Consider the following 55,274-nt stretch of genomic DNA (forward strand, 5'->3'; position numbering starts at 1 on the left):
AAGAAGACGCAATACGAGATTCGCTTTGTTCTCGGGGGCTCTGAGTGGGGTAAAGGAGACAGGTCCTCCTGAGGGGTGGCCGGGTGGGTCCGGTTGCGGGGGACGCCGTAAACCCGTCCTTGGGGGCTTGGCCGCGGCATCCATGCCGCGGACACCCCCGCAACCGGACCCACCCCGCCTTCGACAGTTTCCCGCTGCTGTCGGAATGGCATGAGCTGCTCTTGGTGGGTGTCGACCTTGGTCGACACGATGAACATGGCAACGACCGAAACCGGTTTTTGTAGAGTCGAGCCATGCTCGACTGCTTTGCTCGACTGCGTTGTTTGAACACGCTGGACGCCAGCGCCGACAACGGCGAGGATGGAGGCTGGTTCTTCTGGCTGGCCCTGCATGGCGCAACGCATCCTTGAACCCGGTGAGATCGAGACACTGGCCTCGCGCGATGTTCCGCGCATCATCCTGCCCGATGTCGCTTCCCTGTTCGCCGAGCGCGCGACGCGCCTGCGCAGCCTGGCTGCGCACAGTGCCATCGGCGGTTACCTGCAGCTGCTGGCGGCGTTGGCAGATGCACAGCAGGCACTGCTGGACGAACTGACACCACAGCAACGCGAAGCGCTGCAATCGCAGGCACGTGCGCAGCAGTCGAGTGCGGCGGCCGGTGCCGGCATGCCGTTGCGGCCGGCCAACACGCTTCACCTGGATGGACGCTGGCGCGACTGGCTGCGCACGCTGTGCCAGCACTGTGCCGACGAGGCCGGGCTGCCGGCGGAAACCCGCCAGGAGTTGCAGCGCGTCGCCGCGGCCGACGATGCCTGGCTGGAGGCGCAGGCCCATGCCGTGCTGGAGCGTGATGATGCGCCATCGGTGGACGCGGTCGCGGCGCTGCTGGTGATGAACGCACTGCAGGTCTACTGGGCGGTGCTGGCGGACAGCTTCCGCTCCACCGACCTGAAACCGCTGGCCGATGCACCCGGCCTGTGCCCGTTGTGCGGCTCGCTACCGGTGGTCAGCGTGGTGCAGGCACGCCCACCCTATGCGTCCTACCGTTACCTGTCGTGCTCGCTGTGCGCGTGCCAGTGGCACTACGTGCGCGTGCAGTGCAGCCAGTGTGGCACCGCCGGCAAGGACATCGCCTACCGCGCCCTGGCCGATGTGGATGGCGACAGCGGCGAGGCCGTGCGCGAGAGCGCGGTCCGTGCCGAGACCTGCGACCACTGCCACAGCTACCGCAAGATCCTGTACCTGGAAAAGGATCCCTCACTGGAACCGGTCGCCGATGACCTCGGCACGTTGGCGCTGGACCTGCTGCTGGGCGAAGAAGGTTATGCGCGCGCCAGCCAGAATCCGCTGCTGTGGCAATCCGACGGCGAGTGAGGCGATGACAGCCACGCCCTCCACCCCGGCATCGGTTTCCGCCCTGCCCTCGCTGGACCGGTTGCTGCGCCTGCCTGCCCTGGCAGCACTGATCGAGGGCCACGGCCATAGTCGTATCACCCGGCTGCTGCGTTCGCACCTGCAGGTGCTGCGCGACCGTATCAGCGCCGGCCAGCTTTCGGCCGCGCAGCTGCAGGAAGCGGTTGGCGGTCCGGCGCTGGTCGCGGCGATCGAGTCCGCACTGGCGGCCGATGCACGGCTGGATCTGCAGCCGATGTTCAATCTGACCGGCACCGTACTGCACACCAATCTCGGGCGCGCATTGCTCCCCGATGCCGCCGTGCACGCGGTCAGCCGCGCGATGACCGCACCGGTGGATCTGGAGTTCGACGTCATCCGTGGTCGTCGCGGCGACCGCGATGCACGGGTGCAGGCATTGATCTGCGAACTGACCGGCGCTGAAGCCGCCACCGTGGTCAACAACAATGCGGCGGCGGTCCTGCTGCTGCTCAACAGCCTGGCCAACCGCCGCGACGTGGTGGTGTCGCGCGGCGAACTGGTGGAGATCGGTGGCGCCTTCCGCATTCCCGACGTGATGCGCAGCGCCGGTGCGCGACTGCTGGAAGTGGGCACCACCAACCGCACCCATCCGGCTGACTTCGCCAACGCCATCGGCACCCGCACCGCACTGCTGATGGAGGTGCACGCCAGCAACTACGCGATCACCGGCTTCACCGCCAAGGTCGACACCGCGGCGATGGCGGCAATCGCGCACGAACATGGCCTGCCGCTGGTGGTGGACCTGGGCAGTGGCAGCCTGTGCGATCTGGCCACGTTCGGCCTACCGCACGAGCCCACTGTGCAGGAAACGCTGGCAGCCGGCGCCGATCTGGTTTCGTTCAGTGGCGACAAGCTGCTGGGTGGGCCTCAGGCCGGCATCATCGCCGGCCGCGCCGACCTGATCGCGCGGATCAACCGCAACCCGCTCAAGCGCGCGCTGCGCATGGACAAGATGGGCCTGGCTGCGCTGGAAGCGGTGCTGGCCCTGTACCGCGAACCGGAGATGCTGGCACAGCGCCTGCCGACCCTGCGCACGCTGTCGCGCACGCAGGACGACATCGATGCGCAGGCCCAGCGCCTGCTGCAGCCGATGCGTGCCTCGCTGGCGACGGACTACACCCTCGAGCCTGCTTCGATGCACAGCCAGATCGGCAGCGGCGCGCAGCCACAGGCGCAGCTTGCCAGCGCCGGACTGCGCATTGCCAGCGCACGCCGTGGCGGACTGGATCGCCTGGCCAAGCGCTTGCGTCAGCTGCCGCGCCCGGTGCTGGGCCGCATTGCCGATGACGCGTTGTGGCTGGACCTGCGCTGCCTGGAACCCGGGGACGAAGCGGCCTTCCTCGCCCAATGGAGCGCGCTGCAGGCATGATCGTCGGCACCGCCGGGCATATCGACCATGGCAAAACAAGCCTGGTACGCGCACTGACCGGCATCGAAACCGATCGCCTGCAGGAAGAGCGTACGCGCGGCATATCGATCGAACTGGGCTACGCCTATGTCCCGGTGGAAAGCAGGGACGTCGAAGGCTCGGCCGCGACGCTGGGCTTCGTCGACGTTCCGGGCCATGAGCGCTTCGTGCACACGATGGTGGCCGGCGCCACGGGTATCGATGTCGCCCTGCTGGTGATCGCTGCCGACGACGGCGTGATGCCACAGACCCGCGAGCATCTGGCCATCCTGCAACTGCTGGGCGTCGACCGCGGTGCGGTGGCGCTGACCAAGATCGACCGTGTGGATGTAGCGCGCATCGCCCGGGTCGAGATCGAGATCGCTGCGCTGCTGGCCGGAACGCCGCTACAGGATTCCCCTGTATTCGCCTGCAACAGCACCTCAGCCGATGATGCCGGCATCAGTGCACTGCGTACCCAGCTGCACGCGTGGGCGGCGGACGACGCCAGCGCGCGCCAGGCCGCACTGCGCAGCGAACTGTTCCGCATGCCGGTGGACCGCGTGTTCTCGCTGGCCGGCCACGGCACGCTGGTGACCGGCGCGGTACATGGCGGCATCGCCTTGGTGGGTGAGCATCTGCAGCTGATGCCGGCCGCCACTGAAGTGCGCATACGCAGCATCCACGCGCAGAACCAGGCCAGCGACCACGCGATGGCCGGGCAGCGCTGCGCGTTGAACCTGGCAGCCATCGCTCGTGACGACATCCGCCGTGGCGACTGGATCGCCGACCCGCGCGCACTGCTGCCCACCACCCGCGTTGATGTGCGCCTGCGGCTGTCCGCGTTGGCCGCGCCATTGCGCGACTGGGCGCCGCTGCATATCCACTGGGGCACGATGCACCGGCAGGCCCATGTGGTGCTGCTGGAGGACGACGATTACGGCAATGGGCAGTTGGTGCAACTGGTGTTCGATGCGCCGGTCTGTGCGATGTGTGGCGATCGCTTCATTGCCCGCGACTCGGCGGCAACCCGTACGCTGGGCGGCGGTGTCGTACTCGATCCGGATCCGCCACAGCGGCGGCGGCGCAGCCCTGCACGCCTGGCGTGGCTGGTGGCGCTGGAACAGCTGGCCACCAGCGCAGATGTTGGCCCGCTGCTTCAGCAGGCGGCCACCGGAATTCCATTGGCCGCACTGCAGCGCTACTGCCGGCGCGCCGCCGACCGGATCGATCTTCCTGCAGGCGCACAGCGCATCGCCACCCGCGACGACACGGTGGTCATCCTCGCTGCGCACTGGCAGGTGCTACGCGAACAGGTAATCGCCTCACTGCGTGGCTGGCATGAACGACGCCCTGACGAACCCGGTGTCGACAGCGGGCGCCTGCAACGCAGTACCCTGCCTGCACTGGCAACGAGCCTGTGGAACGCGCTTCTCCAGGACCTGCTGGACGACGGCAGCGTGCAGCGCGTGGGCGCCTGGTGGCGCCTGCCCGGCCATGACCATGCGCCACCGGAACGCGAGCGTCTGCTGCTGGAACGCGTGCTGCCGCAACTGCACGCCGGTGGCTTCGATCCGCCGTGGGTGCGCACCCTGGCCGCCGACATCGGCCTGGCCGAAGACGAGGTCCGCGCCATTCTGCGCCGCGCCACCACACGTGGCGAACTGTTCCAGGTGGTACCGGATCTGTTCTATGCACCGGCCCGCATTGCCGAGCTGGCCGCGATCGTCGCGCAGCTGTCGCAGGCCAGCGGCGCGGTGGATGCGGCCGCTTTCCGCGATGCCATCGGCCTGGGCCGCAAGCGCAGCATCCAGATCTTGGAGTTCTTCAATCGCGTTGGCTACACTCGACGCGTCGGTGACCAGCATCGGCCGCGTGGCGACCTGCAGTGGAACGCAGCCCGCGACTGAGCCCACCGCTACCGCCGTACTTTCGGAAGGCATGCGCATCCGGGCATGCGGCTGGGCTTCAAACCCAGTAGGGGGCGTCGATCGTTCCCTGGTAGGTTCGACTCCTGCTGCCTTCCGCCATTCGTGTTTCCGCAGGAGATGTCGGCATGGCCACGCACGCGCAGTCCCCCGCCCCTTCAACGGCCGATGCCCCGCAACGACTGACCTCGCTGGCGCATGGCGGCGGCTGCGGCTGCAAGATCGCGCCGGGCGTGCTGACCGAACTGCTGCGCGGCGTGCCGGCGCTTCCGGCACCGGCTGAGCTGCTGGTTGGTCGCGAGACCAGCGACGACGCGGCGGTATACCGCCTTGATGACCGCCAGGCGATCGTCGCCACCACCGATTTCTTCATGCCGATTGTCGACGACCCGTTCGACTTCGGCCGCATCGCCGCCACCAATGCGCTGTCCGACCTGTATGCAATGGGCGCACGGCCATTGTTCGCGCTGGCCATCGTCGGCATGCCGATCAACAGCCTGCCGCAGGACACCATCCGCGGCATCCTGCAGGGCGGCGAACGTGCCTGCGCCGATGCCGGCATCGTGGTGGCCGGTGGCCACAGCATCGATTCGGTGGAACCCATCTATGGCCTGGCCGCGATCGGCGTGCTCGACCCGCAGCGGCTCAAGCGCAATGCCGATGCCAGCGCCGGCGATGTGCTGGTGCTGGGCAAGCCGCTGGGCGTGGGCGTGTATTCGTCAGCACTGAAAAAAGAAGTGCTGGACGCCGACGGCTACCGGCAGATGATCGAATCGACCACCCGCCTGAACAGCGTGGGCGTATCGCTGGCCGCGCTGGACGGCGTGCACGCGATGACCGACGTGACCGGTTTCGGCCTGCTCGGCCACCTGCTGGAAGTGTGCCGCGCCAGTGGCGTGGCCGCCGAGGTGGACAGTGCACAGGTGCCGCTGCTGCCACAGGCGCTGGAGCTGCTGCAGCGTGGCTGCGTGACCGGCGCCTCCCACCGCAACTGGGCCTCCTATGGCGCCGAGGTGCGCTTCGCCGAGGGGTTGCCAGCATATTGGCAGCCGCTGCTGACCGACCCGCAGACCAGCGGTGGCCTGCTGGTGTCCTGTGCCCCGGAAGCGGTGGATGCGGTGCTGGCCTGTTTCCACGACGCAGGGTTCGGCCAGGCAGCCGTGATCGGCCGCTTGAGCGCTGGAACACCGGGCGTCAGCGTGCGCTGATGCGCGGAAACGACAAGGGCGCCCGAAGGCGCCCTTGTCGTTTCGCCGGGTGCAACATCACTCGATGTTCTGCACCTGTTCGCGGATCTGGTCGATCAGCACCTTCAGCTCCACCGCGGCATTGGACGTGCGGCTGTCCACCGACTTCGAGCCCAGCGTGTTGGCTTCGCGGTTGAACTCCTGCAGCAGGAAGTCCAGGCGGCGGCCGACCGGCTCACGCTGCTTGAGCACGCGGCGGATCTCGACGATGTGGCTGCCAAGACGGTCCAGCTCTTCATCCACGTCCAGCTTCTGCAGCCACAGCACCAGTTCCTGCTCGGCGCGGCCGGGATCGACCGGGTGCGGCAGGTCGGCCAGGCGTGCGGCCAGCTTGGCACGCTGGCCGTCGCGAATGGCCGGAATCAGCACGCGGACTTCGGTGGCGATGCGTTCGATGCCGTCCACGCGCTCGCTGATGGCGGCCGACAACTTGCCGCCTTCGCGCTCACGGGCCTCGACGAAGCCGTCCAGCACCTGGTCCAGCAGGGCCAGTGCCTCGACCTGCAGGGCGGCGGCATCGGTGGCCTCGCCACGGGTCACGCCCGGCAGCTGCAGCAGGTCGGTGAAGCTGACCTGCAGGTTGGGGAAATCGGAGGTCAGGCGGTGTGCCAGGCGGCCCAGCTGGCCCAGTAGGGCCTCGTCCACCTGCAGGTTGGCCGCCGCTTCCGGCGCGCGCAGGCGCATCACCAGATCCAGCTTGCCACGGCTCAGGCGTGCGGCGATGCGCTCGCGCAGCTGCGGTTCGAGCGCCCGCAGTTCCTCGGGCAGGCGGGTGCCGACCTCCAGGAAGCGGTGGTTGACCGAGCGCAGCTCGCAGCCCAGCGTGCCCCACGGGGTGACCCGCTCGCCGCCGGCATAGGCGGTCATGCTTCGAATCATGGATTGTGTCCGGTGCGTGCAAAGGGGGAATGGTACCCTAGCGCCCTCACCAGAGCCCCCTTGCCCGCCCCGTGAAGGCCGCGGGCGTGGCGGCGTACTCCCTCGCCATTACGGAACCCGCACCATGTCCGATTCCCGCCCCAGCGGCCGCCAGCCCGACCAGCTCCGCCCGGTCGTCATCCAACGCGGCTTCACCCGCCACGCCGAAGGTTCGGTCCTGGTGTGCTTCGGTGAAACCCGCGTGCTGTGCACCGCCAGCGTCGAGAACCGCGTGCCGGGCTTCCTGCGCGGCAAGGGCGAAGGCTGGGTCACCGCCGAGTACGGCATGCTGCCGCGCGCCACCCACACCCGTAGTGACCGTGAAGCGGCCCGCGGCAAGCAGGGCGGCCGCACGCTGGAGATCCAGCGCCTGATCGGCCGCAGCCTGCGCGCGTGCGTGGACCGCAACGCGCTGGGCGAGCGCACCATCACCCTCGACTGCGACGTGCTGCAGGCCGACGGTGGCACCCGCACCGCCGCCATCACCGGCGCCTACGTGGCCCTGGTCGATGCAGTGAACGTGCTGATGAAGCGCGGCGACATCAAGCGCAACCCGATCCTGGGCGCAGTGGCCGCCGTGTCGGTGGGCGTCTACCGCGGCACCCCGGTGCTGGACCTGGACTACGCCGAAGACAGCGACTGCGACACCGACATGAACGTGGTGATGAACGACGGTGGCGGCTTCATCGAGCTGCAGGGCACCGCCGAAGGCCATGCCTTCCGTCGCGACGAGCTGGACGCGCTGCTGGGCCTGGCCGAAAAGGGCGTGCGCGAGCTGCTGGCCGCGCAGCAGGCAGCGCTGTCGGCATGAGCCGGCGCCTTGCCCTGACCACCCTGGTGGTGGCCGATTACGACGAAGCCATCGCCTGGTACACCGGCAAGCTCGGCTTCGCACTGTTGGAGGACATCGACCAGGGCCACAAGCGCTGGGTGGTGGTCGGCCCGACCGACGGCAGCGCCGCCGCGCTGCTGCTGGCCCGTGCCAGCAATGAGGAGCAGCGCAGCCGCATCGGCAATCAGACCGGTGGCCGGGTCGCCTTCTTCCTCAACACCGATGACTTCCACCGCGACCACGCGGCGATGCTGGCCGCCGGCGTCGAGTTCCTGGAAGCGCCGCGCGAAGAACCCTATGCAACGGTTGCGGTGTTCCGCGATCTGTATGGCAACACCTGGGACCTGCTGGAGCCCCGTCAATGAAGAAACTGGTACTGGCCAGCCACAACGCCGGCAAGCTGGTGGAGATGCAGGAGATCCTCGCCGACCTGCCGCTGCAGATCACCTCGGCCGCCGAACTCGGCCTGGGTGACGTGGAAGAGACCGGCCTGACCTTCGTCGAGAACGCGCTGCTGAAGGCGCGCGCCGCCTGCGAAGCGACCGGCCTGCCGGCGCTGGCCGATGATTCGGGCCTGATCGTCGACGCCCTCGGCGGTGCGCCGGGCCTGTACAGCGCGCGCTATGCCGGTCACCCGACCAACGCGGCGGCCAACAACGCCAAGCTGCTGGACGCGATGGCCGATGTTCCCGACGGCCAGCGCAGCGCCCGGTTCTATGCGGTGATCGTGCTGCTGCGCCACGCCACCGACCCGCAGCCGCTGATCTGCGAAGGCCGTTGGGAGGGCCAGATCATCCGCGAGCTGCGCGGCACGAATGGTTTCGGCTACAACCCGGTGTTCCTGGACACCACCCACGGCCTGACCGCCGCGGAAATGGAGCCGGCGCTGAAGAACGCCATCAGCCACCGCGCCATTGCCCTGCAGCAGCTCAAGCAACAGCTGGCGACGCTGTACTGACGCCACCCGATCGAACCAGGGAAGCCGGCCAGCGGCCGGCATTACCGAAGAAGCCCATGCCGCACGCCCACGACCACTGCAACCACCTGCCCGGCGAAGCCTGCTCCGCTGACCACGACACGCCGCCGCGGCTGGTGCCGCCACCGCTGTCGCTGTACGTGCACCTGCCGTGGTGCGTGCGCAAATGCCCGTACTGCGATTTCAATTCGCACCAGGCCAAGGGCGACCTGCCGTTCGATGCCTACATCGACGCGCTGCTGCGTGACCTGGACCAGGACCTGCCACTGGTCTGGGGCCGGGTGGTGCACAGCGTGTTCTTCGGTGGTGGTACGCCCAGCCTGTTCCCGCCGGAAGCGATTGACCGCTTCCTGCAGCAGGCCAGCGCGCGCCTGCGCTTTGCCCCCAACGCCGAAATCACCCTGGAGACCAACCCGGGCACCGCCGAGCATGGTCGTTTCGACCGCTACCGCGCGGCCGGCGTGAACCGCCTCAGCTTCGGCATCCAGAGTTTTGACGACGCGATGCTCAAGCGCCTAGGCCGTATCCACGACAGTGGCGAAGCCGAGCGCGCGGTGAAAATGGCGCAGGACGCGGGCTACGACAACTTCAACATCGACCTGATGTACGCGCTGCCGGAACAGACCCTGGCCGGCGCCGAGGCCGATCTGGAACGCGCGTTCGCACTGCAGCCGGCGCACATCTCGCACTACCAGCTGACCCTGGAACCGAACACGGTGTTCTTCGCGCGGCCGCCGCAGGGCATTCCCGATGAAGACAACGCCTGGGACATGCAGGAACACTGCCAGGCACTGCTCGCGCAGGCCGGTTTCGGCCAGTACGAAGTCAGCGCCTATGCGCGCCCCGGCCGGCAGAGCGCACACAACCTGAACTACTGGCGCTTCGGCGATTACCTGGGCATCGGTGCCGGTGCGCACGGCAAGATCAGTTCAGGCGCCGAAGAACACGTGCTGCGCCGCTGGAAGCTGAAGCATCCGCAGGCCTACCTGGACAGCGCGGGTACCCCGGCCTCATTCGGTGGTGACGATGTGATCGCGCCCGAGCGCCTGCCGTTCGAGTACATGCTGAATCTGCTGCGCCTGCACGAAGGTTTCGGCCTGCGCGATTTCGAGTCGCGCACCGGCCTGCCGCGCAGCGTACTGGACGCACCGCTGGCCGAGGCCGTGCAGCGCGGCTGGCTGGACGTGACGGATGGCCATGTGCAGCCGACCGAGCTGGGCCGCCGCTTCACCAACGATGTGGTGAGCCTGTTCCTGGAAGATTGATCTCGCGTGACAGAGGGCCATGCCTGGCGAACGGAAGGCACATCCACCCTAAAGTAGCGCCGACAGCGGCCGACACGGTAGATTCACCAGATCGATCCGCGGGAATCCGGGTACCGCCTACCGATGTCAGCCGTCTTTTCCATCACTCCTGCCGACAAGAACCGACTGGCCGCCAGCGACCTGCCACCGCGGGTACGTGAGCTGTTGGGCGCGCTGATCGGCCTGTGCCGGCAGACGCTGGCCGCGCCCCTGATCCTGACGGTGGAGGCGCTGGAGCAGAATCTGCTTCACGACGCCGACCGCGCACGCAATCCGCAGCAGCAGGCCGAGCTGATGGCCCAGCGCGGGCAGCTGCATGCGTTCTCCGGCCACTTCGCCGACCGTATGCTCGACGCCGTGGCCGATGCCCTCGCACGGCTGCGCGAACCGGCCAGCGGTGTCAGCACCAGTGCTACGCCGCCAGCGCTGCCGGGCATGCTCGGGCTGTCGCTGGTCGATGAGCATGAAGTGGATCGCGACCTGCTGCTGACCGAGATGGTGCGGCGCGAGACGCTGCGTTCAACCAACACACTGAACCTGCTGGGCCAACGCCTGGGCGTACTGGCGGCGGCGCCGGCCTTCGAGGCCGACACCCTGCCACTGGCACCGCAGGCACTGTGCGCGATGGTGCGCCGGATTGCCGAACAGGACGCGCTGAGCGTCGAGGTACAGCTGGCGCTGTATCGCAGTTTCGAACGGCAGGTGCTGGAACGGCTGGGCGATATCCTTGACCGTGCCAATGCCCTGCTGGCCCAGTCCGGAGTACTGCCGGGGCTGGTCTACACCCCCTACCTGGCACGCTCGTCGAGCACGCGGCGGATCATCACCCAGTCGGTGGGTGGCGGCCGCACCACGCAGCCGGCCAAGCGCGCCGCAGCCCCGCTGACCGGCTGGAACGGTTCGGCACCGGCCGGCTCCTGGTCCAGCCTGGTACAGGACGCCTTCCATGGGGGCGGCGCAGCCAGCCCCGCCACGCCGGGCGTAACCACGTCCACCGGCGGTGCATTGCATGAACTGCTGCAGCAGGCACGGCATGCCAGCCCTGCCCCGGCGGACAGCGGCGCGGTGCCCAGCGCGGCAGTCGACGCGGTCCTCGCGCGCCTGCAGGCCCAGTCCAGTGCCGCAACCGGAGTGGCCGACCTGCAGGCTGCCGTGGTCGCGCAGCTGCGCAGCGAGCATGGTGCGCAGGCCCAGCTGGGCAGTCACGACCGTGACAACCTCGACCTGCTGCGCATGCTGATGCAGCAGGTGCAACAGCAGCAGCGTCCCGATCCGGTGCCGGCCGCCCTGCTGGCGCGCCTGCAGGTGCCCCTGGCACGCGCGGCCATGGCCGACCCGGGCTTCTTCGTGCGCGACGAACACCCCGCGCGTGAGCTGCTCAACCAGATCGCCGAAGTCGGCGCCAACTGGCTGGGCGATGACGATGTGGACCCACAGCTGCTGCAGCGCATGGCGCAAAGCGTGCAGGGCCTGCTGGGGCAGGATGCACGTGCGCCGGAGGCCTTTGCCGCCGCCAACGAAGACGTGCAGCAGCACCAGCGCGCGGCGGCCCATCGTGCCGAACTGGCCGAGCGCCGCCATGTGGAAGCCGCGCGCGGCAAGGAACGATTGGAACTGGCCCGTCGCCAGGCCACCGCGCAGATCGACCAGTGCTGCGACACGCAGTCGCCGCCGCGCTTCGTGCAGACCCTGCTGCGCCAGGCCTGGGCCGATGCACTGACCCTCACCCGCCTGCGCCATGGCGACGATTCGCCACAGTGGCAGGAGCGCCTGCAACAGACCGAGCGCATCGCTGCCATCACCGCACAGGCCATCGACGCCCCTGGCGGCACCGATACCACGCTGGCAGCGGAGGTGGAAGCCGCACTGCTGCAGGTCGGCTACCACGCCGAGGAAGCCGCCGCCGTCGCGCGCAGGCTGGCCACGCCCGGCGGCGAGGATGAAAGCACCTCGCGTACCGAGCTCAGCGCACGCCTGAAGGCACGTGCGCGCCTGGGCGAGCACGCCGGCACGAACAGTGGCACCGCACCTGCCACACCGCGCAGCAGTACTGAAGAAGCGGCCTACCAGCAGCTGTCCACGCTGCCGTTCGGCAGCTGGTTCGACATCGACACGGGCGATGGCACGCTGCGCCGCCAGCGCCTGTCCTGGTACAGCCTGCTGACCGGCCATGCGTTGTTCGTCAATGCGCGCGGGCAGAAGATCACCGATACCGACCTGGATACGCTGGCGCGGCAGATCAGTGCCGGGCGCGCGCAGCTGGTCACCGAAGACAAGGGCCGGCTGGTCGACCGTGCCTGGGAAGCCAGCCTCGGTGCGCTGCGTGCACTGGCCACGGGCCGCGCACAGGAGACCCCCGCATGAAAGCCGTACCGCCGCAGGACACCCGCCGCGCGCCGCGCCGCCAGGTCTCGGACCTGGTGCCGGTCACCGACCAGATGCGCGAGTGCGTGGTCGGGCGCCTCGGCAATGTCTCCGAAACCGGCATGCTGATGCTGGCCAGCGTGCCGCTGCGCGAGGATGCGCTGTACCAGCTGCGCTTCCCGTTGCCACTGGGTGATGGCCGCCAGCAGGCCATCGACGTGGGCGTGCATCTGCTATGGAGCGAGCCCGCGCACGTACCCGGGCAAAGCTGGACCGGCTTCCGCTTCCTCACCCTGTCACGCGAGCATCGGCAGCTGCTGCGGCAGTGGGTGGGCGAGGACAGCGACGAGGGACCGGTTTCGACGGCCTGAGTGCCGGTTCCGGCACAGCGGTTTTTCGCGGTATGCGGCAGAATCTAGGGCCGTTTTCCGTGTCGAGCCACCGCAATGATCCAGCAAGACCCCGGCGCCCTGTATTCCGACCACCTGGCCGTGCTGTGCCGATGTGCCGAACAGGCGCTGGCCCGCGGTGGCTTCGATCACCTGGTGGTGCCCAGCGGCACCCTGCACTACCAGGTGTTCGACGACCGCGACTACCCGTATGCGGTCAATCCGCAGTTCAAGGCCTGGCTGCCGCTGACCCGCGTGCCCAACAGCTGGATCGTGTTCACCCCGGGCAAGCGCCCGGCCGTGATCTTCCACCAGCCCTTCGACTACTGGCACGTGGTGCCGGACGCGCCCAGCGGCTGGTGGGTGGAGCACTTCGACATCCACATCATCCGCAAGCCCGAAGAGGCGCTGGCCCTGCTGCCGGCCGACCCGGCGCGCTGCGCGATCCTCGGCGAACCGCAGAGCGCGCTGGGCAATTACGTGCCGAACAACCCGGCGCCGGTGGTGAATTACCTGGAATGGCACCGCGGCAGCAAGACGCCGTATGAGATCGCGCTGATGCGTCAGGCGCAGGTGCTGGGCGTGCGTGGCCACCGTGCCGCCGAAGCCGCGTTCCGCAACGGCGCCGACGAGTTCAGCATCCACATGGCCTATTGCCAGGCCGTCGGCCAGGACGCCAACGAGCTGCCGTACGGCAACATCGTGGCGCTGAACGAGCACGCTGCGGTGCTGCACTACACCGAGCTGGGCCGCAAGGCGCCGCAGCCGCTGCGCAGCTTCCTGATCGATGCCGGTGCCAGCGCCTACGGCTACGCCAGCGACATCACCCGCACCTACGCTGCGCAGGGCCACGACGAGTTTGCTGCGATGATCGCCGCCGTCGACGCCGCCCAGCAGCAGATGTGCGCGGCGGTGCGCCCGGGCTTCGACTACAAGCAGCTGCACGTGGACGCGCATCTTTCGCTGATGGGCGTGCTGAAGGACTTCGGCGTGATCAAGGTATCGCCGCAGACCGCGCTGGAGACCGGCGTCAGCGCCGCGTTCTTCCCGCACGGCATCGGCCACCTGATCGGCCTGCAGGTGCACGACGTGGCGGGTTTCGCGGCCAGCGACGAAGGCGGCCGCATCGAGCGCCCGGCCGGCCACCCTTACCTGCGCCTGACCCGCGTGCTGGAACCGGGCATGGTGGTGACCATCGAACCGGGCCTGTACTTCATCGACATGCTGTTGAACGAAGTGAAGGACGCCAGCCATGGCGACGCGATCAACTGGGAGCGCGTGGACTTCTTCCGCCCGTATGGCGGCATCCGCATCGAAGACGAAGTGCTGTGCACTGATGGCGAGGCGGACAACCTGACGCGGCCGGAGTTTGCGGCGGCCAACGGCTGAGCCCCTCGTGGTTGCCCGTTGAATCAAAAGCCGCGCTTGGCCGGGCGGGGTGGGTTTGCAGGACACGCCGTAAACCCATCCATGGGGGCTCGATGGCGCCATCCATGGCGCCAACGGTCCTGCAAACCCACCCCGCCCAGCCTTTGACAGTTTCCTGCCGCGTCCAACCACGGAAAAGAAAAAAGAAAAGCAGAAGCGGGTCGCTCGCTGCGCTCGCTCTGTGTCGACCAGGGTCGACACCTACCAATCGTCGTTCGTTCCAACAACCGCAATTGCCAGTAGATCCACGCCATGCGTGGATGATTCATTCGATGTCTGATAGATGTGCCGACCAACGGTCGGCACCCACCAACAGCCCCGTGAATCTGTCGAAGGCGGGGTACTGTGGGTTTGCGGGGTGTGAGCCGCATGGATGCGGCGACCAAGCCTCCACGGACGGATTCACGGCGTCCCCGCAAACCCACAGTGCCCCGCCATCCCACGGATAGCCCGCTGTTGCTGTTGCTCCAGCTGTTGCGTCTGCGGGTGCAGGGCTGCAAGCCCTGCAGAGCCCCCCCTTTACCCCGCCATCACCGCTTCGATCTCGTCGGCGCTGCGCGCCAGGCCTTCGGTCAGCACACGATGTCCGTCATCGGTAATGAGCACGTCGTCCTCGGTACGGATGCCGATGCCGCGCCAGCGCGGCTCCACCGTCGTGTCGTCCACGCCGATGTACAGCCCCGGCTCGATGGTGAACGCCATGCCCGGCTCCAGCAGGCGTGAATCACCGGCGAGGCGGTAATCGCCTACATCGTGCACGTCCAATCCGATCCAGTGCCCGGTCTTGTGCCGGTAGAAACGCTGGTACAGGCCCTCGGACAGGTTCTTTTCCAGCGTGCCCTTCAACAGGCCCAGCCGCAGCAGGCCTTCGGTCAGGGTCTGTACCGCCGCCAGGTGGCCAGCCTCATACGGCACGCCCGGCTTGGCCTGGGCCAACGCAGCGGCCTGTGCATCGCCGACCAGGTCGTGCAGTGCACGCTGCTCGGCACTGAAGCGGCCATTCACCGGGAAGGTGCGGGTGATGTCGCTGGCGTAGCCGCGGTATTCGGCACCGGCATCGATCAGCACCAGCTCACCATCGCGCGAACGCGCGTTGTTGTCGCGGTAATGCAGGATGCAGCCGTTGCGGCCGGCGCCGACGATGCTGCAGTACGCCGGCACGGCATCGTTGGCGCGGAACACACGCTCCAGCTCGGCCTGCAGTTCGTATTCGTGGATACCCGCCTTGGCCACCTGCATCGCAGCCAGATGCGCACGCACGCTGATCTGCGCGGCGTGGTGCATCAACGCGACTTCCGCACCCGACTTGAACAGGCGCTGCTCGTGCAGCAGGTGGCCCAGCTCCAGAAACTCATGCGGTGGCTGCGCGCCGTGGCGCACCTGCGAACGCACGCGGTTGACCCAGCCGATCAGCTTCAGGTCGAAGTCGGCATCGCGGCCGAAGTGGTAGTAGACGCGCGAGCGCCCTTCCAGCAGGCCCGGCAGGATGTCGTCCAGATCGTCGATCGGGTAGGCATCGTCCATGCCGTACTGCGCCACCGCGCCTTCCTGGCCGGCGCGGCTGCCGTCCCAGGCCTCGCGCTCGGCATCACGCTCGCGGCAGAACAGGATGGCCTCGCCGTGGCGGCGGCCCGGAATCAGCACCAGCACCGCTTCCGGCTCCGGGAAGCCGCTCAGGTACTGGAAGTCCGAATCCTGGCGGAACGGATAATGGGTATCGAGGCTGCGCACCTTCTCGGCTGCGGCCGGCAGTACCAGGATCGCGTCCTCGCCGGCCATGTCCATCAGCTGGCGGCGGCGACGCTTGTATTCGCCGGCCGCGATGCCGGTGCGCTGCTTGATGTCCATCAGTTCAGGCGCTGCCGATGGCGCGAGGCCAGCACCACGTCACCGTGCAGCAGCAGCACCGCCACGCGGATGAATTCCTCGATCTCCGACAGGGCTTCGTCGTCATCATCGCCGCCGGCCTCGAAATCCTCGCTGGAGGCGCGGGCCAGGCTGGCCATGTCGGTCAGCGCTTCCTCGCCCTCTTCGGACAGGGCTGGCCGGTTGCCACCACTGCCCAGACCGAAGCCGCCCAGGAACGAGCGGGTCCAGCTGAACATGGCATCGGCCTGCGCGGACACGTCATCGTTGTCGGTCAGCAGCAGTTCGAAGGCGAAGTCACGGTCTTCCAGCTGCTTGATGGTGGCCTGCAGCAGCTGCCCCAACACGCTGTCGGCGGCCACCGGCGCCAGGTTGTCGTCGGCCAGCACGCGCGCCGGCCAGTCGTTGCCGGGGGCGCCGCCGGCGGCCAGCCAGCCACACAGCGCGCCGTGCAGCTCGGCAGCGGTGGCGCCCAGGCCCAGCTCCTGGCTGGCGCGGGTAACGTCGTCGACGGAGGGAAGTTCGGTCATCGTGCGGCTCGTTCGGAAAGGAAACCCGGGGCGCGCACGCGCGCGCCCGTGAGACCCCGTAGTGTAGCAACCCGACGGCATCCTCTCCGCACCCGTCCAGCCTTGCTGCGACAACGCTTGACCGCCCTTACCCGGCTTGCCTATCGTGCCCGTATGGAACCCGCTGATCCCCTTGCCCAGCTGCAGGACTTCGCCGCCCGCGTGGAAGCGTTGCTTGAACGCAACCAGCGCCTGGCCGAGGAGAACCGCAGCCTGCGCCACCAGCAGGAACAGCTTGTGGCCGAGCGCTCGACGCTGCTGGCCAAGAATGAGCAGGCACGTTCGCGGGTGGAAGCAATGATCAGCCGGCTCAAATCCCTGGAGCAGCACACATGAGCGCCGAACCGGTCAGTGTCCGCATCCTCGATCGTGAATACACCGTGGGCGTCGGCGGCGATGAACGCGACAGCCTGATGGCCGCCGCGCGCCTGCTGGATGCGCGCATGCGCGAGATCCGCGGCAGCAACCGCATGGCCGCGGTCGATCGCGTCGCCGTGCTGGCCGCGTTGAACCTGGCCCACGAACTGCAGCTGCTGCGCGACGAAAACGCCCGCCAGGCGGTGGCCCTGCAGCAGACGCTGGCCGACCTGAACCGGCGTCTGGACCGCGCCATCGACGGCAACGCCTGAAGGTCGTGCACAACGCGTCTTCTCATATCTGAATTGGCACGGACTGTTGCCGACGAACGGCCTATCCAGATCCTGCGTGCTGGCTATAATGGCCACGCGTTCTCTGCGGTACTCGACGGCATGTGCAAACATTCGCCTTGTCCCTTAAGAACGACACCGGGAGCGCGACAGCGCCGGGAGTGCAGGTCCGCCTTGTAGCGGGAAGCCCGATGGTTCTCCAGCGTTCCCACTTGAGCCCCCGGGTTCAAGGTCGTTTCGCATGCATCGACATTGCGGAGAATGCAATATTCCAGCAAGGGCGGCGTCTTCGGGCGTCGCCCTTGTTCTTTGCGGCACAATGACGGCTGATCCTTGCCGCACGCTGCCATGACCGACCCGCGCCAGGCCCTGCGCCACGACCTGCGGCAACGCCGCCGTGACCTTTCCGCCGCTGAGCGCATCGCCGCCGCCGAATCCCTTGCCGATGCCCTGCTGGCGCTGCCGTTCGCCCCGCGCGAAGGCGCCGTGGCTGGCTACTGGGCGCTGGATGGCGAAATCGCCCTGCACCGCTGGCAGCTGCAACTGCCCGAAGGCCTCACCTACTGCCTGCCGGTGCTGGCCGGTGAGGTGCTGCGCTTCGCACCGTGGCGGCCGGGGCAGCCGCTGACCAGCAACCGCTACGGCATTCCCGAACCGGACGTGGCGGTGGAAGACACCCTGGAACCGGCGCAGATGGCGCTGGTAGTGACCCCGCTGGTGGGTTTCGACGCGCAGTGCCGGCGGCTGGGCATGGGGGGCGGCTGGTATGATCGCAGCTTCGCCTTCCGCCACGATCGGCCGGCGCCGCCCTGGCTGGTCGGTGCTGCGTTTGCGGTGCAGCAGGTCGAGTCCTTGCCGGTGGCGTCGTGGGACGTGCCGGTGGATGCGATCTGCACCGAAGACGGCACCCTGTTCCCCTCCGCTGCCCCCGTGAACGCATGACCGCCCGCAAGCGCTACTGGCTGATGAAGTCCGAACCGGACGCCTTCTCCATCGATGACCTGGCCAAGGTCAAGGTCGAACCCTGGAACGGGGTGCGCAACTACCAGGCGCGCAACTTCATGCGCGATGGCATGCAGGTGGGCGACGGCATCCTGTTCTACCACTCCAATACCAAGGTGCCGGGCATCGTCGGCCTGGCCACGGTGGCCAGCACGGCCTACCCGGACGACACCCAGTTCGATCCGAAATCCGACTACCACGACCCCAAGAGCACGCGCGAGAACCCGCGCTGGATGCTGGTGGACGTGGCCTTCGACCGCAAGCTCAAGCAGGTGATCGCGCTGGACGAGATCAAGCTGCACGCTGATGAGCTCGGCGAAGGCTTCCCGCTGGTTGCCAAGGGCAACCGCCTGTCGGTGTTCCCGGTGACGGCCGCGCAGTGGAAGCTGCTGCTGTCGCTGGAAAAGAAATCCTGATTCCCTGCCTGAGAGTTCTCCCATGTCCGAAGCCAAGCGCCTGGCCGCCGAGAAAGCCATCGAGTACGTAGAAGACGGCATGATCGTCGGTGTCGGCACCGGTTCCACCGTGGCCTATTTCATCGATGCCCTGGCCCGCATCCAGCACCGCATCAAGGGCGCCGTATCCAGCTCCGAGCAGAGCACCGCGCGCCTGAAGCAGCACGGCATCGAGGTGATCGAGCTGAACCATAGCGGCAACCTGTCGCTGTACGTGGACGGCGCCGATGAGTGCGACGCCAACAAGTGCCTGATCAAGGGCGGCGGTGCCGCGCTGACCCGCGAGAAGATCATCGCCGAGGCCAGCGAGCGCTTCATCTGCATCGTCGACCCGAGCAAGCAGGTGCCGGTGCTGGGCAAATTCCCGCTGCCGGTGGAAGTGATCCCGATGGCGCGCAGCCTGGTCGCCCGCCAGATCCGCGACATGACCGGCGGCCAGCCGACCTGGCGCGAAGGCGTGGTCACCGACAACGGCAACCAGATCCTGGACATCCACAACCTGCAGATCACCGATCCGGAAAAGCTGGAGCGCGAACTCAACCAGCTGCCGGGCGTGGTCTGCGTCGGCCTGTTCGCACGCCGCCGCGCCGATGTGGTGATCGTCGGCGGCGAGCCGCCGGTCGTGCTCTGACCCTTTCGAAGGATCCTGACGATGTCGCTGTTGCGTTCGCTGCTGATGCTTCCGCTGCTGGCCCTGGCCGGCTGCGCCACCGATGCGGCCCGCCATTGGGTCGAGCTGGATGGCGCCCGCTACCAGGTCGAGCTGGCCACCAACGATGAAACCCGCGCGCGCGGGTTGATGTTCCGCGACCAGATGGCCGCCGACCACGGCATGCTGTTCATCCACGACCGCGAGGAAATGCAGGCGTACTGGATGAAGAACACGAAGATCGCGCTGGACATCCTGTACTTCGACAGCGAGCGCAGGCTGGTCAGCCAGCAGCGCGACGTTCCGCCGTGCTCGGCCGGCGACATGTGCCCGCCGTATCCCAGCGGTGGCCCGGCCCGGTACGTGCTGGAGCTCAATGCGGGCCAGGCCGAGAAGCTGAAGCTGAAGGACGGCACCGCGCTGACCTTCGGCCCGGGCATCGAGTAGATCCTCGCCCTGCGTTGAGGAGGAGCGGTAGGCGCCGACCTTGGTCGGCACTGACTTGCCGCGCGCTGGCTGGCTGTGGTGTGGACCAAGGTCCACACCCACCGGAAACCCATCGCCCCAGGCCGTGACTTTTTCACGCGGCACCGCTTGAAACCGCCTGCAAATGTCGCCAGTCTGTGGTCATGCAGGACCGGATCTCTCTCCCCGACTGGGATGCACTGGCCGACCTCGAAGACGAGGCGCTGCCACTGTTGCCGACCGCACTGCTGATCGCGCGCGATGAATACCCCGATCTGCAGCCGTCCACCTACGACGCGTTGATCCAGAGCCATGTCGACCACCTCCGCTCGGAAGTGGACAGCATCGACAACAGCCCGCTGAAGATGGCAGCGATCAACCGCCACCTGTTCGACGAGCTGGGCTACAGCGGCGACCACGACGAGTACTACGACCCGCGCAACAGCTACCTCAACCAGGTATTCGAGCGGCGCCTGGGCAACCCGATCTCACTGGCGCTGGTGCAGATGGAAGTCGCGCGCCGGCTGGGCATTCCGCTCGATGGCGTGTCCTTCCCCGGCCACTTCCTGGTGCGCCTGCCGGTGGACGACGGCGTGCTGGTGATGGACCCGTTCAACGGTGGCCGCCCGTTGGACGTGGACGAACTGCGCGAGCGGGCCAAATCACACTTGGGTGGGCAGATGCCGGACGACCAGGTGCTGGCGCAGATCCTTGACCCGGCGCCGGCGCGCGCGATCCTGATGCGCATGCTGCGTAACCTGCATGGCGTGTACGCCGAGGCCGGCGAGTGGGACCGCGCTGCACGCAGTGCCGATCGCCTGCTGAAGCTGGCCCCGGAGCAGGACGACGCGCTGCGGGATCGCGGCCTGGCCTATCTGCAGCTGGAATATCTGGCCGGTGCCCGCCACGACCTGGGGCAGTACCTGAAGCGCAATCCCGAGGCCAGCGATGCGCAGTGGCTGCGTGAGAAGCTGATCGACCTGGGCGGGCCGGTGCCGCGGCTGCATTGAGGGAGTCGGCGTGTGGACCAACGGTCCACACCCACCCCAACGGTCCGCACCCACAGAAGGGCCTGCAGGCCCTACCGGTCAATCGACTTCAACCATCTCGAAATCGGCCTTGGTCACCCCGCAATCGGGGCAGGTCCAGGTCTCGGGGATGTCCTCCCAGCGCGTCCCCGGCGCGATGCCCTCCTCCGGCAAGCCTTCCGCTTCGCTGTAAAGGAAGCCGCAGACCACGCACATCCAGGTGCGCAAGGTGGTGGGGGTGGCATCGCTCATCGGATAATCAGGGCTGGATTCACGGGCCGCCATTGTCCCATCGCGGCCCACGCACCGGTAGCCATCGATGACTTCTGCTTCCCCGGCGCCCCGCGGCGTCTACCTGATCACCCCGGACGAGCCCGATACCGCGCGCCTGCTGGCCCGTACCGCGCCGCTGCTGGCCGCTGGCGCCACCTGGCTGCAGTACCGCAACAAGACCGCCAACGACGCGCTGCGGCAGGAACAGGCCACCGCCCTGCAGGCGCTGTGCGCGGAGCGCGGCGTGCCGCTGATCATCAACGACGACCCGGCGCTGGCCAAGGCCGTGGGCGCGGCCGGCGTGCACCTGGGCGGCACCGACGGTGACATCCCCAGCGCGCGCGCCCTGCTCGGCCCCGACGCCATCATCGGCGCCTCCTGCTACGACCAGTTGGCCAATGCCGAGAAGGCCGTGGCTGCCGGCGCCAGCTACGTGGCCTTCGGCGCGTTCTTCCCGACCACCACCAAGATCACCACCAGCCGCGCCCATACCGACCTGCTGCGGCAAAGCGCCGCACTGGGCGTGCCGCGGGTGGCGATCGGCGGGCTGACGCCGGACAATGTCGGTCCCATCATCGACGCCGGCGCCGACCTGGTGGCCGTGGTCAGCGGCATTTACGCCGCGCAGGACCCGGTCGCGACCCAGCGCGCCTACCTCGCCCAGTTCGCGTAACGCCCAGGAAAGCCCCATGAACCACGACCAGTCCCACGCCCTGTTCTCCCGCGCCCAGCAGCTGCTGCCGGGCGGCGTCAATTCGCCGGTGCGCGCGTTCAAGTCGGTCGGCGGCGAGCCGTTCTTCGTCGAACGCGCCGACGGCGCCTACCTGTACGACGTCGACGGCAACCGCTACATCGACTACGTCGGTTCCTGGGGCCCGATGATCGTCGGCCACAACCACCCGGCGGTGCGCCAGGCGGTGAAGAAGGCGATCGACAACGGGCTGTCGTTCGGTGCGCCGTGCGCGGCCGAAGTGACCATGGCCGAAACCATCACCCGGCTGGTGCCGTCGTGCGAGATGGTGCGCATGGTCAACTCCGGCACCGAGGCCACGCTGTCGGCGATCCGGCTGGCGCGTGGCGCCACCGGCCGCAACCGCATCGTCAAGTTCGAAGGCTGCTACCACGGCCACGGCGACTCGTTCCTGGTCAAGGCCGGCAGTGGCATGTTGACCCTGGGCGTGCCGACCTCGCCGGGCGTCCCGGCCGGCCTGAGCGAGCTGACCCTGACCCTGCCCTACAACGATTTCGAAGCCGCCACCGCGCTGTTCGAACAGCAAGGTCACGACATCGCCGGCCTGATCATCGAACCGGTGGTCGGCAACGCCAACTGCATCCCGCCGCGCGAGGGGTACCTGCAGCACCTGCGCGAACTGTGCACGAAGCATGGCGCGCTGCTGATCTTCGATGAAGTGATGACCGGCTTCCGCGTCGCCCTCGGCGGTGCGCAGGCGCACTACGGCATCACCCCGGACCTGACCACCTTCGGCAAGATCATCGGCGGCGGCATGCCGGTGGGCGCCTACGGCGGTCGTCGCGAGCTGATGCAGCAGATCGCCCCGGCCGGCCCGATCTACCAGGCCGGTACGCTGAGCGGCAATCCGGTGGCAATGGCCGCTGGCCTGGCGATGCTGGAGCTGATCCAGCAGCCGGGTTTCCACGCCGACCTGGCCGAGCGCACGGCGCGCCTGTGCGCCGGTCTGGAAGCCGCCGCCGCCGAAGCCGGCGTGGCCGTGACCACCACCCGCGTGGGCGCGATGTTCGGGCTGTTCTTCACCAACGAGAAGGTGGAGACCTATGCACAGGCCACCGCCTGTGACATTCCGGCGTTCAACCGCTTCTTCCACGCAATGCTGGACCAGGGCGTGTTCCTGGCACCGTCTGCGTACGAGGCCGGCTTCCTGTCCAGCGCGCACGACGATGCCGTGATCGAAGCAACGCTGGCCGCTGCACGCGTGGCGTTCAAGGCCGCCAAGGGCTGAGCCCTGCTCTGGTAGGTGCCAAGCTTGGTTGGCACTGCCGCATCTGGTGGGTGCCAACCTTGGTTGGCACTGCCGCATCTGGTGGGTGCCAACCTTGGTTGGCACTGCCGCATCTGGTGGGTGCCAACCTTGGTTGGCACAGAGCAGTCGAGCATGGCTCGACTCTACAAACGGCATCAACCGAAGACGAACTTGCCCTTCATCATCGCGAAGTGGCCGGGGAACGAGCAGAAGAAGGTGTAGTCACCGCCCTTCTGCAGGCCCTGGGTAGAGAAACGCACACGCGTGGTCTCACCACCGCCGATCACCTTGGTGTGCGCCAGCACGCGCTTGTCGGCCTTCGGCAGGTAGCTGTCGGCCAGGGTCATGCGCATGCCCGCCATCGCCACCGGCTGATAGTCGGCGGTGCGGGTCAGCACCCAGTTGTGGCCCATCGCGGTAGTGGCCAGCTTGCCGGTGTGGCGCAGGGTCAGGTCCACGGCGGTGCAGTCGGCGGCGACCTTGATCTCGCGGCTGCTGAAGCTCATCTGGTCGGTGCTGTCGATGCTCACCGCACACACCCGCGCCATCGCCGACGGCGCCAGCATCAGCGCGCCCACTCCCACTGCCACCCTCCAAGCCTTCATCGTTGCATCTCCTGCGGATTCAAGCGCCATTCTAGGCAGGCCCCTGTGGCCGCGTCTGCGACCGTCTGTCGCATGGCTGCTCCAGGGTTTCCCGAGTGTTCACTGCAATGGCATGCTCGGCCGATGCGTATCGATCTGTTGCTGTTGGATGTGGATGGCGTGCTGGTGCAGTACCAGCGCGCGCAACGCGTGCTGCACCTGGCCCAGGCGCTGCAGGTTCCGGCGCAGGCCGTGCAGGCCGCGCTGTATGACAGCGGACTGGAAGCGGCGCATGACAATGGCACGCTGGATGGCCCGGCCTATCTGGCGCAGCTGGGGGAGCGTCTGGGCACGACTGTCGATGTGGCTGCATGGACCGCGGCGCGGCGGGCCGCCAGCCATCCGCAGGCTGCCGTGCTGCAGCGGCTGCAGGCCCTGCAGCTGCCGATGGCGGTGCTGACCAACAACGGCGCGCTGATGCAGCAGGCCTTGCCCACCCTGCTGCCGGAACTGTTCCCGGCCCTGCGGGAACGCGTGTTCTGCAGCGCCGGTTTCGGCCTGCGCAAACCCGCACCGGAAGTCTTCCTGCGCACGCTTGAGGTACTCGGCGTGGCGCCTTCGCACACGCTGTTCATTGATGACCTGTTCGCCAATGTGCGCGGCGCACGCGCTGCCGGCCTGCACGCGGAAACCGTGCGCGATGGCCGGGGATTGGGCAAGGTGTTGAAGCGCTATCGGATCGCGTGACGCGCTGTAGAGCCGAGCCCATGCTCGGCTCCTGTTGCCTGACATCGCGATGAGCCGAGCGTAGGCTCGGCTCTACAGATGCCTCTGCAGGCTTCAGCGCGCGGCGATGAACGCAGCAATCGCTGCGCGCAGGCGCTTGAGGCCTTCGGCCACTTCTTCGTCGGTGATGTTCAGCGACGGCACGAAGCGCAGCACGTCCGGGCCGGCCTGCAGGGTCAGCAGGCCCTGCTCGGCGGCGTGGTCGAGGATCGCACCGGCCTGGCCGGCAAAGTCCTTGCTCAGCACCGCGCCCAGCATCAGGCCACGGCCACGCACGTCGCTGAACACGCCGAATTCTTCGTTGATTCGCGCAAAGCCATCGCGCAGCGCCTTCGACTGGCGGCTGACATTGGCGGCGATCTCCGCCGAGGCCAGCTTGCGCAGCGCAACGCGTGCGACCGCAGCGGCCAGAGGGTTGCCACCGAAGGTGGTGCCGTGCGCACCGAACTGCATGGTTTCGGCCACCTTCGGGCCGGCCAGCATCGCACCGATCGGGAAGCCGCCACCCAGCGCCTTGGCCAGGGTGACCATGTCCGGCACCACGTCGTCCTGCCAGTGCGCGAACAGCGTGCCGGTGCGGCCCATGCCGGCCTGGATCTCATCCAGCACCAGCAGCGCGTTGTGCTGGTCGCACAGCTCGCGCACGCGCTTGAGGAAACCGGACTTGGCCGGCATCACGCCGCCCTCGCCCTGGATCGGCTCCAGCATCACCGCTGCCACGTCACCGGCGGCCATCGCAGTTTCCAGCTGCACCTCATCGTTGAAATCGATGTAGCGGAAGCCACCGGGCAGCGGCTCGTAGCCTTCCTGGTACTTCGGCTGGGCAGTCGCGGTCACTGCGCCCATGGTGCGACCGTGGAAGCTGCCGCGGAAGGTGATGATCACCCGCTTGTCGGCCGGGCGGCCCTGGCTGGAGGCCCACTTGCGGACCATCTTGATCGCCACTTCATTGGCTTCGGCGCCGGAATTGCACAGGAACACGCGCTCGGCGAAGCGGCTGGCCTTCACCAGCTCCTCGGCCAGGTGCAGCGGCGGCGCGCTGTAGAACACGTTGCTGGTATGCCAAAGCTTGCCGGCCTGTTCGACCAGCGCGGCCACCAGGTCCGGGTCGTTGTGGCCCAGGCCGCACACGGCGATGCCGGCGGCCAGGTCGATGAACTCACGGCCCTGGCTGTCCCACACGCGGGCGCCCTGGCCTCGCTCCAGTACCACCTGGCGGGGCTTGTAGACCGGCAGGTAATAGTGCGAAAGGGAGATCAGCGGATCGGTAGCGGCGGTCATGGCAGTCGGCAGGATTCAGGAATCCCCATTCTCGCGCCGGAACCCCTGCGGCACAATGCGCCCATGCGACCGTTTTCCGCCCCCCAGCTGAACCCCGCCACCGAGACCGGCTGGCGCCGCCGGTGGTTCGACATCATCTACCGCCACGACACCCGCCCTTCGCGCAATTTCGACCTGATCCTGGTGGTGGCGATCGTCGCCAGCATCCTGGTGGTGATGATCGACAGCGTGCAGCACCTGCACGCCGAATGGTCCACCGGCCTGTACATCCTGGAATGGGGCTTCACGATCATCTTCACCGCCGAGTACCTGCTGCGGCTGGCGGTGGTCAAGCGCCCGCTGCGGTATGCGGTGAGCATCTGGGGCATCATCGACCTGCTGTCGATCCTGCCCGCCTACCTGTCGATGTTCATCCCCGGCGCGCAGAGCCTGCTGGTGGTGCGCGCACTGCGCATCCTGCGCGTGTTCCGCATCCTCAAGCTGACCCGCTACATCGAAGAAAGCGGCGTGTTGATGACGTCGCTGTGGCGCAGCCGGCGCAAGGTGCTGGTGTTCCTGTTCACGGTGATCACCATCACCATCATCGCCGGTGCGCTGATGTACGTGATCGAGGGCCCCGAACACGGCTTCACCAATATCCCGGCCAGCATGTACTGGGCGGTGGTGACCATGGCCACGGTCGGCTTCGGTGACATCGTGCCGCAGACCGTGCTCGGCCGCTTCGTCACCTCGGTGCTGATCCTGATCGGCTACAGCATCATCGCCGTGCCCACCGGCATCTACACCGCCGAACTGGCCAGCACCATGCGCGAGGCCGAACAGGCCGCGCGCCGCGATGCGCGTGGCTGCCCGGACTGCGGGCTGGAAGGCCATGAGCCGGATGCACTGCACTGCCGCAAGTGCGGTGGCAAGCTGCCGGCTGCGTTCAACCATTGAGGCACATGCCGGCCAGCGGCCGGCACTACCCCTTGGCGGTTACGCATGGATGCGTGCGCCGTTGCTCATCGCATGCGGTTGCTGGTGGTCACCAGATCGTTGTATGCGGCGAGGATCGTTGACTGCGCCCCTTCCGGGTCGGTGGTGAGCCAACTGCCCGACGCCTTCCGCTCTGCCGCCAGCGCTTCGGCGGTGATCGGCTTGTGCTGCTCCAGACGCTCGACGCCGCGTCCCGCGGTACGCACCAGCTTGTCCGCCGAACGCTGCACGTGGCCCCACATCGGGTCGTCCTTGCCGACACCGCCATTCTGGATTTCCGTCACCAGAGCCTGATAGTCAGCCAGCTGCGCGCGCAACGCTGCAACGTCCGGTGCGTCGTGCTGGAACGCGGTGGCCAGTTGCTTGCCATCGCCCAGCAGGCGAAGGTGGTAGTAGGCCAGCGAACGCCCTTCGCTTTCCTCGATCTGCTTCAGCTGCGCGGCACGGCGATCGTTCTCGTTCTTTTCCAGCGCCACATCCATCGCTTCGCTGGCCTTGAAGAAATCGGCGTAGGCCTGCATCAACGGGGCATGCTGGCTGCGCATCCCTTCACCGCCATCACGGCGATAGTCCTCGCGGGTGAAGTAGCCATCGGCACGCTCGACCAGGGTGTTCAATGCCTGGAATGCCTGCTGATAGTCACGCGCGGGGCCATCCATCGGCAGTGCCGGGGTCTTCGCCAGCGCGTCGGTCAGTGGCTGGCCGCAGTACTCGACGCGGTGCGACAGCACCTTTCCGGGCGAACGCGGCTGCGCTTCCTTGCCGGTCGGGCCGGCTTCGGGGTCCTTCATCCAGCTGGTGTAGGCCTGGAAGCCCTCGTGGATGGGCTGTTCAACGCCGTTGTAGCACTCGATGTAGGCGTTCACCTTCTCCAGGCCGGGGTCGGCCACCGGCAGCCCTGCCGATCTGTTGCAGCCGCTCAGGCCCGCCACAGCGCCGATCAGCAGCAGCGGCGCGATACGCAGACAGGACGTCGTCACGGTCTCTCGCATGAGTACTGGCGCGCCGGTCACTGGCGGTTGCTCTGGAAAACGAGCGAGTTGTATTCCTGCATCAGCTTGCTGGCCGAACCGCGCGGCGCCATCGACGGCGAATCAAGCATGCGTCGTTCGAAATCGGTGTAAGGCTTTTTCTCGCTGACGCGCTGCAGCCGCTCCTTGCCTTCGCGCCGGAAATTCTCGGCCCCACGTTCGAAGCCTTCCCAGTCCGACTTGCCCGGCTCCTGGTCGGCAACCTTGGCGTGCGCTTCATCGGAAATGCGGTTGAAGGCATCCAGGCGTTCGCGGGCCTTGGCCTGATCGAAATCATCCTGGCTCATCAGATCCATGATGGCCTTGGCCTCCAGCATCATCGCCAGGCGGTAGTACTCGCGCGTGCGACCCTCAGCCTGCTCCAGCGCCTTGAGCTGCTCGCGCTGGGCGGCGTCGTTCTGGCGCTCCAGCTCGGCATTGAACGTTTCGCTGGCAGCCACGAAATCCTTGAAGGCGGCCATCAAGGGCGCGTGCAGCTGCTTGCCCTTGGCAAACTGGTCGTCTTCGTAGTCCTGGCGATCGTAGTAGTCGTGCGCGTCCTTGCTGACCGGCACCAGCGCCTTCAGCGCCTGCTGGTAATGGCCTGCAGCAGCATCGAGTTCGGCCAGCGCCGGCTTGGCAGCGATCGCCCCGGTCACCGGAGCGTCGCACTGCTTCATGTCGTAATCGCTGATCTCGAACGGTCCGTACACGTGCGTCTCGCGCCCGGTCGGGCCAGCGTCGACGTCCTTGATCCAGCGCGTGTAGGACTGGATGCTGCCGTGGGTCTTCGAATCCAGCGCGTTGAAGCAGCCGATGTAGGCGTTGAGCTTGGCGGTCAACTGCTGCTGTGTGTCGGACGGCGCCGTGCTGGCGTCCGGCGTGCCGGAGGCAGCGGCGCCGCCCGCAGCTGCGGGGGCCTTGCCACCGCAGGCGGTCAGGATCAACGACAACGAAGCGGCCAGCGCCGCGACGGAAAGAGTGCGTGACATGTGTTCACATCCCTGTTGAAAACGATTACAGCCACGCATTCTAGCGCAGCAGGCCGAGGGTCGCAGCCCTCGGCCTCTTCCGGCGACGCGCGATCAATCCAGGAACAGATCCGGCAACAACGGACGCGACGGATCCACTGCATAGCCCGAAAGATCGGTAATACCGGCCTGCGCCAGCACTTCATCGTCGATCAGGAACCGGCCGTGGAAACCGGCCGCTTCGCGCACCAGTACCGCGTGTGCGGCATCGGCCATGATCTGTGGCGTGCGGCAGCCAGCCGCATCCACGCCCGGAATCATGTTGATCGCATCGGTGGCGATGACGGTGCGCGGCCACAACGCATTCACCGCCACGCCCTGCGGGCCGAATTCCGCGGCCAGGCCCAGGGTGACGAAGCTCATGCCCATCTTCGCCAGCGTGTAGCCGGTATGCGCGCCCCACCACTTCGGCTCCAGGCTCGGCGGCGGTGCCAGGGTCAGGATGTGCGGGTTCGGCGCCTGCAGCAGGTACGGCAGGCAGGCCTGCGCACACAGGAAACTGCCGCGCGAATTGACCTGCTGCATCAGGTCGAAACACTTCATCGGCGTATCCAGCGTGCCGCGCAACCAGATCGCGCTGGCGTTGTTGATCAGGATGTCGATGCCACCGAAGGTGTCGACCGTGGCCGCCACCGCCGCCTGCACCTGCTCTTCCTCGCGGATGTCGCACTTCAGCGCCAGGCCCTGCCCGCCTGCAGCCGTCACCGCTTCGGCGGCGGTGTGGATGGTGCCCGGCAGCTTCGGATTCGGCACCGACGACTTGGCCGCAATGGCCACATTGGCGCCGTCGCGCGCAGCGCGCAGTGCGATGGCCAGGCCGATGCCACGCGAGGCACCGGTGATGAAAAGCGTTTTGCCCTGCAGACTGCCCACGTTCCACACTCCAGCGTATGCAATGAGCCGCTAGTATGCCGCGCCGACGCGGAGTTCACCCGCCCTTGACGATACTCGGGCCTCCAGACAACGCACGAGGTCCACGCCATGCGCCGTTCCCGCCTGTTGCTGCCTGCCCTGGGGCTTGCCCTGCTGACCGCCTGCCAGGGCCGTTCGCCGGAACCCGGAAAGGAGCCGCCCGCCGGTGACGCGCCCAGTGCGGAGAAGGCCGCCGCCGACGGCAAGATGCGCTGGAGCGAGGCGGTGGTCTGGGATGGCGACCTCAACGCCTGCCGCCAGGGCGAGAACGCGGCCACCCGGGATTGCCTTCGCGACGCGATGCGCGCCGGTGGCGCCAGTGCCGAGGCCATCACCGCCGCCGAGCAGTTGTCCACCGGCGGTGAGTTGGCCTATGTGACCGCCTGGCACGAGAACGAAGGACTGGGCATTGCCACGGTCGAGTATCCGTTCCGCGCCAACACCAATGAAGGTACCCGCCTGGTCGATGCCAGCGGCAAGCGCATCGATGTGGATGCCGTGCAGTTGGACGACACCCTGCGTGCCGACCCCACTGTGCAGGAACTGCTGAAGGCCAACCCGCAAGCCACGCCGTTCGCACCGGCGCAGTCGGCCGGCGCCTCGCCATTGGATAACGGCGGCATCCGGCTGCTGTACCGCACACCGCTGCGCGACTGCCACGCCTGCCCGGACGTGGGACAGTTGCAGATCGCCTATGACTTCGACGCCAAGCGCAACTTCATCGGCCAGCAGGTGGTGCCGGCGACGCCGTAAGGCGTTGAGCGTCGCGATGCTGTGGTAGCGCCGGGCCTTGCCCGGCGACATCGACTGAGCGGACCATGGATATTGGCTTTCCCCTGACCAAAAGCCGAACGACGACCAGAGCGGCAGCGCCTCGCATTTCGCGACGGAGAGAATCAAAGGGATCGTCGATAGAATGATTCAGTCGCCAACCGGCTTCCAATTACCGATCTAACATAGGTAGCCCGCGCTTTGCCGGACTGTGAGTACTCGGCAAAAATCGCCATTGCTTCGGACCTCATCTCGGCACCACCGGTGGCCGTAAATATGAAGAATGAGGGCTCAAGATAACCAACAGTCTCCCGCATAAATCGCCTGCACTCATCAAGCGGAAAATCTATGGCGTAATCCGCCCAATCGATGTAGCGCCTCCAGAAAGCAGAAACCCCCCATTTCCCGTGCTTCTCATCAACGAAGAGCTTCAACTCAGAGAGCATATTGGCGCATGCATCTACAGTTTCGTCATCCAAATCCAGGGAAGCGACGCGACCGGGATCAACCGCCTGCCAACAAAAAACCATAAAGTCTGCAATAAAGCCCTCTTCACAGCCTTCGAAGAAATTGCTCTTGTACCAAGCAATAGTTTTGGTCACATCAGCCAATTCATCAGAATCAATCATCACCCCACCTTTCCGGCGGGATTAACGTCTGCGTTGACTATCCCACCGTTCCGCACATGAACCCAAACCTGCGCCCCTCCTCTCATCGTCTGGGTGTACGTACTGACGCCGGCAGTGTTGGCGTTGAATTTTCCAGCCCCCACCAGATCCATCTCGACGCTGAAGCGACGCCGCATCTGCACAGGCAGTGCGTTGTTGCCGGGAAGGCTGACATCGGTCACGGCAAATTCGGTCTTGCCGTTGTAGAGGCTGACCCTCTCACCAAAGAGATCGTCCTTCAGCGCGGTCAGATTCTGTGCGGACTCGATGAGCTTGCGATACTCCTGATACGGCTGGACCGCCGAGACCGTTCCCGCACCCACACACAGCGTCAGTACCGCAATCACGCGGTACTGCCAAGTAGAAAATCGACTCACAGCATTCCCCTCGCGTCCGCATGCGAGCCCGCGCCAAGGCGGCGCGACGACGCTTCCATGCGACTCTCTTGCTCTCGATTCTAAGTGAGTGCCACGGGCAGATGAAAGGTATTTTCAGCGCCAATTATCTGGCGCCTACGTGCAATCATCGAACTGCGAACAGCATCCACGCATGGCGTGGATCTACCGGTACGCCTGCACCTGCTTCTTCAGCAGATGCGGCACGATCAACCGATGCACCGGCGCAACCGGCAGCATGTACACGCGCCCGAACGCGTTGTGCGTATGCACCACGGTCGCCACTTCCAGCACGTCGCCCTGCCACTGCAGGGCCAGCTGCACACGCAAGTGGCGGTCGTTGTCCTCCAGCACGATGGCATCGTCATCCATCGACTGCAGGGTGAAGATGCCCAGCCGCTGGCCGGGTTGAGGATCTTCGACAACCTGCACCGCCCGCAACGAGCCCAGATGCTTCATGCCGAGCAGGCGCATGCCGTGGTTGCGCAGCGCCATCAGCCCATCGAACCAGCCGGGAATGGTCGCCGCCATGTCGCGGTAGGCCTGCAGTGCGGTACGCCCGTCGCGCCGGGTGGTGGCCTGACAGGCGTGCACGAAGTCGGCACCAGGCAACTGCGCACGCAACACATTGCCCGCGCTCGGCGGGCCGGTCACTACCCGCGAAGCCTTCACGGCTTGGGCCCCTGCCCTTCGTTGTCTTCCCAATGCAGGATACGGCGGGTGACGAAGCGGTAGACCGGCTTGCCGGTAGCAAACCACAGTTCACGCACCCACGAGGTGCGCTTGAGCACGCGCTTCTCCACCGGGGTGAGCGATTCACGGCAATACATGCGCTTGTGCTTGAGCAGGTGGCGCAGGTCCTCGCGCGCCAGCAGCCGCATCCAGCGCGAGCGAGGGTTGCCGATCACCGCCAGCTGGAAGTCGATCAGCGCCGGCCGTCCATCTTCAGTGACCAGCCAGTTGGCCTCCTTGGCCAGATCGTTGTGGGCCACGCCGTTGCGATGCAGCTGCTGCAGCAGCCGGCGCGCGGCGCGGAACCAGGCCAGGTCGCCGCGCGGTGGGCGCTGGTACATGGCGTCGCCGGCCATGAAGCTGCGATCCAGGTGATGGCCATTCCAGGCCAGCAGCTGCGGCACATCGGCCATGCCGTGAATGTGCTGCAGCGCGCGGGCCTCGCGGCGGGCCAGCCACCATGCAGGCAGCCGCAACCACAGAGGCGTGGCGCCCAGATCACGGCGCACGAAGGGGCCATCGGGCCCTTTCACAAGGAGGATCCGGCCGAAGCTGTCGGCCTTCAAAGCATGCGGTTGAGCGTCTGGCGTATGCGGCATGGGCCCATTCTAGGCGATGGCACTGGTTGCAAACGGTCACGAAGCGGCTGGGAACCAGTCACCTTCACGCCCCTATAATCGGGCAATGGACTCTTCATGGATCGACGCCACCCTCGCGTGGATTGCCGCTCATCCCGTGTTGGCGGGTGCGGTCATTTTTCTGATCGCCTTCTGCGATGCGGTCATCATTCTCGGCGCGATCGTGCCGGCGCTTCCGTTGCTGTTCGCGGTGGGCGTGTTCATCGGCCTGGGCCAGATCTCCGGGCCGTACGCGGTGGCGGCGGCAGCCCTGGGCGCGTTCGCCGGTGACGGCATCAGTTACTGGATCGGCCGCCGCTGGGGCGACCGGCTGCGTGGCGTGTGGCCGTTCAGCCGCTACCCGCAGCTGCTCGACCGCGGCGAGAACCTGTTCCGCCGCAACGCCTTCAAAAGCATCCTGATCGCACGCTACGTCGGCGCGATCCGCCCATTCGTGCCGGCCATCGCCGGCATGATGAAGATGCCGGCCAGCCGCTACGTGCAGGCCAGCGGCATCGCCAGCATCTCCTGGGCCGTACTGTTCCTGGCCCCGGGCTGGATCCTCGGTGAGGCGTATGACGCGGTGGCCGCCGTGGCCGGGCGACTGGTAGTGGTGGTCGGCCTGCTGGCGGTGATCCTCGGCCTGGTCTGGGCCATCGTGCTGTACGGCTACCGCTGGTCGGCCGCGCGCATGGACAACTGGCTGGCACGCCTGCTGGACTGGTCCAACCGCCACCCGACGCTGGGCCGCTATACCGTCGGCGTGCTTGATCCCAAGCGCCGTGAATCGGTGCCGCTGGCGATGCTGGCGTTGATGCTGCTGGTACTGGGCTGGGGCTGGTTCGCATTGTTGACCGTGGTGGTCGCGCACGGCGAGCCGCTGGCGATCGACCTGCTGGTGCACCAGGCCATGCTGGCGCTGCGCAATCCGCTGGCCGATTACCCGATGGCCGCGCTGGCATCGCTGGGCGCCTGGCAGGTACTGCTGCCGGCCACCGCTGCAGCGATGGGCTACCTGATCTGGCGCCGGCGCTGGATGGCGGCCGCACATTGGCTGGCCGCCCTCGCCTTCGGCCTGGCGCTGACCATGCTGCTGGGTGCCACCGTGGATGTGGTGCGCCCGGTCGACGCCAGCAGCGGCTTCGGCTTCCCTTCGGTGTCGGTGACCATGGCCACCATCACCTTCGGCTTCTTCGCAGTGCTGATCGCGCGTGAGATGCCCGGCCGCACCCGCGTCTGGCCGTACCTGGTGTCGGGCATCGTGGTCAGCCTGATCGGCTTCTCGCGCCTGTACCTGGGTGCGCATTGGCTGAGCGACGTGATCGGCGGCATGCTGTTCGGCACGTTCTGGCTGCTGGTGCTGGGCATCGCCTACCGCCGCCGCTTCAACCGCTCGTTCTGGGTGAAACCGGTGGCCTGGCTGTTCTATGGCGTCTTCGCCGTGGCGGCGATGTGGTACGCGCCGCGCCACATCCCGGTGAAGCTGGAACGCTTCGAGCCAACCCTGCCGGCACCGCAGGCGATGGACATGCAGGCCTGGTGGCAGCACGACTGGGTGCAGCTGCCGGCGCGTCGCAACGAGTTCGACGACGACCAGCGCTGGCCGCTGGACGTGCAGGTGGCCGGCCCGCTGGCCCCGCTGCAGGCGCAGCTGGAAGCACGCGGCTGGAAGCGGCAGGAACAGGCGGGCTGGCAACAGGCGCTGCTGATGCTGGACAAGAACACCGGCGCCGACGAACTACCGGTGCTGCCGGCCACGCTGGACACCCGCGTGGAAGCACTGCTGATGGTGCGCCAAGGCGCGCAGCCGGATGAGCGCTATGTGCTGCGCCTGTGGCCGGCGCCCGCGCAGTTGCAGCCGGGCAGCACGCCGCTGTGGCTGGGCAGCGCGCAGACCCTGCGCTACGAGCGCCACTTCGAATGGATCGGCATGTGGCACCCGCTGCGTGGCGTCGACCCGGCATTGAATGCCGTGAAGGACGCCGTGCAGGACCTGCCGCAGCGCGAGGATGTGCACAGCGAAACCGGGTTGCCGGTGCTGCGGTTGAAGACCACACCGTGATGGAGCCGCCGGGCATGGCCCGGCGCTACCGGAACACGGACGGGTAGCGCCGGGCCATGCCCGGCGGAGGTAGATCCACGCCATGCGTGGATGGCTTCTACGGCATCCAGCCCAGCAACTGCTGCAGTCGCTGGTGCGGGTCGTCCATCTGCAGCAGCTGCAACCGCTGCTGCTCGCTCAGCGGCAACAGCTCGGCCAGCCGCCAGCCGACCCAGCTGGCCTGGTCCAGCAACGCCGGGTTGGCCGGTGCATAGGCTTCACCCGCCTGTTCGATGATGTGCCCCAGCACCGTGGCCAGCAGCGCATGCTGCGGCCGCAGTTCGTCGTCGGGGTCTTCCTCGCACCAGCGCACATCGGCCACCACCAGCCCGTTGTCGCGCACGCGGGTGCGCTCGACATGGAAACGGCGGGTACCGCGCAGACGCAACTGCAGCACGCCGTCGGCGCCGACATCGAAGTCTTCGATGCGTACCTGCACGCCATACGCGGCCGGCGTTGCCGGGGCTCCCACTTCCTGGCCGTCGAGGATCAGGCAGACACCAAAGCCCTCACCACTGCGGCCGCTGTCGCGCACCAGATCCAGGTAGCGCCGTTCGAACACGCGCAGGCCCACCGCCGCACCTGGCACCAGCGTGGTGTGCAGCGGAAACAGCGGCAGCGAACCGTCGACGCTCATCGGGCCTGCAGCGCGGCAAGGAAGCGGCGCGGTGCGCCGTCGAAGCCACCGTTGGACATGAACACCACGTGGTCACCCCTGCGCGCGCTGGCCTGCAATTGCGCCAGCAGCGCGTCGGTATCGGGCACCGCGTGCGCTTCGCCACGCACTGCGGCGATCACCGCAGCAGCATCCCAGGCCAGTTCCGGGCGATGCAGGAACACCACTTCATCGGCCAGCGCCAGCGAGGGTGCCAGCGCCTGCGCGTGTGCGCCCAGCCGCATCGAATTGCTGCGCGGCTCCATCGCGACCACGATGCGCGCATCGCCCACCTTGGCGCGCAGCCCTTCCAGCGTGGTGGCGATTGCGGTCGGGTGGTGGGCGAAATCGTCGTAGACGGTGATGCCCTCGTGGCTGCCGATCACTTCCATGCGCCGCTTGACGCTGCGGAAGCGCGCCAGCGCCGGGATCACCTCGGCCGGCGCAACACCCACCGCATGTGCGGCTGCCAGCGCCGCCAGGCCGTTGAGGACGTTGTGGCGGCCCAGCAACGACCACTGCACATCACCCAGTGCCTGCCCGCGGTGGTGCACGCGGAACGCGCTGCCATCGGCAGCCAGCAGTTCCGCATGCCACTCCAGCGATGGATCGAAGCCGAAGCGCTCGACCGGGGTCCAGCAGCCCATCGCCAGCACTTCGGCCAGATGCTGATCCTCGCCATTGACGATCAGTCGGCCACGCGCCGGCACCGTGCGCACCAGGTGGTGGAACTGGCGCTGGATCGCGGCCACGTCCGGGAAGATGTCGGCGTGATCGTATTCAAGGTTGTTGAGGATGGCCACCAGCGGCCGGTAGTGCACGAACTTGCTGCGCTTGTCGAAGAAGGCGGTGTCGTACTCGTCGGCCTCGACCACGAACTCGCGGCCCTGGCCCAGGCGGGCGGAGACGCCGAAATCCTCGGCGACGCCGCCGATCAGGAAACCGGGAGAACGACCGGCGCTTTCCAGCAGCCAGGTGAGGATGGTGGTAGTGGTGGTCTTGCCATGGGTACCGGCCACGGCCAGCGTGTCGCGGCCCGGCAGCACCTGTTCGGACAGCCACTGGGCACCGGAAATGTAGCGCTGGCCGGCGTCGAGCACGGCCTCAACGGCGGCATTGCCGCGCGAGAGTGCGTTGCCGATCACCACCTCGTCGGTGCCCTGTGGCACGCTGTCGGCGCGGTAGCCCTGGTCCAGGGTGATACCCAGCTGCTCGAGCTGGGTCGACATCGGCGGATAGATGGCCTGGTCGCTGCCACTGACCGTATGGCCCAGTTCCCGCGCCAGGGCGGCCACGCCGCCCATGAAGGTGCCGGCGATTGCAAGGATATGTACGCTGCTCATGACCGAGGATTGTGACCGATGACGGCTGTATAGGGCCAATGTCCGATCCGGGGTAAGACAAGTCCTACACAGGATGTGAGAAAACTCCAATCTTCTGTCAGGGAAATCCCGATAGCGATGTTCTGTGAACCCGGACACAATTCGAACTGCCAGCCGCAGTACCCGAACCGGTCCTACTCCCCAAGAGGCCATCCCCAAGGGAGCTCATGCTGCGGGGCCCTGAGCAAGCCCTCTGCTGGCGCCTATCAAACGACACAGGCCTGGTCCTCGCGGACCAGGCCTGTGTTTTTTGCGCCCGAAGGGCCGGCAGTGCACCGGCCCTGCAGGATCAACCCTTGATCGCCGCCAGGATGCGGGCTTCGATCTCGTCCAGCTCGCCGACGCCATCGACGCGGGCCAGGGTGCCACGGCCGGCGTAGAAGTCCACCACGGGGGCAGTCTGGTCGTTGTAGACCTGCAGGCGCTGGCGCACCGCTTCCGGCGTGTCATCGGCGCGGCCCTGCTCCTTGGCGCGACCGGCGATGCGCTCGACCAGCAGCTCGGTGGCCACGTCCAGCTGCACCACGGCATCCAGCGGCTGGCCGATCTTGGCCAGCAGGCCGTCCATCGCATTGGCCTGGGCCACATTGCGCGGGTAACCATCGAGGATGAAGCCCTTGGCGACATCGGCCTGGGTCAGGCGCGACTCCAGCATGCCCAGCAGGATGTCGTCCGACACCAGATTGCCGGCATCCATCACCGTCTTGGCCTGCTTGCCCAGCTCCGTGCCGGCGGCGATTTCCGCGCGCAGCATGTCACCGGTCGAAATGTGGGCGATCCCCAGCTTTTCCTTCAGGCGCGTCGCCTGTGTCCCCTTGCCCGAACCGGGCGGTCCCAACAGAACCAATCGCATTGACCTGACTCCAACGTGTTGAAAACAAAGAAGGTTCGCGTCCCGGACGGGCCGGTATCGCTGCACCGCAATAGCGCCACTTTACCGCATCCGGGTAATGTCCCTGCAATGTCCCCTCCCCCGAGCAGGTAGAAGCATGCGCAACGGTACTCTCCTCTACGCCCAGTCCGGCGGCGTCACCGCGGTCATCAATGCCACGGCGGCAGCGGTGATCGAGCAGGCCCGGGCCAAGGGCATCAAGGTCCTTGCCGCCCGCAACGGCATCCTCGGCGCGCTGCGCGAGGAGCTGATCGACACCAGCAAGGAGAGCGCCGCCGCGATCCGCGCCCTGGCCCATACCCCGGGTGGCGCCTTCGGCTCGTGCCGGGTGAAGCTGAAATCGCTGGACGCCGACCGCGCCCGCTACGACCGCCTGCTGGAGGTGCTGCGCGCGCACGACGTGCGCTGGTTCCTCTACAACGGCGGCAACGACTCGGCCGATACCGCACTGAAGGTCTCGCAGCTGGCCAAGGCCTCCGGCTACGACCTGACCTGCATCGGCGTGCCCAAGACCATCGACAACGACCTGGCAGTGACCGACACCTGCCCCGGCTTCGGCTCGGCGGCCAAGTACACCGCCGTCTCGGTGCGCGAAGCGGCGCTGGACGTGGCGGCGATGGCCGAGACCTCCACCCGCGTTTTCATCTACGAGGCCATGGGCCGCCACGCGGGCTGGCTGGCTGCGGCCGCGGGCCTTGCCGGCAACGGCGATGACGAAGCGCCGCACATCATCCTGCTGCCCGAACGCGCCTATGACGAGACGGCGTTCCTGGCCAAGGTCAAGGCCGTGGTCGACCGCGTCGGCTACTGCGTGGTGGTGGCGTCGGAAGGCATCGCCACCGCCGATGGCCGCTTCGTCGCCGATGCCGGTGGCGGCAAGGACTCGTTCGGGCACTCGCAGCTGGGCGGCGTGGCCGCGCACCTGGCTGGCCGGGTCAAGGACCAGCTGGGCCTGAAGGTCCATTGGGCGCTGCCCGATTACCTGCAGCGCTCGGCCCGCCACCTGGCCAGCAGGACCGACTGGGAGCAGGCGCAGGCGGTCGGCAAGGCCGCGGTGCAGCTGGCGCTGAAGGGCCAGAACGGGGTGATGCCGGTGATCGTGCGCAGCAGCGACGCACCGTACCGCTGGAAGATCGAAGCGGCGCCGCTGTCGAAGATCGCCAACCATGAAAAGAAGATGCCCGCCGGCTTCATCCGCCGCGACGGCTTCGGTATCACCGCCAAGGCGCGCGCCTACCTGTCGCCGCTGATCAAGGGCGAAGCCCCGCTGCCCTACGGCGCCGACGGCCTGCCGAAGTACGTCACGCTGAAGAACGTGGCGGTGAAGCAGAAGCTGCCGCCGTTCGAGGGCTGACCCGAAAAAGGGGGCGGAGGAACACCATGGCACTGCGTGTTGTTCGATTGGGTACACCGCGTGCGCCCGGCGAGGGCCTGCGCATCGGCACCGTCAGGCGCCCACCGCGCGGCGTGCCGCGCAGCGAGTTCGCCCGGCAGGACTGGTACGACGTCTGGTTTCCGCCCCTGTCACCGAGCGCGGAGCTGGTGAAGCGGGCGCATGAAGCGAAGACCGCCGCCGACTGGACTGCCTTCTTCCGCGATTACAAGGCGGAGATGAAGGCGCCGGATGCGGCCCACGCGCTGGACCTGCTGGCCGCGATGTCACGGCACAGCGACATCAGCGTAGGGTGCTACTGCGAGGACGAAGCGCATTGCCATCGCAAGGCATTGCGCGAGTTGCTGGTAGCGCGGGGGGCGAAGCCGGCCGGAGAATGATGGCGCGCCGCAGTAGATCCACGCCATGCGTGGATGCGGCATCGGTGCCGACCAACGGTCGGCACCCATCTGTATCAATTACAGGCCTTGCCTTCCATCTGCAGCTGCGCGGCGAACATGGTCACCTGCGGAATCTGGCCGGCCGCGGCCTGCTTCTTGGCCTCTTCCAGATAGATGCGCGACTGGCCTTGACCGTCCAGCTCGACCTTGTTGCTCGACGGCAGTCGCCACACGCGCACCACCGCCTGCTGTGCCGGGCATGCTGCGCTGGGCACGCGGATCACATCATTGAGCTTCCAGCCCTTGTCGGCACTTGGCTGTGCCTTGGTGTAGTCGACGAAGCGCGCGCGCGGCTGGCACTGCTCGCTGGTCCGCACCGGCGCAAAGCGATACGGCTCGGCCGCCTGGCCGGTGAAGGCACCTTCCAGGCGCGCGCAGGCCTCGGGGATCTGCCGCAGGGTGTGCACTGCGCCCACTGCCTGGGGAGCGCCCACGGCGCGCTGCAGCTCCGGGGTTTCCGCGGCAAGTGCCGGTACGGCCGGGACCAGGGCGGCAAGCATCAACAGGGACAGGCGCATGGGGAATCTCCTACGGGACTGTGCGCAGGCTTGCAGAGGCTGGCTTAACGGGGTGCAAAGGCCTGCGGTTCTCGAATCACGCCCATGGACTGGCGGCATGCGCCGCAGCTCGCAGCAGCCAGTCGAGCACGGCTCGACTCTACAGTGCGCCGAACGCATACTGCGGGTACCAGGGAATGCTGAACACCGCCATACGTCGGACGACCACCAAGGTCGGTACGGGTTGGTTCCAGGCTGCAGCCCGTCGTCCCCCTCGTGGTGCCGTTCATCGCCACTGGATGCCTACATCCATTCTGCGGAGGGATCTAATGCTGGAACGTCACGGGCTTTCATTGGCGCTGGGCTGCGCCATTCTCGCGATCCTGTTCGGAATCGTCTCGGCGCGCTGGATCCTGCGCCAACCCACCGGCAATGAACGCATGATCGCGATCGCCACCGCGATCCAGGAAGGCGCGCGTGCCTACCTCAACCGCCAGTACCTGACCATCGGCGTGGCCGGCGTGGTGCTGTTCGTGCTGGTCGGTGTGTTCCTCAGCTGGTACACCGCGATCGGCTTCGCGGTCGGCGCGGTGCTGTCCGGCGCGGCCGGCTACATCGGCATGAACGTGTCGGTACGCGCCAACGTGCGCACCGCCGAGGCCGCACGCCATGGCATCAGTGCGGCGATGGACGTCGCCTTCCGCGGCGGTGCGATCACCGGCATGCTGGTGGTCGGCCTGGGCCTGCTGGGTGTGGCCGGCTATTACGCACTGCTGCTGCGGATGGGCCTGCCGATGGAACAGGCGCTGCACGCGCTGGTCGGTCTGGCGTTCGGTTCGTCGCTGATCTCGATCTTCGCGCGTCTGGGCGGTGGCATCTTCACCAAGGGCGCCGACGTCGGCGCCGATCTGGTCGGCAAGGTGGAAGCCGGCATTCCCGAGGATGACCCGCGCAACCCGGCGGTGATCGCCGACAACGTCGGCGACAACGTCGGCGACTGTGCCGGCATGGCCGCCGATCTGTTCGAGACCTATGCGGTCACCGTGATCGCCACCATGCTACTGGGCAGCCTGATGCTGGCCGAGGCAGGCGCCAATGCCGTGCTGTATCCGCTGGTGCTGGGCGGTGTGTCGATCATCGCCTCGATCATCGGTGCGCTGTTCGTCAAGGTGAAGCCTGGCGGCTCGATCATGGGCGCGTTGTACAAGGGCGTGATCGTCTCCGGCGTGCTGGCCGCCATCGCGTTCTACCCGATCACCACCGGGCTGATGGCCGACAACGTGCATGGTCCCATCGCGCTGTATGGATGCGCGCTGATCGGCCTGGTCCTGACCGGCCTGATCGTGTGGATCACCGAGTACTACACCAGCACCCAGTACAAGCCGGTGCAGCACGTGGCGCAGGCGTCGACCACCGGCCACGGCACCAACATCATCGCCGGCCTCGGCATCTCGATGAAGTCCACCGCGCTGCCGGTGGTGGCGGTGTGTGCAGCGATCTGGGGCGCGTTCGCGCTGGGCGGCCTGTACGGCATCGCCATCGCCGCCACCGCGATGCTGTCGATGGCCGGCATGATCGTCGCCCTCGATGCCTACGGGCCGATCACCGACAACGCTGGCGGCATCGCCGAGATGGCCGAGCTGCCCTCGGAGATCCGCGACATCACCGATCCACTGGATGCGGTGGGCAACACCACCAAGGCGGTGACCAAGGGCTATGCGATCGGCTCGGCGGCGCTGGCCGCACTGGTGCTGTTCGCCGACTACACGCACAACCTGCAGGCCGCGCATCCCGGCCAGGAGTTCCGCTTCGATCTCAGCGACCACACGGTGATCATCGGCCTGCTGATCGGTGGCCTGATCCCCTACCTGTTCGGTGCGATGGCGATGGAAGCGGTCGGCCGTGCGGCAGGTGCGGTGGTGGAGGAGGTACGCCGCCAGTTCCGCGAGATCCCCGGCATCATGCAGGGCACCGGCAAGCCGCAGTACGACAAAGCGGTGGACATGCTGACCCGCTCGGCGATCCGCGAAATGATCGTGCCCTCGCTGCTGCCGGTGGCGGTGCCGGTGGTGATCGGCCTGCTGCTCGGGCCGCGCGCACTGGGCGGCCTGTTGATCGGCACGATCGTGACCGGCCTGTTCGTGGCCATCTCGATGACCACCGGCGGCGGCGCCTGGGACAATGCCAAGAAGTACATCGAGGACGGCCACTTCGGTGGCAAGGGCAGCGAAGCGCACAAGGCCGCGGTGACCGGTGATACCGTCGGTGACCCGTACAAGGACACCGCCGGCCCGGCAATCAACCCGCTGATCAAGATCATCAACATCGTCGCGCTGCTGCTGGTACCGCTGTTGTAGATCCACGCCATGCGTGGATGGCGGCGCCGAATGGGGTCAGCGCCCTTTCCTGCGGAAAGGGATCCGACCCCATCGTCAATCACCGCCCGCGCAGGAAGAAGGACACCGGCACCATCACGTCCACCGGGTCGCCGGCTACCTCGGCCGGCGGCGCCGGTACCGGGCTGGCACGTCGCACGGTGTCCAGCGTCTCCTGGTCGAGCAACGCGAAGCCACTGCTGCGGCCCAGTGTCAGCCCCGAGACCGCGCCATCCCGGGCCACGGCAAAACGCACGTAGACCACGCCCTGCTGGCGCAGCCGCTCGGCCTGGCGCGGATAGCGCCGATGCTTCTGCAGATGCCCGAGCAGGCGCCCCTCCCAGGTGGCCTCGGCGCGACTGCGCTCGCCGGCGGTGGTCTGCGGTGCGGTGTAGCGTGCGGCCGCGTCGGCCGCCACCTGCGGCGGTGCGCTGGTCTGCGCGACATTGGCCTCGGCGGTGTCCGGCGAGGGCGTCGGCTCCGGCGTACGCGGCGGTGGCAGGTCACCCTGCGGCTGCACCGGTGCCTTGGGTTGCTCACGCAGGGCCGGTTTCGGCGCCTGTCGCTGCTGTTGCTGTTGCAGCGGCCCAGTGGCAACCTCGCGCGGCGGCACCGGAGGCGCCTGTGCCATCGGCGCCAGCTCCAGCATCAATGCAGCGGGCGGCGCTGCGGCGGCCACCGCCGGTGCGCGCGCCGCCCACCAGCAGGCCACGCTGACCAGCAACGCATGCACCAGCAGTACGATCGCCAGGCTGGTCGCCCAGCGCCGCAGTCCGCTCATCGCGCGCCCTGCTCCAGTCCAACCAGTGCCACCTTCAGGTAGCCCGCCGCACGCAGCGCATCCAGCGTTGCCATCAGTTCACCGTAAGGCACGCGGGTATCGGCACGCAGGAACAGGCGTTGCGAGGTGTCACCGTGGGTGGCTACCTGCAGCGCAGCGGCCAGCCCGTCGCGTGCTACCGCCTGCTCGCCGACACGCAGCGACAGATCGGCCTGCACGGTCACGTACACCGGCGCCTGTTCCGGCGGCGTGGCACTGGCACTGCTGGCCGGCAGCTGAACCGGTACCGACACGGTGGCCAGCGGTGCCGCCACCATGAAGATGATCAACAGCACCAGCATCACATCGATGAAGGGCGTGACGTTGATCTCGTGCGATTCTTCCGGCGTGTCGTCGCGGTCGGACCCGGTCCTGATGGCCATCGCCGCCTCTCAGTGCACCGCACGCAGCGACGCCGCTGCAGCGCGTGGAAGGGCGCGGTCGAGATCGCGCGAGACCAGCTGCTGCACGGCCGCCGACAGATCGCCGAGCAGGCCACGCAGACCGGCCAGCACGCGACTGAAGTGGTTGTAGACCAGTACCGCCGGGATCGCGGCGACCAGGCCGAGCGCGGTGGCCAGCAGCGCCTCGGCGATGCCGGGTGCGACCACCGCCAAGTGGGTGGTGTTGCTGTGGGCGATACCGATGAAGCTGTTCATGATGCCCCACACCGTGCCGAACAGGCCGACAAACGGCGCCACCGCGCCAATGCTGGCGAGCACGCCGATGCCGCGCCGCTGCACGCGTGCGGCTTCCAGTTCGATGCGGTCCAGGCGCGAGGCAATGCGTTCCTTGATGCCGTCGCGCCCTTCCAGATCCTGCGACAGGCGCAGTTCGGTGCGGGCCGCATCCAACATCGCCAGCGCAGTGCCCTGCTGCACACTGGCATCGGCGCTCTCGCCGGGCAGGCTCGGCGCCTGCAGCAACAGCGCGCGCGCCGCCCGCAGCTGCCGGGCCTGGCGGGCCAGCTCCCAGCCCTTGGCCAGCAGCACCGTCCAGGTGGCCAGCGACGCCAATGCCAGCGCGATCATCACGGCTTTCACCACCACGTCGGCGGCCAGGTACATGCCCCACGGGGTCAATGCGGGGGCGGCCACGGGAGCCAGGTCAGCAGGCAGCATCGTCTCGGTTTCCATCAGCATCAGGGGTCGCTGCGCGACGACGGGCCGCGCGCGGATCATGGGCGTCGTCCACTTCCACGACCGGATGGGGCTCCAGCCGCGGTGCGGGTCGACTGAGCACGTAGCCGGCGCTGACCGCGAAGAACAGGCCCACGCCCAGCAGCAGGCGCCAGGACGGCTGCGCGCCCCAGCAGAACATCGCGAAGCCGACCGCCATGCCGGCGCTGGCAAAGGCCTTGCCCTTGCGCGACACCGCGCCCTGCTCGCGCCACAGCCGCAGCGATGGGCCATAGCGCGGATGTGCCAGCAGGCGCTGCTCGAATTTCGGCGAGCTGCGTGCGAAGCAACCCACGGCCAGGATCAGGAAGATGGTGGTCGGCATCACCGGCAGCAACGCGCCGATCACCCCGAGGCCGACCATCAACCAGCCCAGCGCGAACCAGAGCCAGCGCATCAGCGTTGCGCCTGCGGGCGCGCGCCGTGCATCAGGCGAATTCCACTTCGACGTGGCCGTGCACGCTGCGGAACGCGGCATCGGCTGCGTCGATCACCTGCTGCTCCTGCTCGGCACTCAGCGGCACCGCGTCCAGCGCGGCGGTGAACTCACGCCAGTGGCGCGCCGCACCATCCGGGTGCGCGGCCAGGTGGCGGGCGCCGAAGTCACGGTCCAGCCCGAGCTTGGCGGCCATCTTGTAGAGAATGGTGCCGCCGAGGTTGGAACCTTCGGCTACGTACAGCCAGCCAAGGGCGGCCGGCAGCGCCAGGTCCGAGGGCAGCGCGTCGATGTCCGCGCCTGGCAGGGTCTGCTCCAGGTCCTGCAGGTCGCGCGCGATCTGGGTCAGGCGGCGGCGCTCACCGAGATCGGGCAGCAGTGCGTCCAGCGCAGGGTTGGCATACAGCGCATCGATGCTGCGGTGGAACCGATACTGCACGCGCAGGAAACGGGCGAAATTGCTGCGGTCGGCGAAGATGTCGCCGGCCATGATGCGCTTGTCCAGGGCACCGTGGCTGTCGCGGGTGGCGGCCTTGAGCCGCAGGCTGCGGCTGTCTTCGGGAGCGATGTGTGCGTTCATGGGGGATGCCAAGGGGGTCGTCGTGCTGTAGACGTTCGCCGCGGGGCTTTCCCCAAGGCCGTGTGCGCCGATAATGGACCATCCCTTCTTCCAGCAGGAACCGATGATGATCACCACCGAACCGCGCATGACCAACCTGTTCCTGCAGCTGGGCCTGGACGCCAGCGCCGAGGCCATCGCCCGTTTCATCCGCGAGCACCAGCTGGCCACCGACGTTGAAGTGGTCGAGGCACCCTACTGGAACGATGCCCAGCGCCAGTTCCTGTCCGAATCGCTGCAGGCCGATGCGGCATGGAGCACGGTGGTGGATGAGCTGAACGAGTCGCTGCACGAAGATGCAGTGAAGGCTGCGACCGGGCTGTAAACAGGCGCCGGGCATGGCCCGGCGCTGGCGATCACACGGCGGAAGCGGTGCGGGCCAAAGTCCGCACCCACCGAGGACGGTCGGGGCACGATGGGGTCAGAGCCCTCTCCGCAGGAAAGGGATCCGACCCCATCGCTCATCCACGATCGGTCAGTACTTCCAGGTCAACGCCAGGCGCGCGGTGCGGCCCGGGGCCGGCATCACGCCCAGAGCGAGCGGATCCAGGTAGTAGCGGTCGGTCAGGTTGTCCACGCCCGCTTCCACCGACAGCTGGTCGTTGAAGCTCCAGCTGGCAAACAGGTCCACCAGCGTCGTTGGCCGGTACAGCTGCTGGATCGCCGACAGGCCCACGTTCCAGTCCTTGTCCAGCTTGCTGATCGGGCCGGCGTTGTGGACCACGCGGGTGCCGAAGGTCAGGCGCTCGTCGAACAGGCGCGAGCCCAGCGTCAGATTGACCATGTAGCGCGGCGGATTCTGTGTATTGGTGTACGACCCCTCGAATCCGCCGTCCACGCAGTCCGGCGTGTTGGCCAGTTCATCGTTCTTGCGCTGTGCACCATAGGCGCGGCGCTCTGCGGCGATGTCCGGCGCGCAGGTCTTGGCCTTGAAGTAGTAGTGCGCGGAAAGATCGGCAAACACCTTGCCGCTGTCATAGCTGGACTGGAACTCCATGCCCGAGACCTTGAACTGGTCGACGTTGCGGATCAGGCCTGCCGACAGCGTGCGGTAGTCACGGGTGATCAGGTCGTCGATGCGGGTATCGAAGTACGCCAGCTTCAGCGCAAGGCGGTCGCCAGCGGTGAACAGGTCGTAGCGGATGGTGCTGGCACCGATTTCCCAGCTGCGCGCACGCTCCGGCTTCAGCTCGCCCACCGGCTTGGCGGCAGTGAACAGGCCCAGCGTGGTCTCGAACAGGCTCGGCAGCTTGGTGCCTTCGGCGTACTTCACGTAGACCATGGTGTCTTCGCTGAAGCGATAGGCCACGCTGGCGGTCGGCGAGAACGCGGTGTCACGACGGCGGATAGGCTGCGACCAGGTCCAGCTGACCGGCACTTCCAGGTCCTGCGCCTTGCCGGCGTCGTAGAAGTTCCAGCCACCGATGTCGCCCACCGTGCCCTTCTTGTACGGCGAAGCCAGCAGCGACTCCTGGGTGAAGTTGCCGTTGGCGTCCGGGTACCAGTTCAGCAGCGCGATGCGCTTGGCCCGCCACGACGGCAGCGCCGGGTTGCCATTGAGCAGTTCGGTGTAACGGTACTGGCCCTGTACCTCATAGGCGTCGGGCGTGGCCAGGCGGTTGCGGTCATGCACATCCACGCGGTTCCAGCGTCCGCCGGCCAGCAGTTCCCAATGCTCATCGGGCTGCCACTTCAGCGAGGCCACGGCACTGTATTCCTTGCGCTCGGCGTTGCGCAGGAAGCGGTTGTTGACCAGATCGTCGTGCATGACCGGCCCCGAACTGCCCGGCGCGATGTCTTCGTCGCTGTAGGACAGGCCGTAGTCGAGGGTGAACGCACCAGCACGAGTGTCGAACTTCGAGGTGTTGCTGGCATCCAGGCCGAAGCGCTTCTGTCGCAGCGGATTGCGGTAGGCATCCTTGTAGCCGGGGTCGCCGCTGAAGCTGGGCGCGTCATACCACTCGGTGCGGCGGTCGAAGTACCACGGGGTGATGCCGGTCAGGCTGTTGTACATCACGCTGTCGGTATCGGTGTATGTGGCGTTGACACGCAGGTCGACCAGATCGCTGTCCGGATTGAAGCGGTAGCGCAGGGTGTAGCTGTCCATGTCGACATGGCCCGGGTCCCACTGCGGAATGCGATCGCGGTCGACGCGGATGATCTGCGAGGCCATGATCTCGCCGGCGGTGCCTTCGTAGCGGCGGTAGCCCGCTTCCAGCGTCTGCGCATCGTCGATGCGCCAGGTGCCCTTGAGCAGCGCCGACTTCGAACGCGACGAGGTGTTGAACACTTCGGTACGCGGCGGATTCAGCGGTGCCAGCGTGCGACGGGTCTGCGGGAAGTCGTCGTAACCGTGTTTGCCGGAGAAATAGTTGCCGTTGTCGCGGTAAGCATAGGCGGCGACCAGATCGAAGCGGTCCCAGTGACCGGCTGCGGCCACGTTGAAGAACTGGCTGCCGGTGGCGCTGCGGTCGGAACGCGGCGCGGCGCTATAGGACGGCAGGTTGTTGGCGCTGGCGTTGGCCAGGCCGCCACGCACGCGTACGCCGAAGTCACGGCCTTCGCGCAGCACGTCACCGATCTTCAGCGTCTCCATCTCGACCACGCCACCGATGCCACCGGAGGCGTTGGCCTGCAGGCTCGGGCCCTTGGTGATGGTCAGGCTGGAGATCAGGTCCGGGTCGAGGTAGGTGCGCTGTGACTGGCCGGCATAGCCGCGGTAGGTATCCATGCTGGACTGGCCGCCATCGATGATCACCGGCACGCGGCCCTGGCCCTGGATACCACGGATGTTGACGTCGAACCCATTGCCCACGCGCGGGTCACCGGCGGTGACACCGGCCACGCCCTTGACGATGTCGCCGTTGGAAGTGCCGCGGAAACGTTCCAGGTGCGTGCGGCTGAGCGTGGTGGTGGAGCCCACACTGCGATAGCTGTCGAGCAGGCGCGCCTCGTCGCTGGTCGCGCCACTGTCGACGCGGTCGCCGGCCACGCTGAGCGTGTCGGTGACGATCACACCGCTGTCGGCCTGCACCAGCGTCGCCGCTTCCAGAGTGACTGCATCTGCGCTGACGCGGCGCACCGCCAGGCCACTGCCCTGCAACAGCTGCTGCAGCGCCTCGTTGGCCGGCAGGCTGCCATTGACCGCACGCGAGGTTACGCCCTGGGCCAGGGTGGCCGGATACACGACCTGCACGCCGGACTGGCGCATATAGCTGCGCAGCGCTTCATCCAGCGGCTGCGCTGAAATGTCGAAGCGCTGCACGGCAGCGTGGTTGCCGGTGGCGCTCTGTGCCAGCACGGACGGTGCGGCGCTGGCCAGGCCGGCGGCCAGCAGGGCGATGCACAGGCGGGACGGGCGCAGCGCGCGGCCCGGGCGGTGGGAGTCGAACATGGGGAACCTGTCAGGTAATCGGTGCCGCAGGCGCGGCGTCATCCGCAACACGGGCGGACACGGCGACGTACGTGGCGGCGGCGGGTACGTTCGCGTGGTAAGACGGTTGGGCGCGCGGCAACCCCAAGAGCGATTTGCGGTCGCGGCAGGTGCCGACCGGCCGGTGATCGTGGTGGGTGCCGACCGTTGGTCGGCACACTGGGACCTTCATCCACGCATGGCGTGGATCTACTGGTGAACGATGGCGACGCCGAGCGGCAGGCGGGTGACCTGCAGACCTGCTGTTGCGGCCAGTGCATCCAGCGCCTGCTCCGGGCGATCGATGCGCAATGCGGCACTCACTGCGGGTAGTCGCGACAGATCGCCGCGCACGAAGGTCGGGCCGGCGCGGTAACGCCCCACCCATTGCACGGCGTCGGCGACGCTGGCCTGCTCCAGCAGCAGCTCGCCCTGCCGCCACGCGCCGACGCTGTCGGCAGCCACATCCCGCAGACGCGTCACGCCGCTGTGCTCGCCATAGACCGCACGCTGGCCCACCTGCAGATAGGTCCAGCCACCGTCGGCCGGGCTGGCCACGCGCACCCTGCCCTGCCCGACCTGGGTTTCAACCTGGTCATCGCCGCGCGCGACGGTGAACGCGGTCGAGATGTCCTCGATCACGCCGTTGCCCGCACGCACGCTGAAACGTCGCTGCGCATCCGGGCTGACCTCGAACCAGGCACGCCCACGCAGCAGCTCGATCTCGCGTGCATGTGCATTGAAGCGCACGGCAATCGCACTGTCCGCATCCAGCACTGCGCGGCTGCCATCGGGCAATTGCACGTTCTGCACGACGTGCGTGCTGCGATGGTCGGCCTGCAGCCGCAACCAGGCCTCCGGCCATGCCACCAGCATCGCCAGCGCGGCTGCAGCGGCCATTGCCCAGCGCATTCGATGCGGCCGCGGGCGTTCGGCGGGCCGGACCTGCGGGCGTGGCCCGACACTGCGCCACAGCGCGCGCTCGTGTTCGAAGGCGCGTCGGTGCCCCGGTTGTGCCAGCCAGCGCTCGAACTCGTGCATGCGCCCTTCGCCGATGTCACCCGAGGCCAGCCACGCGATCCAGCCCCGGGCCTGTTCGGCCAGGGCATCGTCATTGGCGGCGGGCAGCGTGTTCGGCGGGCTCATCGGCTGGCGGACAGGCGCATTCAAGCGCGGGCGGAGGAACTAGACCGCATCCACGGTCCAGTGATCAAGACGTTTCAGCGAGGGCCAGCCCCAAGCCGGGGCCATCATCGGCCGCTGCGTGCCCAGGCCAGGCGCTGCAGGGCGGTGCGCACATGGTTTTCGACGGTCGTCACCGACACCCCGAGACGGCGGGCGATCTCGGCCTGGGTCAGGCCCTGCAGGCGGTTGAGCCGGAAGATGGTGCGGGTCGGCTCCGGCAGGTGCCCCGCCGCATCGAGCACCCGCTGCAGCTCGTCCTGTGCCATGGCCTGTTCCTCGGTCGAGATGACCTCGTCCGGCCCCCACAGGTAGTGGTCGGCCAGCAGGCGGTTGCGCCGGGTCGATTCGCGGCCGTGGTCGGTGGCCAGGTTGGCGGCCAGCCGGTACAGATAGGCCCGCGGGTTGTCGATGGCCTGGCTGTCGTCGACCCCACGGGCCTTGAACCATACGGCCTGGATCACGTCCTCGGCACCATTGTCTCCGCCGAGGATGCGCTGCACCCGGCGCAGCAGTGCCGGCCGCTCACGGATCAGCAGTTCGGTAAGGGAGGCGGCATTGGAGGACATGCGCGGAACCGGGACGACAGACGGAAGGCGCCGCGCATGCTACTCCGTTAATGCGAATCAGTCACGTTCGCATCAGTGGATGCAGCCGGTCAGCCCGTCATAGACGCTCTCCGACGTGCCGGGCAACGGATCATGCAGCGGATTACGGGCCGCCAGCGCCGCATGGAAGTCCTCAACCGGGGTGCCAGGCACCAGCGGCAGCCGGCATAGCCAGGTCGGTTGCCGGGCCACGATCGCACCGTCGTTCCGCGACACGGCCAGGTCACTGGCGGCAAATGCCCAGAGGCACTCACGCACCGTGCCGCGCACCGCATCCACTGAACACCGCAGGCGCAGCGCCCGGATGTCGCTGTACTCGCCCTCGCAGAAGGTGTCGCCGCAGATCCTGTCGAAGCCATGCTGCAACCGGCCTTCCAGGGCAAAGAAGCGGTCCCAGTTGGCTTCCTGGTGCGGATAGTCGATCAGGTCCACGTAGGGAAAGGCCTGGGCGGCGGGCGCGATCAGCAGCGCGCAGAACAGGCCGAGTGACAGGGCGGATGGTTTCATGCGGGAACTCCTCGGGTAGGTGCATCCAGCCTGCGCGCGCACGCCGCCCGGCCCCATCGGTCAACCCCGGCCCGCCGGGTCGGCGCCTTCCACGCCCTGCCGTCGGCCCCCTCCCCTGCACAGCGCCCGGCAAAGGCATAAAATGGGGGGCTATCCGTCTATATCCCCCACTTGGAGCACACCATGGGTCTGGAACTCGTCTCGCCCGGCAAGAACCCGCCGGAAGAAATCAACGTCATCATCGAGATCCCGAAGGACTCGGAGCCGGTGAAGTACGAAGTGGACAAGGAAACCGGCGCGATCTTCGTCGACCGCATCCTGTCCACCCCGATGCGCTACCCCTGCAACTACGGCTACGTGCCGAGCACCCTGTGCGGCGACGGCGATCCGGCCGACGTGCTGGTGGTGCTGCCGCTGCCGCTGGTGCCGGGCTCGGTCGTGCGCTGCCGTCCGGTCGGCGTGCTGAAGATGAGCGATGAGGCGGGCAGCGACGAGAAGATCCTGGCCGTGCCGGTGTCGAAGATCTTCAGTGGCTACGCCCACGTCGAAGACATCGCCCAGGTGTCCAGCCACTGGCTGGAGCGCATCGGCCACTTCTTCGAGCACTACAAGGACCTGGAGAAGGGCAAGTGGGTCAAGCTCGACGGTTGGGGCGGCGCCGCTGAGGCCAAGCAGATCCTGATCGAGGCGCACCAGCGCCATCTCGACAGCAAGGCCTGAGCCTGAACCGGATCGCTCCGGCGGCACCCCGCCGGAGCGATGCGGGTCACGTTTCATGACGACGGCACATCACTCTTGCCGCCGTATTAGGTAAATTGCGTCACTTCACACGTCGTCGACATCCATCGTCGAGACAGCCAGGGGAATGTGTCGTGCGTATTCTGCTTGTTGGGGATGCAGCCAGCCTGCCGGCTGAGCTGACCGAATTCATTGCCGATCTTGGGGAAGACTGGCAGCCGCTGACCGCCACCGATGGCCAGACCGCGATGACCGCGGTGGCCACGCAGGGCGTGGATGCGGTGATCGTCTGCCCGCAACTGCCGGATCTCAATGCCACCACGCTGCTGGGCCAGATCCGGACCTTGCGCCCGGAAACCATCCGCATTGCGCTGGTGGACGCCCAGCACGGCAACCGGCCGCCGCCGGCACGCCTGATCGGCGTGGCCCACCGCTTCCTGCCGTTGCCGCTGGCACCGGAAGTGTTGCTGGAAGCGCTGACCAGCCTGGAAGAGCTGCGTGAAGTGCTGGACAGCCCTCGCCTGCGCGACGCCATCGGCCGTATCGAGAAGCTGCCCTCGCCGCCGCACCTGTACCTGAGCCTGACCCAGGCACTGGAACATGACGACGACGCCGACAGCGCCGACGTCGCCAAGCTGGTGGCCGCTGATCCGGCGATCGCGGCCAAGGTGCTGCAGCTGTCGAACTCGGCGTTCTTCAGCCAGGGCCGCACCATCGCCGACCTGCGCACCGCCGTGACCCGCCTCGGCCTGTCGACGCTGCGCGATCTGGTACTGGCCAGCGAGGTGTTCTCGGCACCGACACTGTCCACGGCCGAGCGCAATTCACTACAGCAGCGCGCCCTGCTCGCCTCGCGGCTGGCGGCACGCCTGCTGCCCGAATCCAGCGCCGAACTGGGCGCGACCGCCGCGCTGCTGGCCGACATCGGCCTGCTGCTGCCCGGCGTGCGCAACGAGCGCAGCGAACCGTCGCTGGCCGGTGACACCCGCCCGGGCCACGCCGAAGCCGGTGCCTATCTGCTCGGCCTGTGGGGCCTGCCGATGCCGATCATCGAGGCGGTGGCGTTCCATCTGCAGCCGCAGCGTGCCAATACACGCAGCTTCTGGGTGACCGGCGCAGTGCACGTGGCACTGGCACTGGTCAATGGTGATCCGGTGGACGAGGACTACCTGCAGCGCGCAGGTGTTCTCAACAGGCTGCCGCAGTGGCGGGAGCATGCCAACAGCCTGATGGGACTGGTACCCAGCGAGATCTGAGCTGTCAACGCAGGAAGAACCTCGAAGGCGCGCCCAAAGGCGCGCCTTTTTTGCATCAGCGCGCGCCGCAGGCATCCTGCACGCAGTGGCGATACTGCAGATCGCACAGGACCTTCGACTTGCCTGCAGCCAGGCATTCCTGACGCAGCTCCTCGCAGTACAGCCCGCCCCCACAGACGCCACCGGTCTAGGCAAACACCGCACCCACCAATGTTGCATAGATCAGTGCAGCAGCAGACAGTTTGTGCAACAGCGTGCTCTTCATCGCTCTCTCCATGTGCAAGGGTCCGCAAGTGGACCCAGCAACTGTGTTGATTGCGACACGACAGGAACGTGACCTCCCTCACCTTCCAAGATATTTCGGAATTCCCCTACAAAGAAAGAGGGCGGACCTTGCGGTCCGCCCTCCCGGTACTGCTGTCGCACTTCGAACTATCAGAAGCGCTGGGTGTACTTCATGTACAGGAAGCGACCGACGTCGAAGCCACCGTAGTAGGCGAAGCTCGAGTTCGGCGCCGAGTACTGCAGCGCACCGCGGTGATCGAACACGTTGTTCGCACCCAGGGCGATGGTGGCATCCCACGGAGCCTTCCAGCTGACCTGCACATCGTGGAAGGTGTTGGAGCCGGTGTGGCGCAGCGGATCCGGCTCACCATTGGCGTAGTGGTTCGGAGCGTCGCACCATGCGTCGTCGATGCAGCTTTCCTTCATGCCCGAGTAGTAGCGGGCAGTCCAGTTGACGCCGAAGTCACCCAGCTCCCAGTTGACACCCAGGTTCGAACGGACGCGGAACAGGCCCGGCTCACCAACGCGACCGATGGTGATGTTCTCACCCTTCTTGTTCTGGCCGGCTTCGTCGTACTTGGCCAGGTAGCTGGTCTGCCAGTCGATGCTGAACTTGCCGATCGACAGTTCCGGCAGGCGGTACTTGACACCCAGATCGTAGCCTTCGGTCTCCATCGAGCCGAGGTTGGCCAGGCCGTAGGTCAGCGCCTCGATATGGCCATCAGCGGCACGGGTGACGCCTTCGCAGCGAGCTGCGTTGCCCAGCACGTAGCAGTCACGCAGGATGCGATCAACGCTGTCAGCGATGATCATGTTCTTCAGCTCGTAGCGGTACCAGTCGAGCGAGATGTCCAGGCCCTGCACCCAACGCGGGCTCCAGACCAGGCCAACCGTCTTGCTCTTGGAGGTTTCCGGCTTCAGAGCCGAATTCGAACCGCTGACGAACTGGTCCGGGGTCGCGCACGGGAAGGTGCTGCAAGGCGCGAAGCCCTGGCCGACCTGCACGTAGTTGGCCGGCACGCCAGCCGCGGCGCAGGCAGCATTGCCAGCGACGTTGCCCGGCGAGGTCGAACCGCACGGATCGGTATAACGCTCGAAGCTCGAGTTGGTGCCGCCGTACAGATCGTCAACGGTCGGTGCGCGGAAGCCTTCTGCGTAGGTACCGCGGACCAGCAGTTCGTCGATCGGGCGCCACACCAGGCCGAACTTCGAGTTGATCGTGTCACCGAAGTTGCTGTAGTCAGAGTAGCGGCTTGCGACGTTGAAGGTCAGTTCCTTGGCAAACGGCAGGTCCGACAGGATCGGCACGTTCAGTTCCAGGTAGAACTCATCCAGCGAGTAGTTGCCCGAGGTGGTGGTCGACGCCAGGCCGGTCGACTGGCCCGACTGACGGAAGGCGTCCGGCACGAAGCGGCCTTCTTCCTTGCGGTGCTCGTAGCCCATGGCCACACCCAGGTCACCGGCCGGCAGCTCGAACAGCGAACCGGACAGGTTGGCGGTGTAGCTGGTGGTCTTGGTCACACCAGTGTCGGTGTAGGTCGGGAACAGGAAGTTCTGCAGATCACGGTCGGCAAG

General features: G+C 67.2%; 57 protein-coding genes, 1 tRNA gene and 1 other RNA gene (1 of these 59 running past the window's edge). 32 read left to right on the forward strand and 27 right to left on the reverse strand.

Annotation, left to right across the window (positions count from 1 at the left end; translation table 11 throughout):
- The first annotated feature begins 390 nt into the window (after positions 1-390).
- The 5 genes from fdhE to selD all read left to right on the forward strand — a co-directional run bounded on the left by fdhE (position 391) and on the right by selD (position 5,957).
- Positions 391-1,374, forward strand: coding sequence for a formate dehydrogenase accessory protein FdhE (fdhE, locus tag ARC63_RS07395; protein ID WP_010484040.1), 984 nt, complete (start codon positions 391-393; stop codon positions 1,372-1,374).
- Between the two features lie 4 nt (positions 1,375-1,378).
- Positions 1,379-2,803 (forward strand): L-seryl-tRNA(Sec) selenium transferase, encoded by a 1,425-nt coding sequence (selA, locus tag ARC63_RS07400; protein ID WP_057502919.1) that lies wholly within the window; start codon positions 1,379-1,381, stop codon positions 2,801-2,803.
- Positions 2,800-4,731: a selenocysteine-specific translation elongation factor gene (gene selB, locus ARC63_RS07405; protein WP_057502947.1), complete on the forward strand. Its 1,932-nt coding sequence runs from the start codon at positions 2,800-2,802 to the stop codon at positions 4,729-4,731. Before selA ends, selB begins: the two co-directional genes overlap by 4 nt.
- A gap of 24 nt (positions 4,732-4,755) precedes the next feature.
- Positions 4,756-4,851 (forward strand) — tRNA-Sec (locus tag ARC63_RS07410).
- A gap of 26 nt (positions 4,852-4,877) precedes the next feature.
- Complete coding sequence (gene selD / locus ARC63_RS07415; RefSeq protein WP_057502920.1) at positions 4,878-5,957, forward strand: selenide, water dikinase SelD; 1,080 nt, start codon at positions 4,878-4,880, stop codon at positions 5,955-5,957.
- A gap of 57 nt (positions 5,958-6,014) precedes the next feature.
- Here selD and ARC63_RS07420 read toward each other — a convergent pair whose 3' ends face one another.
- A complete protein-coding gene (locus ARC63_RS07420; protein ID WP_057502921.1) occupies positions 6,015-6,875 on the reverse strand; it encodes a YicC/YloC family endoribonuclease in 861 nt (286 codons plus the stop codon).
- 124 nt (positions 6,876-6,999) lie between these two features.
- Between ARC63_RS07420 and rph the strand changes: the two genes are divergently transcribed.
- From rph to pepQ, 7 genes are all read left to right on the forward strand, one after another.
- Positions 7,000-7,725, forward strand: coding sequence for a ribonuclease PH (rph, locus tag ARC63_RS07425; protein ID WP_008267511.1), 726 nt, complete (start codon positions 7,000-7,002; stop codon positions 7,723-7,725).
- On the forward strand, positions 7,722-8,111 hold the full coding sequence (locus tag ARC63_RS07430; protein ID WP_057502922.1) for a VOC family protein: 390 nt from the start codon (positions 7,722-7,724) through the stop codon (positions 8,109-8,111). The genes rph and ARC63_RS07430 overlap by 4 nt, the downstream gene beginning before the upstream one ends.
- Complete coding sequence (rdgB, locus tag ARC63_RS07435; RefSeq protein ID WP_010484033.1) at positions 8,108-8,704, forward strand: RdgB/HAM1 family non-canonical purine NTP pyrophosphatase; 597 nt, start codon at positions 8,108-8,110, stop codon at positions 8,702-8,704. Before ARC63_RS07430 ends, rdgB begins: the two co-directional genes overlap by 4 nt.
- A 56-nt stretch (positions 8,705-8,760) precedes the next feature.
- Entirely contained in the window at positions 8,761-9,987 is a 1,227-nt protein-coding gene (gene hemW / locus ARC63_RS07440) for a radical SAM family heme chaperone HemW (RefSeq protein WP_057502923.1), read from the forward strand.
- Between the two features lie 123 nt (positions 9,988-10,110).
- Positions 10,111-12,390: a DUF1631 family protein gene (locus ARC63_RS07445; RefSeq protein ID WP_057502924.1), complete on the forward strand. Its 2,280-nt coding sequence runs from the start codon at positions 10,111-10,113 to the stop codon at positions 12,388-12,390.
- A complete protein-coding gene (locus tag ARC63_RS07450) occupies positions 12,387-12,761 on the forward strand; it encodes a PilZ domain-containing protein (protein WP_010484030.1) in 375 nt (124 codons plus the stop codon). The genes ARC63_RS07445 and ARC63_RS07450 overlap by 4 nt, the downstream gene beginning before the upstream one ends.
- 75 nt (positions 12,762-12,836) lie before the next feature.
- On the forward strand, positions 12,837-14,168 hold the full coding sequence (gene pepQ / locus ARC63_RS07455; RefSeq protein WP_057502925.1) for a Xaa-Pro dipeptidase: 1,332 nt from the start codon (positions 12,837-12,839) through the stop codon (positions 14,166-14,168).
- A gap of 558 nt (positions 14,169-14,726) precedes the next feature.
- On the opposite strand, the gene ARC63_RS07460 is transcribed toward pepQ, so the two are convergent.
- Both ARC63_RS07460 and ARC63_RS07465 read right to left on the reverse strand, forming a co-directional pair.
- Positions 14,727-16,049 carry an aminopeptidase P N-terminal domain-containing protein gene (locus ARC63_RS07460; RefSeq protein ID WP_029379908.1) on the reverse strand — a complete coding sequence of 441 codons (1,323 nt, stop codon included), beginning with the start codon at positions 16,047-16,049 and terminating at the stop codon, positions 14,727-14,729.
- Between the two features lie 5 nt (positions 16,050-16,054).
- The gene (locus ARC63_RS07465; RefSeq protein WP_057502926.1) at positions 16,055-16,603 is read right to left on the reverse strand and encodes a YecA/YgfB family protein; all 549 of its coding nucleotides are present in this window, start codon (positions 16,601-16,603) and stop codon (positions 16,055-16,057) included.
- 153 nt (positions 16,604-16,756) lie between these two features.
- Here ARC63_RS07465 and ARC63_RS07470 point away from each other — a divergent pair, with 153 nt between their 5' ends.
- From ARC63_RS07470 to ARC63_RS07500, 8 genes are all read left to right on the forward strand, one after another.
- Positions 16,757-16,978: a TIGR02449 family protein gene (locus ARC63_RS07470; RefSeq protein ID WP_005410898.1), complete on the forward strand. Its 222-nt coding sequence runs from the start codon at positions 16,757-16,759 to the stop codon at positions 16,976-16,978.
- Positions 16,975-17,271: a cell division protein ZapA gene (locus tag ARC63_RS07475; protein WP_010484026.1), complete on the forward strand. Its 297-nt coding sequence runs from the start codon at positions 16,975-16,977 to the stop codon at positions 17,269-17,271. Before ARC63_RS07470 ends, ARC63_RS07475 begins: the two co-directional genes overlap by 4 nt.
- A 97-nt stretch (positions 17,272-17,368) precedes the next feature.
- Positions 17,369-17,554: non-coding RNA, 6S RNA (ssrS, locus tag ARC63_RS22520), on the forward strand.
- Positions 17,555-17,637: 83 nt separating this feature from the next.
- Positions 17,638-18,231, forward strand: a complete 594-nt coding sequence (locus ARC63_RS07480) for a 5-formyltetrahydrofolate cyclo-ligase (protein ID WP_019338637.1) — start codon at positions 17,638-17,640, stop codon at positions 18,229-18,231.
- A complete protein-coding gene (locus ARC63_RS07485; RefSeq protein WP_019338636.1) occupies positions 18,228-18,707 on the forward strand; it encodes an EVE domain-containing protein in 480 nt (159 codons plus the stop codon). The genes ARC63_RS07480 and ARC63_RS07485 overlap by 4 nt, the downstream gene beginning before the upstream one ends.
- 22 nt (positions 18,708-18,729) lie before the next feature.
- The gene (gene rpiA, locus ARC63_RS07490) at positions 18,730-19,377 is read left to right on the forward strand and encodes a ribose-5-phosphate isomerase RpiA (protein WP_006389802.1); all 648 of its coding nucleotides are present in this window, start codon (positions 18,730-18,732) and stop codon (positions 19,375-19,377) included.
- Positions 19,378-19,398: 21 nt separating this feature from the next.
- Positions 19,399-19,842: a DUF192 domain-containing protein gene (locus tag ARC63_RS07495; protein WP_010484023.1), complete on the forward strand. Its 444-nt coding sequence runs from the start codon at positions 19,399-19,401 to the stop codon at positions 19,840-19,842.
- A gap of 182 nt (positions 19,843-20,024) precedes the next feature.
- On the forward strand, positions 20,025-20,870 hold the full coding sequence (locus tag ARC63_RS07500; RefSeq protein ID WP_010484022.1) for a SirB1 family protein: 846 nt from the start codon (positions 20,025-20,027) through the stop codon (positions 20,868-20,870).
- 78 nt (positions 20,871-20,948) lie between these two features.
- Here the strand turns inward: ARC63_RS07500 and ARC63_RS07505 are convergent, their stop codons facing one another.
- Positions 20,949-21,173, reverse strand: coding sequence for a rubredoxin (locus ARC63_RS07505; RefSeq protein WP_014038358.1), 225 nt, complete (start codon positions 21,171-21,173; stop codon positions 20,949-20,951).
- Positions 21,174-21,207: 34 nt separating this feature from the next.
- Here ARC63_RS07505 and thiE point away from each other — a divergent pair, with 34 nt between their 5' ends.
- Both thiE and hemL read left to right on the forward strand, forming a co-directional pair.
- On the forward strand, positions 21,208-21,834 hold the full coding sequence (thiE, locus tag ARC63_RS07510) for a thiamine phosphate synthase (protein ID WP_010484020.1): 627 nt from the start codon (positions 21,208-21,210) through the stop codon (positions 21,832-21,834).
- A gap of 16 nt (positions 21,835-21,850) precedes the next feature.
- The gene (hemL, locus tag ARC63_RS07515) at positions 21,851-23,140 is read left to right on the forward strand and encodes a glutamate-1-semialdehyde 2,1-aminomutase (protein WP_057502927.1); all 1,290 of its coding nucleotides are present in this window, start codon (positions 21,851-21,853) and stop codon (positions 23,138-23,140) included.
- A gap of 176 nt (positions 23,141-23,316) precedes the next feature.
- On the opposite strand, the gene azu is transcribed toward hemL, so the two are convergent.
- Entirely contained in the window at positions 23,317-23,766 is a 450-nt protein-coding gene (gene azu, locus ARC63_RS07520; RefSeq protein WP_019338772.1) for an azurin, read from the reverse strand.
- Positions 23,767-23,889: 123 nt separating this feature from the next.
- On the opposite strand from azu, the gene ARC63_RS07525 reads away from it, so the two are divergent.
- Entirely contained in the window at positions 23,890-24,492 is a 603-nt protein-coding gene (locus ARC63_RS07525) for an HAD-IA family hydrolase (RefSeq protein WP_019338773.1), read from the forward strand.
- Positions 24,493-24,585: 93 nt separating this feature from the next.
- On the opposite strand, the gene ARC63_RS07530 is transcribed toward ARC63_RS07525, so the two are convergent.
- On the reverse strand, positions 24,586-25,812 hold the full coding sequence (locus tag ARC63_RS07530; protein ID WP_010484016.1) for an acetylornithine transaminase: 1,227 nt from the start codon (positions 25,810-25,812) through the stop codon (positions 24,586-24,588).
- A 63-nt stretch (positions 25,813-25,875) separates the two neighbouring features.
- Between ARC63_RS07530 and ARC63_RS07535 the strand changes: the two genes are divergently transcribed.
- A complete protein-coding gene (locus tag ARC63_RS07535; protein ID WP_057502928.1) occupies positions 25,876-26,748 on the forward strand; it encodes an ion transporter in 873 nt (290 codons plus the stop codon).
- A 65-nt stretch (positions 26,749-26,813) separates the two neighbouring features.
- Here the strand turns inward: ARC63_RS07535 and ARC63_RS07540 are convergent, their stop codons facing one another.
- The 3 genes from ARC63_RS07540 to ARC63_RS07550 all read right to left on the reverse strand — a co-directional run bounded on the left by ARC63_RS07540 (position 26,814) and on the right by ARC63_RS07550 (position 29,701).
- A complete protein-coding gene (locus ARC63_RS07540; protein ID WP_057502948.1) occupies positions 26,814-27,779 on the reverse strand; it encodes a YiiG family protein in 966 nt (321 codons plus the stop codon).
- A 17-nt stretch (positions 27,780-27,796) separates the two neighbouring features.
- Entirely contained in the window at positions 27,797-28,789 is a 993-nt protein-coding gene (locus tag ARC63_RS07545; protein WP_057502929.1) for a YiiG family protein, read from the reverse strand.
- Between the two features lie 93 nt (positions 28,790-28,882).
- Positions 28,883-29,701, reverse strand: a complete 819-nt coding sequence (locus ARC63_RS07550; protein WP_057502930.1) for an SDR family oxidoreductase — start codon at positions 29,699-29,701, stop codon at positions 28,883-28,885.
- Positions 29,702-29,809: 108 nt separating this feature from the next.
- On the opposite strand from ARC63_RS07550, the gene ARC63_RS07555 reads away from it, so the two are divergent.
- A complete protein-coding gene (locus ARC63_RS07555; protein WP_049481618.1) occupies positions 29,810-30,493 on the forward strand; it encodes a hypothetical protein in 684 nt (227 codons plus the stop codon).
- 143 nt (positions 30,494-30,636) lie between these two features.
- Here ARC63_RS07555 and ARC63_RS07560 read toward each other — a convergent pair whose 3' ends face one another.
- From ARC63_RS07560 to ARC63_RS07575, 4 genes are all read right to left on the reverse strand, one after another.
- Positions 30,637-31,140 carry a hypothetical protein gene (locus ARC63_RS07560; RefSeq protein WP_057502931.1) on the reverse strand — a complete coding sequence of 168 codons (504 nt, stop codon included), beginning with the start codon at positions 31,138-31,140 and terminating at the stop codon, positions 30,637-30,639.
- Positions 31,140-31,526, reverse strand: coding sequence for a hypothetical protein (locus tag ARC63_RS07565; protein ID WP_139042395.1), 387 nt, complete (start codon positions 31,524-31,526; stop codon positions 31,140-31,142). The genes ARC63_RS07560 and ARC63_RS07565 overlap by 1 nt, the downstream gene beginning before the upstream one ends.
- 213 nt (positions 31,527-31,739) lie before the next feature.
- Complete coding sequence (locus tag ARC63_RS07570) at positions 31,740-32,246, reverse strand: DUF2867 domain-containing protein (protein ID WP_057502933.1); 507 nt, start codon at positions 32,244-32,246, stop codon at positions 31,740-31,742.
- Positions 32,243-32,905: a serine/threonine-protein kinase gene (locus ARC63_RS07575; protein WP_029379903.1), complete on the reverse strand. Its 663-nt coding sequence runs from the start codon at positions 32,903-32,905 to the stop codon at positions 32,243-32,245. Before ARC63_RS07575 ends, ARC63_RS07570 begins: the two co-directional genes overlap by 4 nt.
- A gap of 85 nt (positions 32,906-32,990) precedes the next feature.
- Here ARC63_RS07575 and ARC63_RS07580 point away from each other — a divergent pair, with 85 nt between their 5' ends.
- The gene (locus tag ARC63_RS07580) at positions 32,991-34,985 is read left to right on the forward strand and encodes a bifunctional DedA family/phosphatase PAP2 family protein (RefSeq protein ID WP_029379902.1); all 1,995 of its coding nucleotides are present in this window, start codon (positions 32,991-32,993) and stop codon (positions 34,983-34,985) included.
- Positions 34,986-35,082: 97 nt separating this feature from the next.
- Here ARC63_RS07580 and ARC63_RS07585 read toward each other — a convergent pair whose 3' ends face one another.
- The 3 genes from ARC63_RS07585 to ARC63_RS07595 all read right to left on the reverse strand — a co-directional run bounded on the left by ARC63_RS07585 (position 35,083) and on the right by ARC63_RS07595 (position 37,914).
- Complete coding sequence (locus tag ARC63_RS07585; RefSeq protein WP_019338782.1) at positions 35,083-35,661, reverse strand: LON peptidase substrate-binding domain-containing protein; 579 nt, start codon at positions 35,659-35,661, stop codon at positions 35,083-35,085.
- Complete coding sequence (gene mpl, locus ARC63_RS07590; protein WP_057502934.1) at positions 35,658-37,022, reverse strand: UDP-N-acetylmuramate:L-alanyl-gamma-D-glutamyl-meso-diaminopimelate ligase; 1,365 nt, start codon at positions 37,020-37,022, stop codon at positions 35,658-35,660. The genes ARC63_RS07585 and mpl overlap by 4 nt, the downstream gene beginning before the upstream one ends.
- 328 nt (positions 37,023-37,350) lie before the next feature.
- On the reverse strand, positions 37,351-37,914 hold the full coding sequence (locus ARC63_RS07595) for an adenylate kinase (protein ID WP_032128385.1): 564 nt from the start codon (positions 37,912-37,914) through the stop codon (positions 37,351-37,353).
- 136 nt (positions 37,915-38,050) lie between these two features.
- Between ARC63_RS07595 and ARC63_RS07600 the strand changes: the two genes are divergently transcribed.
- Together ARC63_RS07600 and ARC63_RS07605 are read left to right on the forward strand one after the other, a co-directional pair.
- On the forward strand, positions 38,051-39,307 hold the full coding sequence (locus ARC63_RS07600; protein WP_057502935.1) for a 6-phosphofructokinase: 1,257 nt from the start codon (positions 38,051-38,053) through the stop codon (positions 39,305-39,307).
- A gap of 26 nt (positions 39,308-39,333) precedes the next feature.
- Positions 39,334-39,726, forward strand: a complete 393-nt coding sequence (locus ARC63_RS07605; protein WP_057502936.1) for a DUF488 domain-containing protein — start codon at positions 39,334-39,336, stop codon at positions 39,724-39,726.
- Between the two features lie 74 nt (positions 39,727-39,800).
- On the opposite strand, the gene ARC63_RS07610 is transcribed toward ARC63_RS07605, so the two are convergent.
- Positions 39,801-40,304 carry a hypothetical protein gene (locus ARC63_RS07610; RefSeq protein ID WP_057502937.1) on the reverse strand — a complete coding sequence of 168 codons (504 nt, stop codon included), beginning with the start codon at positions 40,302-40,304 and terminating at the stop codon, positions 39,801-39,803.
- 308 nt (positions 40,305-40,612) lie between these two features.
- Between ARC63_RS07610 and ARC63_RS07615 the strand changes: the two genes are divergently transcribed.
- Complete coding sequence (locus ARC63_RS07615) at positions 40,613-42,640, forward strand: sodium-translocating pyrophosphatase (protein ID WP_057502938.1); 2,028 nt, start codon at positions 40,613-40,615, stop codon at positions 42,638-42,640.
- 79 nt (positions 42,641-42,719) lie between these two features.
- Here the strand turns inward: ARC63_RS07615 and ARC63_RS07620 are convergent, their stop codons facing one another.
- Genes ARC63_RS07620 through ARC63_RS07640 form a run of 5 tightly spaced genes read right to left on the reverse strand, consistent with a single transcriptional unit; the run spans position 42,720 to position 45,672 of the window.
- On the reverse strand, positions 42,720-43,439 hold the full coding sequence (locus ARC63_RS07620; protein ID WP_057502939.1) for an energy transducer TonB: 720 nt from the start codon (positions 43,437-43,439) through the stop codon (positions 42,720-42,722).
- The gene (gene exbD / locus ARC63_RS07625; RefSeq protein ID WP_057502940.1) at positions 43,436-43,861 is read right to left on the reverse strand and encodes a TonB system transport protein ExbD; all 426 of its coding nucleotides are present in this window, start codon (positions 43,859-43,861) and stop codon (positions 43,436-43,438) included. Before exbD ends, ARC63_RS07620 begins: the two co-directional genes overlap by 4 nt.
- A 9-nt stretch (positions 43,862-43,870) precedes the next feature.
- Positions 43,871-44,599, reverse strand: a complete 729-nt coding sequence (gene exbB / locus ARC63_RS07630; protein WP_057502941.1) for a tonB-system energizer ExbB — start codon at positions 44,597-44,599, stop codon at positions 43,871-43,873.
- A complete protein-coding gene (locus tag ARC63_RS07635; RefSeq protein ID WP_057502942.1) occupies positions 44,586-45,053 on the reverse strand; it encodes a YbaN family protein in 468 nt (155 codons plus the stop codon). Before ARC63_RS07635 ends, exbB begins: the two co-directional genes overlap by 14 nt.
- A gap of 31 nt (positions 45,054-45,084) precedes the next feature.
- The gene (locus tag ARC63_RS07640) at positions 45,085-45,672 is read right to left on the reverse strand and encodes a biliverdin-producing heme oxygenase (RefSeq protein ID WP_057502943.1); all 588 of its coding nucleotides are present in this window, start codon (positions 45,670-45,672) and stop codon (positions 45,085-45,087) included.
- A 106-nt stretch (positions 45,673-45,778) separates the two neighbouring features.
- On the opposite strand from ARC63_RS07640, the gene ARC63_RS07645 reads away from it, so the two are divergent.
- Positions 45,779-46,036, forward strand: a complete 258-nt coding sequence (locus tag ARC63_RS07645) for a DUF2789 domain-containing protein (protein WP_057502949.1) — start codon at positions 45,779-45,781, stop codon at positions 46,034-46,036.
- Positions 46,037-46,186: 150 nt separating this feature from the next.
- Here the strand turns inward: ARC63_RS07645 and ARC63_RS07650 are convergent, their stop codons facing one another.
- From ARC63_RS07650 to ARC63_RS07665, 4 genes are all read right to left on the reverse strand, one after another.
- On the reverse strand, positions 46,187-49,105 hold the full coding sequence (locus tag ARC63_RS07650; protein WP_057502944.1) for a TonB-dependent receptor: 2,919 nt from the start codon (positions 49,103-49,105) through the stop codon (positions 46,187-46,189).
- Between the two features lie 228 nt (positions 49,106-49,333).
- Positions 49,334-50,269 carry a FecR family protein gene (locus ARC63_RS07655; protein WP_057502945.1) on the reverse strand — a complete coding sequence of 312 codons (936 nt, stop codon included), beginning with the start codon at positions 50,267-50,269 and terminating at the stop codon, positions 49,334-49,336.
- Positions 50,270-50,373: 104 nt separating this feature from the next.
- Positions 50,374-50,874 carry an RNA polymerase sigma factor gene (locus tag ARC63_RS07660; RefSeq protein WP_014038389.1) on the reverse strand — a complete coding sequence of 167 codons (501 nt, stop codon included), beginning with the start codon at positions 50,872-50,874 and terminating at the stop codon, positions 50,374-50,376.
- Between the two features lie 72 nt (positions 50,875-50,946).
- Positions 50,947-51,420, reverse strand: a complete 474-nt coding sequence (locus tag ARC63_RS07665) for a hypothetical protein (protein WP_010483989.1) — start codon at positions 51,418-51,420, stop codon at positions 50,947-50,949.
- A 183-nt stretch (positions 51,421-51,603) separates the two neighbouring features.
- Between ARC63_RS07665 and ppa the strand changes: the two genes are divergently transcribed.
- Complete coding sequence (gene ppa / locus ARC63_RS07670; protein ID WP_005410935.1) at positions 51,604-52,140, forward strand: inorganic diphosphatase; 537 nt, start codon at positions 51,604-51,606, stop codon at positions 52,138-52,140.
- Between the two features lie 152 nt (positions 52,141-52,292).
- A complete protein-coding gene (locus tag ARC63_RS07675) occupies positions 52,293-53,414 on the forward strand; it encodes an HDOD domain-containing protein (RefSeq protein ID WP_010483988.1) in 1,122 nt (373 codons plus the stop codon).
- 435 nt (positions 53,415-53,849) lie between these two features.
- On the opposite strand, the gene ARC63_RS07680 is transcribed toward ARC63_RS07675, so the two are convergent.
- On the reverse strand, positions 53,850-55,274 hold the 3' portion of the coding sequence (locus tag ARC63_RS07680) for a TonB-dependent receptor (protein ID WP_010483986.1). It continues 1,434 nt past the right edge of the window; 1,425 of the gene's 2,859 nt are visible here — the last part of the coding sequence; the start codon falls outside the window, past its right edge; its stop codon occupies positions 53,850-53,852.

This window comes from Stenotrophomonas geniculata ATCC 19374 = JCM 13324, assembly GCF_001431625.1.
GTDB lineage: Bacteria > Pseudomonadota > Gammaproteobacteria > Xanthomonadales > Xanthomonadaceae > Stenotrophomonas > Stenotrophomonas geniculata.

Coding starts and splice junctions, on each gene's coding strand:
- fdhE (WP_010484040.1), top strand. CDS start 391: ATGGCGCAACGCATCCTTGAACCCGGTGAGATCGAGACACTGGCCTCG.
- selA (WP_057502919.1), top strand. CDS start 1,379: ATGACAGCCACGCCCTCCACCCCGGCATCGGTTTCCGCCCTGCCCTCG.
- selB (WP_057502947.1), top strand. CDS start 2,800: ATGATCGTCGGCACCGCCGGGCATATCGACCATGGCAAAACAAGCCTG.
- selD (WP_057502920.1), top strand. CDS start 4,878: ATGGCCACGCACGCGCAGTCCCCCGCCCCTTCAACGGCCGATGCCCCG.
- ARC63_RS07420 (WP_057502921.1), bottom strand. CDS start 6,875: ATGATTCGAAGCATGACCGCCTATGCCGGCGGCGAGCGGGTCACCCCG.
- rph (WP_008267511.1), top strand. CDS start 7,000: ATGTCCGATTCCCGCCCCAGCGGCCGCCAGCCCGACCAGCTCCGCCCG.
- ARC63_RS07430 (WP_057502922.1), top strand. CDS start 7,722: ATGAGCCGGCGCCTTGCCCTGACCACCCTGGTGGTGGCCGATTACGAC.
- rdgB (WP_010484033.1), top strand. CDS start 8,108: ATGAAGAAACTGGTACTGGCCAGCCACAACGCCGGCAAGCTGGTGGAG.
- hemW (WP_057502923.1), top strand. CDS start 8,761: ATGCCGCACGCCCACGACCACTGCAACCACCTGCCCGGCGAAGCCTGC.
- ARC63_RS07445 (WP_057502924.1), top strand. CDS start 10,111: ATGTCAGCCGTCTTTTCCATCACTCCTGCCGACAAGAACCGACTGGCC.
- ARC63_RS07450 (WP_010484030.1), top strand. CDS start 12,387: ATGAAAGCCGTACCGCCGCAGGACACCCGCCGCGCGCCGCGCCGCCAG.
- pepQ (WP_057502925.1), top strand. CDS start 12,837: ATGATCCAGCAAGACCCCGGCGCCCTGTATTCCGACCACCTGGCCGTG.
- ARC63_RS07465 (WP_057502926.1), bottom strand. CDS start 16,603: ATGACCGAACTTCCCTCCGTCGACGACGTTACCCGCGCCAGCCAGGAG.
- ARC63_RS07470 (WP_005410898.1), top strand. CDS start 16,757: ATGGAACCCGCTGATCCCCTTGCCCAGCTGCAGGACTTCGCCGCCCGC.
- ARC63_RS07475 (WP_010484026.1), top strand. CDS start 16,975: ATGAGCGCCGAACCGGTCAGTGTCCGCATCCTCGATCGTGAATACACC.
- ARC63_RS07480 (WP_019338637.1), top strand. CDS start 17,638: ATGACCGACCCGCGCCAGGCCCTGCGCCACGACCTGCGGCAACGCCGC.
- ARC63_RS07485 (WP_019338636.1), top strand. CDS start 18,228: ATGACCGCCCGCAAGCGCTACTGGCTGATGAAGTCCGAACCGGACGCC.
- rpiA (WP_006389802.1), top strand. CDS start 18,730: ATGTCCGAAGCCAAGCGCCTGGCCGCCGAGAAAGCCATCGAGTACGTA.
- ARC63_RS07495 (WP_010484023.1), top strand. CDS start 19,399: ATGTCGCTGTTGCGTTCGCTGCTGATGCTTCCGCTGCTGGCCCTGGCC.
- ARC63_RS07500 (WP_010484022.1), top strand. CDS start 20,025: ATGCAGGACCGGATCTCTCTCCCCGACTGGGATGCACTGGCCGACCTC.
- ARC63_RS07505 (WP_014038358.1), bottom strand. CDS start 21,173: ATGGCGGCCCGTGAATCCAGCCCTGATTATCCGATGAGCGATGCCACC.
- thiE (WP_010484020.1), top strand. CDS start 21,208: ATGACTTCTGCTTCCCCGGCGCCCCGCGGCGTCTACCTGATCACCCCG.
- hemL (WP_057502927.1), top strand. CDS start 21,851: ATGAACCACGACCAGTCCCACGCCCTGTTCTCCCGCGCCCAGCAGCTG.
- azu (WP_019338772.1), bottom strand. CDS start 23,766: ATGAAGGCTTGGAGGGTGGCAGTGGGAGTGGGCGCGCTGATGCTGGCG.
- ARC63_RS07525 (WP_019338773.1), top strand. CDS start 23,890: ATGCGTATCGATCTGTTGCTGTTGGATGTGGATGGCGTGCTGGTGCAG.
- ARC63_RS07530 (WP_010484016.1), bottom strand. CDS start 25,812: ATGACCGCCGCTACCGATCCGCTGATCTCCCTTTCGCACTATTACCTG.
- ARC63_RS07535 (WP_057502928.1), top strand. CDS start 25,876: ATGCGACCGTTTTCCGCCCCCCAGCTGAACCCCGCCACCGAGACCGGC.
- ARC63_RS07540 (WP_057502948.1), bottom strand. CDS start 27,779: ATGCGAGAGACCGTGACGACGTCCTGTCTGCGTATCGCGCCGCTGCTG.
- ARC63_RS07545 (WP_057502929.1), bottom strand. CDS start 28,789: ATGTCACGCACTCTTTCCGTCGCGGCGCTGGCCGCTTCGTTGTCGTTG.
- ARC63_RS07555 (WP_049481618.1), top strand. CDS start 29,810: ATGCGCCGTTCCCGCCTGTTGCTGCCTGCCCTGGGGCTTGCCCTGCTG.
- ARC63_RS07560 (WP_057502931.1), bottom strand. CDS start 31,140: ATGATTGATTCTGATGAATTGGCTGATGTGACCAAAACTATTGCTTGG.
- ARC63_RS07575 (WP_029379903.1), bottom strand. CDS start 32,905: ATGCCGCATACGCCAGACGCTCAACCGCATGCTTTGAAGGCCGACAGC.
- ARC63_RS07580 (WP_029379902.1), top strand. CDS start 32,991: ATGGACTCTTCATGGATCGACGCCACCCTCGCGTGGATTGCCGCTCAT.
- ARC63_RS07585 (WP_019338782.1), bottom strand. CDS start 35,661: ATGAGCGTCGACGGTTCGCTGCCGCTGTTTCCGCTGCACACCACGCTG.
- mpl (WP_057502934.1), bottom strand. CDS start 37,022: ATGAGCAGCGTACATATCCTTGCAATCGCCGGCACCTTCATGGGCGGC.
- ARC63_RS07595 (WP_032128385.1), bottom strand. CDS start 37,914: ATGCGATTGGTTCTGTTGGGACCGCCCGGTTCGGGCAAGGGGACACAG.
- ARC63_RS07600 (WP_057502935.1), top strand. CDS start 38,051: ATGCGCAACGGTACTCTCCTCTACGCCCAGTCCGGCGGCGTCACCGCG.
- ARC63_RS07605 (WP_057502936.1), top strand. CDS start 39,334: ATGGCACTGCGTGTTGTTCGATTGGGTACACCGCGTGCGCCCGGCGAG.
- ARC63_RS07610 (WP_057502937.1), bottom strand. CDS start 40,304: ATGCGCCTGTCCCTGTTGATGCTTGCCGCCCTGGTCCCGGCCGTACCG.
- ARC63_RS07615 (WP_057502938.1), top strand. CDS start 40,613: ATGCTGGAACGTCACGGGCTTTCATTGGCGCTGGGCTGCGCCATTCTC.
- ARC63_RS07620 (WP_057502939.1), bottom strand. CDS start 43,439: ATGAGCGGACTGCGGCGCTGGGCGACCAGCCTGGCGATCGTACTGCTG.
- exbD (WP_057502940.1), bottom strand. CDS start 43,861: ATGGCCATCAGGACCGGGTCCGACCGCGACGACACGCCGGAAGAATCG.
- exbB (WP_057502941.1), bottom strand. CDS start 44,599: ATGCTGCCTGCTGACCTGGCTCCCGTGGCCGCCCCCGCATTGACCCCG.
- ARC63_RS07635 (WP_057502942.1), bottom strand. CDS start 45,053: ATGCGCTGGCTCTGGTTCGCGCTGGGCTGGTTGATGGTCGGCCTCGGG.
- ARC63_RS07640 (WP_057502943.1), bottom strand. CDS start 45,672: ATGAACGCACACATCGCTCCCGAAGACAGCCGCAGCCTGCGGCTCAAG.
- ARC63_RS07645 (WP_057502949.1), top strand. CDS start 45,779: ATGATCACCACCGAACCGCGCATGACCAACCTGTTCCTGCAGCTGGGC.
- ARC63_RS07650 (WP_057502944.1), bottom strand. CDS start 49,105: ATGTTCGACTCCCACCGCCCGGGCCGCGCGCTGCGCCCGTCCCGCCTG.
- ARC63_RS07655 (WP_057502945.1), bottom strand. CDS start 50,269: ATGAGCCCGCCGAACACGCTGCCCGCCGCCAATGACGATGCCCTGGCC.
- ARC63_RS07660 (WP_014038389.1), bottom strand. CDS start 50,874: ATGTCCTCCAATGCCGCCTCCCTTACCGAACTGCTGATCCGTGAGCGG.
- ARC63_RS07665 (WP_010483989.1), bottom strand. CDS start 51,420: ATGAAACCATCCGCCCTGTCACTCGGCCTGTTCTGCGCGCTGCTGATC.
- ppa (WP_005410935.1), top strand. CDS start 51,604: ATGGGTCTGGAACTCGTCTCGCCCGGCAAGAACCCGCCGGAAGAAATC.